The sequence below is a fragment of the Actinacidiphila bryophytorum genome, from assembly GCF_016916835.1.
Taxonomy (GTDB): Bacteria; Actinomycetota; Actinomycetes; order Streptomycetales; family Streptomycetaceae; genus Actinacidiphila; species Actinacidiphila bryophytorum.
Genome location: NZ_JAFFIX010000016.1, coordinates 1 through 56,350, shown reverse-complemented (window position 1 = coordinate 56,350; position 56,350 = coordinate 1). Strand labels below are relative to the sequence as shown.

Genomic DNA, 56,350 nt, shown 5'->3' with positions numbered 1-56,350 from the left:
CAGCAGGATCGCCGCGGCGGTGCCGAGCAGCCAGGACAGGGCCACCGACAGCAGGGTGTAGGACAGCGTCACCCAGAACGAGTGCAGCAGTGCCTGGCCGATCGGCTGGTGGATCTTGACCGCGGCCTTGTAGTTGTCGAAGCCCGCCCAGGGGGCGGTGTTCCAGTGGTGGATGTAGAACAGCGTCAGGTTCTTGAAGCTGATCAGGATGCCGAAGAACATCGGCACGATGTGGATCAGCAGTTCGGCGAGAATGGCGGGCAGCAGGAGGAGGTACGGCAGTCCGCCTTGGCGGAGCCGTTCGACGATACGCGGCCGGAGCCGGCCCCCGGCAGCGGACTTGCCGCTGCTGGGGCCGGCTTCGGGCGCACGCCTCGGGGGGGCGGTGGCAGTCATGGAGGAGAGCCGATCCTTACGACGCGGGCATCTGCTGCTGCGCCTTGGTCAGCGCGGCCTTGACGGAGTCGTCCGTCACGGGCTTGCCGGCGGCGGCGTCGGCGAACAGGCTCTTGACGGCGGGGCCGACCAGGTTCTCGAACTGGCTTTCGTTGGCCACCTGCGGCAGCGGCGCGGCCGACTTCTGCAGCACCTGGGCCAGCACCTTCAGGTCCGGGGTCTGGAAGGCCGGGTCGCTCTGCGCCTCGAGGACCGGCGGGATCGAGCCGTAGGTGCCGTTGAGCGACTTCTGCTCGGCGGTGCTCGTCATGAACTTCACGAACGCCTCGGCGGCGTCCTTGTGCTTGGTGTCCTTGAAGATGGCCATGTTGATGCCGGCGACCATGGAGGTCACACCGGCGTCACCGGTGGCGCCCGCGGTCTGCGTCGGAACCGGCACCACGCCGTACTGGTCGGGCTTCATGCCGTGCGAGGCGATCGAGGCCGAGGCGGTCTGCCACATCATCATCGCGGCCTTGCCGGTGGCGAAGTCGGTGATGGTCTGGTTCTGCACGTACTCGGCGTTGCCCTTCGCCGCGATCTTGTCGTTCGCGATGAAGTCGACGTACTGCTTGACCGCCGCGACCTGCTGCGGCCCGGTGAAGGTCGGCGCGCCCTTGTCGTCGAACCAGCTGGCGCCGCGCTGCTTGGCGAGCACGAAGATGTGGTGGATGTTCTCCGCACCGTTGGCGCCCTCGACGGCGATGCCGTAGTGGCCGTCCTTGGTGAGCTTCTTGCCGTCCGCGACCAACTCGTCCCACGTGGTGGGCGGGTTGGCGATCCCCGCGTCGGCGAACATCTTCTTGTTGTAGTACAGGCCGTACGCCATCGAGTACAGCGGCACGGCGGCCGGGTCCTGGCCCGCGGCACCCGCCGAGGCGATCGCGGCCGGGGCGAACCGGTCCTTGCCGCCGATGGTCTGGAAGGCGGCGTCGTCCCACGGCATGAGGGCGCCGGTGGCCTGCAGCGAGGCGGACCAGGTGTTGCCGATGTTGAGCACGTCGGGACCCTGGCCGGAGGTGGCCGCCGCCAAGATGCGGTTGAGCAGGTCCGCCCAGCCGATGACCTCCAGCTTGACCTTGATGCCCGTCTGCGCCGTGAACTTGTCCAGCTCGGTGGTCAGGGTCTTCTTGTCGGCGTCGAGGCTGGTGCCCTGGTTGCTGGCCCAGTACGTGATCGTCTGGCCCTTGAGGCTGTTGGCGTCGGCGGTCTTGCCGCCGGAGGAGCTGCCGCTGCTGTCGTCGTCGGAGCCGCCGCCGCACGCGGCGAGGGTCAGACCCAGCGCGGCCACGAGGGCGGTGGCCGCAACGAGTCTGCTGGAGGTGCTGGAAGAGCGCATGACGGGTTCCCTCTCAGGTGGGATCGCTTCAGGAAGTGAACAGCGCCTGTGTCTTAATTCAGGGCGTGATTTAACTTGTGAGAAAAGGTGGCGTCAAGACCTTGTGCAGCGATAGATTCACGCCGGACCCCCCGGGAGGGAGACAAGATGGCTGAGCGAGGCAAGCGCACCGTACGTGACCTGCGGCGCGGCAACCGTGCATCGCTTCTGCGTCATTTGTATTTCGAAGGTCCCCTGAGCCGGCAGGAGCTGGGCCGGGACACGGGTCTGAGCGCGGGGTCGATCAGTAACGTCGTTGGAGAGTTGATCGCGGACGGCATGGTCGAGGAGGCCGGCGCCGTCGAGTCCGACGGCGGGCGCCCCAGGATCCTGCTCCAGGTGGCCCCGGGGTACGGCTACGTGGTCGGCGTGGACGTCGGCGAGACCCGGGTGCGGGTCGAGCTGTTCGACCTCGCACTGACCGAACTCGCCGCCGCCGACCTGCCGTTGTCCGACAGCGGCCACGACGTCGACCACGTCGTACGCCTCGTGCTCGACGGCATCGAGACGGTCGTCCGCGAGGCCGGCATCGACGACCGGGAGGTGCTCGGCGTCGGCATCGGAGTGCCCGGCATCGTCGCCCACGACGACGCGCCCGGCGACCTGCCCGGCGACGGCGTCGTCGTGCACGGCCAGACCATCGGCTGGGACGCGGTCCCGATGGGCCGGCTGCTGCGGGCCGGGACCGCGCTGCCGCTCTTCATCGACAACGGCGCCAAGACCCTCGGCCAGGCCGAGATGTGGTTCGGCGCCGGACGCGGCTCGGACAACGTGGTGATCGCGCTCATCGGCTCAGGCGTCGGCGCCTGCGTCGTCACCAACGGCAAGCCCTACCACGGGGCGAGCAGCAGCGCGGGGGAGTGGGGCCACACCACCCTGCGGGTCGGCGGACGCACCTGCCGCTGCGGCTCCCGCGGCTGCCTAGAGGCCTACGTCGGAGCCGAGGCGCTGCTCGGCCGCTGGCCCGGCGCACCCAAGGGGGTCAGCGAGGAGACCGCGCTCGCCGAACTGCTGGCCGCCGCCGACCGGGACCCGGAGGCCGACGCGCTGCTCGCCGAGGCCGCCGAGTACCTGGGCGCGGGCATCGCCGACCTGATCAACCTCTTCAACCCGCACCGCATCGTGATCGGCGGCTGGGCCGGGCTGATGCTCGGCCCGCGCATCCTGCCCACCGTCCGCGAGGTCGCCGCCGCCTACGCCCTGCACCACCCCTGCGCGCAGACCTCCATCGAGCTGGGCCGGCTCGGCACCGACGCGGTCACCGTGGGCGCGGCCACCCTGCCGCTGGCCCGCTTCCTCGACACCGGCGGTGAGCGCCCGGTCGGCCTGCCCGCCCAGGCCGACGGGGAGCGGCAGGGCGAGCCCGGGCCCTTGCGGAACCGAATCGCCCGGGCGGTACGTTGACGGGACGGCGCGAAGCGCGCCGGTATCGCCCCATTCGGCCCCGGACGTCCCAAGGAGTACCGCTGTGACCCTGCAGCAGCAGATCGTCGGCAATGCCATGCAGATGGCCGTCTGCACTCTCAACCCCGGCCAGACGGTCTACTGCGAGGCCGGGAAGTTCCTGTTCAAGACCGCCAACGTGTCCATGGAGACCCGCCTCGGCGGCCCCGGCACCCGCAATGCCGGCGGCGGTGCCCCCGGCGTCGGCCAGCAGGGCGGCGGCATGGGCGGCCTGCTGCGGCAGGCCATGGGCACCGCGATGCAGGTGGGCCAGCGGGCGCTGGCCGGCGAGTCGCTGGCCTTCCAGTACTTCACCGCCTCCGGCGGCGAGGGCACCGTCGGCTTCGCCGGGGTGCTGCCCGGCGAGATGCGCGCCCTGGAGCTGACCGGGTCGCGCGCCTGGTTCGCCGAGAAGGACGCCTTCGTGGCCGCCGAGGAGACCGTGCAGTTCGGCATCGCCTTCGCGGGCGGGCGGCAGGGCATGAGCGGCGGCGAGGGCTTCATCCTGGAGAAGTTCACCGGCCACGGCACCGTGATCATCGCAGGCGCGGGCAACTTCATCGACCTCAACCCCGCCGACTTCGGCGGCCGCATCGAGGTCGACACCGGCTGCATCGTCGCCTTCGAAGAGGGCATCCAGTACGGCGTCCAGCGCATCGGCGGCCTGAACCGGCAGGGCATCATGAACGCGGTCTTCGGCGGCGAGGGCCTCTCGCTGGCCACCCTGGAGGGCAACGGGCAGGTCATCCTGCAGTCGATGACCATCGAAGGCCTGGCCAACGCGCTGAAGAAGGCGCAGGGCGGCGACAAGCAGGGACCCACCGGTGGCCTGTTCTCGACCCACGCCGGGTGAGTCGGGCGGGCACCCCTTCCCTCTCATGCTCCTCTCATGTCACGGTGCGGTGACAGCTGCCCGATCGACCGGCGGGCAGCCCCCGCACGGCGGGTAGCGTGCTGATCGCGGTCCCGACCGCCGCACAACCGGGCAGCACCATCCGGCAGCACCGTCAGGAAGGACCGCTCCTCCGTGTACCGCTGGGAGACCACCAGGGCCGCACTCGCACAGCGGGTCTTCGCCACGATCCGCAGCCGCACCTACGACCAGGCGGCGGCCACCGCCGACACGCTGCTGTCCGCCGGGCTCACCACCCTGGAGATCTCGCTCACCACGCCCTTCGCGCTCGAAGCGGTCACCACGCTGGTCCGCGAGGTCGGCGACGACGCGGTCATCGGCGCCGGCACGGTCGTGGACGCGGTGTCCGCGCGGATGGCGATCGACGCGGGCGCCCGCTTCCTGCTGGCGCCCAACCTGGACGAGGCGGTGTTGCGCACCGGCCACCGCTACGGGGTGCCGGTCTTCCCCGGGGTGGCCACCCCGACCGAGGCGGTGCGCGCGATGGAGCTGGGCGCGGACGCGCTGACGCTCTACCCTGCCTCGTCGCTGACCCCGCGCTGGGTCGCGGACCTCCGGATGATCCTGCCGCAGGCGGCGATCATCCCCGTCGGCGGCGTCACGGTCGCCGAGGCCCCCGAGTGGGTCGCCTCCGGCGCGGTCGCCGTCGGCATGGGCTCCGCCCTCACCGACGGCGACCGCCCCACGGTGACCAAACGCCTGACCGACCTCCTCGACCGCCTCACCGACCCGACGTAGCGCCATCGGGGGCGCGAAAAGGAGAGAGGGCACACCAGGGGCGCGTGGGGGTACCGCCCAGGCGAAGCTCTGGGGGAGAACTGCGCGACAGCCCCACCGGCCCGCAGGTGAGTAGGCGACAGCGGCCTCGTAAAATGACGCGGCCGGGGGCGTCCCCGATGTCAGCCTGGAGGCAGTCGTGATCGTGGCCGTACCCGGTTCGAAGTCCGTGACGGCACGGGCACTGTTCCTGGCAGCGGCGGCCGAAGGCGAGAGCGTACTGCGCAGGCCGCTGCTCTCCGACGACACCGACGGCTTCGCGCAGGCGCTGGCCGACCTCGGCTACGGGGTGCACCGGGCGGCGGACGAGTGGCGCATCACCGGCCGCCCGCAGGGACCGTCCGAGCCCGCCGCCGAGGTGGACTGCCGGGACGCCGGCACCGCCGCCCGCTTCCTGCCCGCGCTGGCCTCCGCGGCAGCGGCCGGCACCTACCGCTTCGACGCCTCGCCGCAGATGCGCCGCCGCCCCGTCGCCCCGCTCACCGACGCGCTCCGCGCGCTGGGCGTGGACCTCACCCACGACGGAGCCGAGGGCCACCTGCCGCTGACCGTGCGGGCGGCCGGGATGAAGGGCGGCGACGTCGTGCTCGACGCGAGCCTGTCGTCGCAGTTCCTGACCGCGCTCCTGATGACGGGTCCGCTGACGGCGGGGGGCCTGCGGATCAAGGTCACCGGCATCGTGTCGGTGCCGTACGTCGAGATCACCCTCGCGATGATGCGCAGCTTCGGCGTCGATGTCACCCGTGAGGGCGACACCTTCGTCGTGCCGCCCGGCGGCTACCGGGCCGCCGACTACGCGATCGAGCCGGACGCGTCCGCCGCCAGCTACGTCTTCGCCGCCGCGGCCCTCGCGGGGAGGACCGCGACCGTGCCGGGCCTGGGCAAGGGCGCCTTGCAGGGCGACCTGCAGTTCGTCGAGGTGCTGCGCGCGATGGGCGCGGACGTGGAGGTCGGCGCAAACGCCACGACCGTGACCGGCACCGGGCGGCTGTCCGGCGTCACGGTCAACATGCGCGACATCTCCGACACGATGCCGACACTGGCGGCGATCGCCCCCTTCGCGGACGGCCCGGTCCGCATCGAGGACGTCTACAACACCCGCGTCAAGGAGTGCGACCGGCTCGACGCGTGCGCGACGAACCTGCGGGCGCAGGGCATCGCCGTCGAGACCGGCACCGACTGGATCGAGATCCACCCCGGCACCCCGGCCCCGGTCCAGATCGCCTGCCACGGCGACCACCGCATGGCCATGAGCTTCGCGGTGGCGGGCCTGCGCACCCCGGGGACGACCTTCGACGACCCGTCGTGCGTGAAGAAGACCTTCCCGGGCTTCCACGAGTTCTTCGCGGACCTGCGGTCCTCCTGGGGCGTGTGACCCAGCGCTTGCTGCGTCTATCGAACGACCCCGAGGACGGTTCGCTCCCGCTCACCCCGCTGCGCGTGATCACGATCCTGGGTGTCGGGGCGGCCCAGGTCGGCCCTGGTCTGCGTATGGCGACTGGTCACGATGGTGCGCGGCGGCACCGTGTTCTCGCACGCCGCCTTCCGGTACGTCGACGGCATCATCGGCGCGATCGTCGCAGCCGCCCTCGTGTGGTTCGCGGTCACCGCCGTGAACGCCCCCGGCCAGCGGGACGACCCCGGCGTCACCCTCATCATGGGCGGGATCGGCGTCGCCATCCTCGGGGTCGCCCTCATCGTGCTCGTCCTGCGGACCCTGCTCGCCCAGGCGACCCGGATGCGGGACGAGCTGGACGAGGTGATCTGATGCCGATCGTCGTCGACATCGACGTGATGCTCGCCCGGCGGAAGCTGTCCGTCGGCGAACTCGCCGACCGCGTCGGCATCACCCCCGCGAACCTGGCGGTGCTCAAGAACGGCCGGGCCAAGGCGGTGCGCTTCGCGACACTCGCCGCCCTCTGCGAGGTCCTCGACTGCCAGCCCGGCGACCTCCTCCGCTGGGAGACCCCCATCCCCGCCCAGCCCCCGCCCACCTGACCAGAGGGTCCCAGTGCCCGTGAGGGCGCCCCACGGGCGCGGGGCTGCATCCGATCTGCGCCTGCCGCCGCGTGGGCGCGACCAGCCCCCACCGGTCGGTGGTCCGTCTCCGAGAGCAACAGCCCCTTGGGTCGGTGGCGGCCCGCGCCCCGGTGGTGGGCTGGTCGCGCCGTTTCCCGCGCCCCTGAAAAACGCTCACCCTGTGCGGCAGAGGGCAAACCACCGGGGCGCGGGGATTGCGCGACCAGGCACCCGGCAGGGGTGGGGGGCCGCGGCCCAAGGATCAGCGCGGGGGGTACCAGAGGCGTACCCTCTTGACGTCGCCGCTGGCGAGCATCGTGCCGTCGGGGCTGTGGACCACCGAGTAGGCCTGGCCGTACGTGCCGGTCCAGGTGACGCGGGGGGACGCGGTGGCCAGGTCCCACAGCGTCACCGTCCGCTTCGTACTGCCCGTGGCGATCGTCAGGTTGTCCGGTCCGAAGGACAACGAGCGGATCCGGCCGCCGACACCGTTCCACGCCGGGACGGGCGCGCCCGTCGCGACCTCCCACAGCCGTACTCCGGAGTTGCCGGCCGCGGCCAGCAGCCTGCCGTCCGGGCTGAAACGCACCGCGTGGACGCGGCCGTCCACGCCCGGCCAGTTGGCGAAGTTCTCCCCCGAGGCGACGTGCCACAGGCGTACGACCTTGTCGTTGCCGCCGGTGGCGAGGACCGTGCCGTCGGGGCTGAAGGCGACGGACCGGACCCAGCCGGTGTGGCCGGTGAAGACCGCGGTGCTGCCGCCGGAGGCGACGTCCCACAGCCGGATGACCTTGTCTCCGCCCGCGCTGGCGAGCAGCGTGCCGTCCGGGCTGAAGGCGAGCGCGCGGATCCAGCCGGTGTGGCCGGTCAGCTGGGCGGCGAAGGGCCGCCCTGTGGTGAGGTCCCACAGCAGGATCTGCTTGTCGTCGCCGCCGCTGGCGAGCACCGTGCCGTCCGGTCCGAAAGCGAGCGCCCGGATCCAGTCGGTGTGCCCGGCGAGCGGGGTGCTGGCCGTGCGCCGGCCGTCGAGGTTCCACAGCCGGACGGTCCGGTCGTCGCCCGCGCTGGCCACCGTGGAGCTGTCCGGGCTGAAGGCGACCGCCCTGACCTCGCTGGTGTGCCCTTCGAGGGCGACGTCCTCCTCCCGCCAGTCGGACCGGCTGCGGTCGCGTACGAGGGCCGGCGCCTTGACCAGTGCGACCGCGGGACCGGTGTCGTGAGGCGGGTCGACCAGCGCGAGCGCCTGCGCGGGGGTCGGCCGCAGCGCCGGGTCCCGTTGCAGGAGCTGGGCCAGCAGCGGGGCGAGCCGTCCGGCCCTTACCGGCGGCGCGGCCTCGTCGTAGAGCACGGAGGTCGGCACGTCGGGGCTGAACGGCAGTTCGCCCTCCAGCGCCCGGTAGAGCGTCACGCCCAGCGAGAAGAGGTCGCCGGCGCCGCCCGCCTCCGCCTCGCGGATCCGCTCGGGCGCGACGAAGCCGGGCTCGCCCAGCGACTCGGGCGTGCCGCCCTTCCCCGGTGCGCCGAAGTCGGTGAGCAGCACCTCGCCGCTGCCGGCGAGGACGACGGCCGCCGGTGTGATGTTGCGATGGACGACGTCCATCGCATAGGCCGCGGCCAGAACCTTGAGCACCGCCCGCGCCACGTCCGCCGCCCGGTCCACGGACAGCGGACCGTTGGCGTCCAGGTGCTCGCGCAGGGAGCGCCCCTCGACCAGCTGCATCACCGTCCACGGCGCCTCGTCGTCGAGGACGACGTCGTAGACGGCGACGACATGCGGGTGGTCGCGCAGCCGCGCGGCACCGCGGGCCTGCTGGGCGGTGCGGGCCGCCACCTCGGCGCTGTCGGCGTCCGCGGACGGCGCGGCCGGCCGGCCGCGCTTGACCGCGACGTCCACCCGCAGATGCTCGTCGTGCGCCCGCCACAGCTCGCCCGCCGCGTCGGCGCCGAGCCTGCCGACCAGCCGGTACCGGCCGCCGACCAGCCGGCCGGCCTCCACCTGCGCTGCCATGTCCGCGACGTCCCCCCAGCGAAGTTGCCCTGCCCGAGCAGCAGCCTACGTACCGCGACCGCCGAGCGGCCGGGCCTGGCGGCGGTTGTGACCGTCATGCGACACGCGCACACACGTCGCAGGTCTGCTGTTCACCCGGCAGCCACCTTCCCGTCGGCGGTGGCGACGGGAAGGTGGTCCTGCGCGACCGGGCGCCTGCCCGGCGACACGGCGATGTCAGTGTCCGGTCGTAGGGTCGGTGGAGACGAGGGACCCGTACCTGCCGGGAGGCGCCATGACCACACTGGAGAACCGACCGCACACCGCGCTGCTGGTGATCGACGTGCAGAAGGGCGTCGTGGGCGGGGCGCACGACCGGGACACCGTGGTGGCCAACATCGCCACCCTGGTCGACAGGGCGCGGGCCGAGGGCGCGCCCGTGGTGTGGGTGCAGCACAACAGCGACCAGCTGGTCAGCGGCACCGAGGGCTGGGCGTATGTGCAGGAGTTGGTGCGGACCGACGCCGAGGCGCTGGTGCAGAAGACGTATCCCGACTCCTTCGAGGCCACCGACCTCGAAGACGTGCTCGCCGCGGGCCGCATCGGCCGCCTGGTGGTCGCCGGGGCACAGACCGACGAGTGCGTGCGAGCCACGCTGCACGGCGCGCTCACCCGGGGCTACGACGTGACCCTGGTCGAGGACGCCCACACCACCGAGGACCTGACGTCCTTCGGCGCCCCGCCGCCGGACAAGGTCATCACCCACACCAACCTCTACTGGCGCTACCACACCGCCCCCGGGCGGACCGCGGGCACGGTGACCACGGCCGACGCCGAGTTCGGCCCCGCGGCCAAGCCGGAGGAGTAGGAAGAACAGGGGGCGTCGGGGGTCAGTGGGCCGCGGCGAGCACCTGGTCGACGCGCTTCATCATCTCGTCGTGCACGGACTTGGCCGCTCGGAAGTCGGCGGGGTGGGCCGCGATCCACCGCTGCTGGAAGCCGGCCTCCGCGGCCAGCCACACGTCGGTCAGATGCGTCTGCTGCTTGCAGGCCGCATCGGCCGATGCCATGGCCGACTCGGCGGGGGAGACGGCCGGCGCCCCGGCGTCGAAGCCGGGATTCCCCACGGGGTCGGTGAAGGTGTAGCCCTTGGCGGCAAGGCACTTCGACCAGGCCGTGCGGGCGGCGACGACCGCGGGGTCCTGCTGGGACTGCTCGAAGGAGGTCGCGGCCAGCGCCCGCACGGCCTCCGCGTCGTCGCCCGTCGCCCCCTGCACGGTGAAGGTGTCGTCGCCCGCGCTCAGGCAGCCGTTGGGCGGTATCGGCTGCCCGGAGGCGGTGCGCAGAGCGGGCTTGCCCTTCGGGTCGGTGCCGAAGCGGACTTCCTGCTCCGCGGGGCTCTCCTTGCCCAGGCCGTGGTCGTCGGCCTGGTCCTGCGGCACCGCGGTGCCGCTCGCAGCGGACACCAGGTGGTAGCCGTACCGGGCGGCGACGGCCACGTCGGTGACGCCGTAGCGGCGCTTGTTCTCGTAGAGGCCGAAGTCTTCCAGGTGGTTGCGGGCGGTGCGCGCGGCCACCGCCTTGTCGGCTGCGGCGTCGTAGCGGTAGCCGAAGCTGCGCATGCACCGGCCGGCGAGCACGCTGCGTGCGTGGTCCAGCCGGTCGCGCTCGGGGACGGTCAGCGCGTAGGCGTCCACCGGCAGGGCGATCTGGTCGTGCGTCGGCCCGCCGTGGAGCGTGGCGAAGGCCCCGGCCGCGGGTCTCACGGCAGCGGTGGTGGTGCCGGTGGTGCCGTGTCCCGAGCCGCAGCCGGCCACCGACGCCGCCACTGCCGCCGTCAGTGCAGTGGCGGCGACGGCGAGCCTGCCGCGCCGACGGGAGGGGGAACTGCCGTACATGGACATCCTTTGCCGCTGGAGGGTGGTGCGGCCGTCCCGGGCGGTGACGACGCTCACCGCGCCCGGGACGGCGCACCCGCGAGGTGTGTCTGCCCGGGTTACCGGTCAGACAACGAAGGAGTAGGCGGCCTTGTTGGTGTAGTAGAGCTTCCCGACCTGCCCGTGGGACTCGTGGTCGGAGTTGCCCGCGTAGCTGTAGCCGGCGTAGACGGTGCAGGAGTTGGGGGCGTAGGTGCTGCACGCGAGGGCCTGCGCCATGTGGTAGACGGCCGTGTTCTCACCGGTGCCCGACGAGCCGAAGTAGTAGCCGGTGAGGTCCTGGCTCGAACTGCTGGTGGACCAGATGGCGTACGTGCTCCCGACGCTCGGTCCGGCGAAGAAGCACGCCCTCTTCCCGGTCGCCTGGCAGCGCGCCGACGTGCCGTTCGCGCCGATGGCCGCCGTCAGGACCATCGGCCTGACGACGCTCGGCTTCGCCGACGAGGGGGCCGCCGCCTGGGCGGGCGCGTTGATCGCGACGGGGGCGATGACCGCGGCCGCACCGACCAGGACACTTGCCACACGACGATTCAGCATGGGGTTCTCCGTCCGTACAGATCCTATGAGGATCAAAGTGATCTCACTGCTTCATCGAATGCAGTGAATCGCCGGAAAATCTTCATCCTCCGACGTCAGGTGCCTTCTTGTCGAACGCAGGGGAAATGTTCGATCGACGGCAGGGAGATCATGACCACTGTCCGGATCAAAAGGGAACCGGCAGGAAGCGGTGACGCAGGTCACAGCCGGATCGCGTCACATGTGAGGCGTGAGACTTTTCCGGCAAGCGGAACGGGCGCGTCGCCGGAGTGCGCCCGTGGGTGCGTGAGAGCGCTTTCGGCAAGCGGAACCCGCACCTGCTTCCGCGCTACGCGCGTACCGGGCGCCGGGTGGGGCGGGCGGCGTCGGCTGTGACAAGCGTCACAGGGTGGGGCGGCTGCCTGGTGCCGGGCGGGACGCCTCGTAGGCGGCTCGGGCGGCGCGGGTGGCCGGGCGGGTGGAGACCTCCGCCACCGGCACGTCCCACCAGGCCTCGGCCCCCGGCGCCGGGCGGGACGGGTCGGTCTCGACGTAGACGGCCGTCGGGCGGGGGGAGTTGCGGGCCGCGGCAAGGGCGGAGCGCAGCTCTTTCGCACTGCCGGGGGTGAAGACCTCAAGGCCGAGGCTGGCCGCGTTCGCCGCCAGGTCCACCGGCAGCGGCGCCCCGGTGAAGTCGCCGCCCGCGCCGGGGAAGCGGTAGGCGGTCGCGAAGCCCTCCGCCCCCACCTGGGCCGACAGGCCGCCGATCGAGGCGTAGCCGTGGTTCTGGACGATCACCAGGTTGACCGGCACGCCCTCCTGCACGGCCGTGACGATCTCCGTCGGCAGCATCAGGTACGTGCCGTCGCCGACCAGCGCGAAGACCTCGCGGTCCGGAGCCGCGAGCCGCACGCCGATCGCGGCCGGGATCTCGTAACCCATGCACGAGTAGCCGTACTCGACGTGGTACTGCTCCGGGTCCCGGGAGCGCCACAGCTTGTGCAGGTCGCCCGGCATCGACCCGGCCGCGTTGACGACCACGTCCCGGTCGGCCAGCACCGCGTCCAGCGCGCCGATCACCTCGGCCTGCGAGGGCGGCCACGGGCCGTCCCCGTCGCCGCCCCCGCCCTCGTCGCCCTGTCCGAGCACCGCGGCCGTACGCGCCCGCCACTCGGCGACGGCGTACTCCCGTTCCGGCGCACGGAAGCCCGCCAACTCCGCGGTCAGCGCGGCCAGTCCGGCCCGCGCGTCGCCCACGAGCGCCAGGCCCGCCATCTTGTGGCCGTCGAAAGCCGCCGCATTGAGGTTGACGAAGCGCGTCCCGGACGCGAAGAGCGAGCCCGAGGCGGTCGTGAAGTCCGTCCAGCGGGTGCCGACGCCCAGCACCACGTCCGCCTCGCGCGCCGCCGCGTCCGCGGGGGGCGTTCCGGTGTGGCCGATCGCGCCCAGCGCCTGCGGGTGGTCCCAGCGCAGCGACCCCTTCCCTGCCTGCGTCTCCGCCACCGGGATACCGGTCGCCTCCGCGAACTCCGCCAGTACGGGGGCCGCTTCGGCGTGCCGCACCCCGCCGCCCGCCACGACCAGCGGGCGCCGCGCCGACCGCAGCAGCTGTGCGGCCTCGGCGAGCGCCGCCGCGTCGGGCAGCGGACGCCGTACGTGCCAGACCCGCTCGCGGAACAGCTCGTCCGGCCAGTCGTAGCCTTCCGCCTGCACGTCCTGCGGCAGCGCCAGTGTCACCGCCCCGGTCTCCACCGGGTCGGTCAGCACCCGCATCGCCTGCAGCAGTGAGGCGGGCAGCATCTCCGGGCGCCAGATCCGGTCGAAGTAGCGGGAGACCGGGCGCAGCGCGTCGTTGACCGACACGTCGTACGCCCACGGCACTTCGAGCTGCTGCAGGACCGGGTCGGCGGGCCGGGTCGCGAAGACGTCACCGGGCAGCAGGAGCACCGGCACCCGGTTCACCGTCGCCAGTGCCGCGCCCGTCACCAGGTTCGTGGCCCCTGGGCCGATCGAGGTGGTGCAGGCGAGCGTGGACAGGCGGTGCTTCATCCGGGCGTAGCCGACCGCCGCGTGCACCATCGCCTGCTCGTTGCGCCCCTGGTGGAAGGGCATCGCCTCCGGGCCCGCCTCCAGCAGCGCCTGGCCGACACCGGCGACATTGCCGTGACCGAAGATGCCCCACATCCCGGCGACCGTGCGGTGCCGCACCCCGTCCCGCTCGGTGAACTGCACCGACAGGAAGCGGACCAGGGCCTGCGCCACCGTCAGCCTCATGAGCCGTCCTCCTCCGAAGGGGGCTGCGGCGCCCGCGGCGCCTCGTACAACGGCAGCCGGGGGTCCAGGGGTTGGGCCGCCCAGCCCTCCCGCACCCACGCGTGCGCCGGGTCGTCGGAGATCAGCCACTGCCGCGAAGGGCCAGGCCCCGCCATGACGTTGAGGTAGTACATGTCGTAGCCGGGCACCGCCATGCTCGGGCCGTGCCAGCCGTCGGGGATCAGCACCGCGTCGCCCGAGCGGACCTCGGCCAGTACGTCGGTCGTGCCGCGCGGCGACGGGTAGACCCGCTGGTAGCCCATCGCGCCCTGCCCGCCGGACAGCTCGTAGTAGTAGACCTCTTCCAGCTGCGACTCGTGCGGCCCCGCCTCGTCGTGCTTGTGCGGCGGGAAGGACGACCAGTTGCCGCCCGGGGTCAGTACCTCGACCGCGATCAGCCGGTCGCACTCGAAGACACCGGCCGCGGCGAAGTTGTTGACCTGGCGGCTCGCGCCGCCCGCACCCCGCAGCTCCACCGGCACACCGGACGCCGGGCCGTAGCGGGCCGGCAGCCGGCGCGAGCAGCGCGCCCCCGCCAGCGCGAAACGCCCGCCCTCCGCGGACGCGACCGTCGCGTGCGCGTCCCGCGGCAGGTAGCAGAAGTCCGACACGCCGGAGAAGACGTCGGCGCGGCCGTGCAGCGCGAAGGCCTCACCGCCGGCCAGCACCGTGCACGCCCCGGCCAGCGGCAGTACCACCCACTCGCTGTCCCCGGTCGCGAACTCCCGCTGCCCGCCCGGCTCCAGGGCCAGCACCCGCAGCGCCGAGTACGCCCACCCCGCGGACGCCGGGTCGATCCACAGGTCGTAGCCGTCCCGGGCGCCGCGGCCCGCGGGGATGTGCGTCATACCTGGTCAACTCCCGGGTGGGGGGCGCGGGTTCCGCGAGGTGCCTGCGCGGGCCGGGCGGGGGGTGCGGCTGCTGTGCCCGCCGGCCCGCCTGCGGCGGGCTGCTCGGGGGGAGTCCCGGCGTCGGTGGGTTCCGGGTGCGGCGGTGCGGCGCCCGTGCCTGCGGCCGGGGTGGCTGGGGGCTGGCGGTCGTGGAGTGCCGCGTCGATCTCCGCCCGGGTGGGCATCGCGTCCGCGCACGCCAGGCGGGACGCCACGATCGCGCCCGCCGCGTTGGCCGCCCGCAGTACCTGCGGCAGCGGGTCCGCCGCGAGCAGGCCCGCGCACAGCGCGCCGCCGAACGCGTCGCCCGCGCCCAGGCCGTTGACGACCTTCACCGGCATCGGCGGCGCCACGTACCGCTCCCTGGCCGTACGCACCAGGGCGCCCGCCGGACCCTGCTTCACCACGGCGGTGCGCACGCCCCGGCGCAGCAACTCCCCGGCCGCCGACTCCGGGTCCGCGGTGCCCACCGCGACCTCCACCTCCGCGCGGTTGCCGACGGCCACCGTCGCGTACGACAGCGCGCGGGCGTACAGCGCGGGCGCCTCCGCCGGGTCCGCCCAGAAACCCGGCCGCCAGTCCAGGTCGAACCAGACCTCGCCGCCCGCGCGGCGCTCCAGCGCCGCGAAGACCGTCGAACGGGTCGGTTCGACCGCCAGTGCGGAGCCGGTGATCCACAGGGCGCGGGCGGTGCGGACGGCTGCCGCCGTCGCCGGTGCGTCCAGGACGTCCGGCGTCAGGCACTCGTCGGGCGCGACGGGGCGGCGGTAGAAGTGGATCGGGAAGTCGTCGGGCGGGAACAGCTCGCAGAAGACCACCGGGGTCTGGGTGCCGGGGATCGTGTGGACCAGGGCGGGGTCCACGCCGAAGCCGGTGAGGGCGGTGCGCACGAAGGTCCCGAACGGGTCGGGGGCGACGGCGCTGAGGACTGCCGTCCTCAGGCCGAGGCGGGCGGCTGCCACCGCCACGTTGGCGGCTGTGCCGCCGAGGTACTTTGCGAACGTGTGGACGTCGGCCAGGCTGACGCCGGTCTGCTGGGGGTAGAGGTCCACGCCTACGCGGCCGAGCGTGACGACGTCGTACGGGCCTTGCGCTTGTGTGACGCCCGCGTCCTCTTCCCGGCTCGTCCTCAAACGCCGGACGGGCTGGGTTTGTGCGGCCTCTGCGTCCACTTGCCCGCTCGTCCTCAAACGCCGGACGGGCTGGGTTTGCTCGGCCTCTTGCCCGCGGGTGGGGTGGGTTTGTGCGGACTCTTGCGCCGGGACGGGGTGGGTTTGCTCGGGCTCTTGCGCCCGGGTGGGGTGGGTTTGTGCGGACTCTTGCGCCGGGACGGGGTGGGTTTGCTCGGGCTCTTGCCACGAAAGGGACTCGGGCTGCTCGGTGGGCTTCACTGTTCGGGGGTCCAGGACTGGAGCCAGGTCAGGGAGGACTGGATGTCGGGGAGGGGGCCGGCGCCGGGTGGGGGTGGGGAGGGGAGGACCGTGTCCTGTTCCATCACGTACCAGCCGGGGTAGCCCGCGGACTCCAGGGACGTGAGGAGGGACGGGAGGTCGAGGTCGCCCGCGCCGAGGGGGCGGTAGAGGCCGGCGGTGACCGCGGCGGTGTAGGTGGTGCGGCCGGTGCGGACCGCGTCGGCGGCCGGCGCGTCGACGTCCTTGAGGTGGACGTGCGCCACGCGGGAGGCGGCGCGACGGGCGAGGGCGACCGGGTCGGTGCCGCCGACCAGCAGGTGGCCGGTGTCCAGGCACAGGCCGATCCCGCTGCCGTCGAGGACGCGGTCGACCTCCTCGGGTCCCTCCACGACCGTGCCGACGTGCGGGTGCAGTGCCGCCGTGACGCCCAGCGAGCCGGCGAGCGCCGCGATCTCGTCAAGCCGGCCCAGCAGCGTACGCCAGCCCGCCGCGTCCACCTGCGGGCGCTCGTCGTAACCGTCCAGGCCGGTCGCCGCGGCCAGCACCAGGGTGCGGGCGCCCGCCGCGGTGAAGCGGTCGAGGGCGGCCCGTACGTCCGGCAGCGGGTCGTGGTCCGGATCGTGCAGCACCGCGGGCACGAAGCCGCCCACCGCCGTGACGCCGTACGCGGCCAGCAGCGGCCCCGGCAGGAAGCCGTCGGGGCCGAACTCGCTCGCCGTGATGCCCAGCTGCGTCATCTCGGTGAGCACCCGGTCGGGGGCCAGTTGGTGCCCCCAGCCGGGGACCTCGCACACCCCCCAGGAGATGGGCGCCGCCGCGATCCGCTCCCGCCTCACGCCACCGCTCCCTTCCGCGCCTCGCCCCGGCAGGCCCTGGCGGCCGCCTCGACCTCGGCGACCGGCACCGGGCGCCGCTCGTGCCGGGAGACCTCGCAGGCCTCGGCGACCAGCAGGGCGCGCAGCGCGTCCCGACCCTCGCAGGGATTGGCCTCGGCGCCGCGTGCGACGCGCAGGAAGGTGTCCATTTCGGCACGGTAGGCCGAGCCGAAGCGGTCGAGGAAGCCCGACCAGGGCGGCCCCGGCAGCGCTGCGGCATCGGGTTCCACCGAGGTCAGCGGGGTGCGGGCGGCGACGCCGACCGCGACCTGGCCGTCGGTTCCCGCCAGCTCCATCCGCACGTCGTACCCGGCGGCGTTGTAGCGGGTCGCCGTCGCGGTGGCCAGCACGCCGCCCTCCAGGGTGAGCAGCACCGCCGCGGTGTCGGCGTCGCCCGCGGCTCTGAAGTAGTCGGCGCCGACATTCGTACCGGCCGCGTACACCTCGGTCACCGCCCGCCCGGTCACCCAGGTCAGTATGTCGAAGTCGTGGATCAGGCAGTCCCGGTAGAGCCCGCCGGACAGCGGCACGTACGCGGCGGGCGGCGGTGCCGGGTCGGAGCTGACGGTGCGCACCGTGTGCAGCCGGCCGAGCTTGCCCGCTGCGACGGCCTGCCGGGCGGCGGCGTAACCAGGGTCGAAGCGGCGCTGGAAGCCGATCTGCAGGACCGCGCCCGCCGCCTCGGCCGCGTCCAGCGCGGCGACCGTACCGGCCAGGTCGAGGGCGATCGGCTTCTCGCAGAAGGCCGGCAGCCCCTCCTGCGCCGCCCGGGCGATCAGCCGGGCGTGCGCCGCGGTCGCCGAGGCGATCACCAGCGCGTCGGGCCGGGCCGCGAAGAGCGCGTCCACCGGCAGGGCGCGCCCTCCGGCGGCCGCGGCGACCTGCCGTGCGCGGCCCGCGTCTGCGTCGGCGACCAGCAGCTCGCCGACGTCGGGGTGCGCCTGCAGCGTCCCGGCGTGGAAGGCGCCGATCCGTCCTGCGCCGATGAGTCCGATCCGCATTGCTGCTCCTGCCCCTTCGGAAGAGGAGACGTGACGGCTGTCCGCGCCGTCCCAACCTCCCGCGCCACCCTCGCCTGTGTCAACGCTTTGTCCGGACATAAGGACTTCCCGTCATGATGCCCTCCCGCTACGCTCCCAGCGTGCCCAAGCACGAGCCCGCACAGTTGCGGCTCGCCGTGGACCGGGCGAGCCCCGTCCCGCTGTACTTCCAGCTGGCCCGCCAGCTGGAGGCGGCCATCGAGGACGGTGCGCTCACCCCCGGCAGCCTGCTCGGCAACGAGATCGAGCTGGCCGCCAGCCTCGGCCTGTCCCGCCCCACCGTCCGCCAGGCGATCAGGTCGCTGGTCGACAAGGGCCTGCTGGTGCGCCGCCGCGGGGTCGGCACCCAGGTCGTGCACACCGACGTGGCCCGCCCGCTGGAGCTGAGCAGCCTCTACGACGACCTGGCCGCCGCCGGCCTGCACCCCACCACCCGGGTTCTGCACAACACCCGCGGCCCGGCCCCGGCCGAGGTCGCCGCCGCGCTCGGGCTGCCGGAGTCCTGCCAGGTCAGCGTGGTGCACCGGCTGCGGCTCACCCGCGGCGAGCCGATGGCGTACCTGTGCAACTACCTGCCGAGCGACCTGCTGGAGCTGCCCACGGCCGAGCTGGAGAGCAGCGGGCTGTACGCCCTGATGCGGCGGCACGGCATCACCTTGCACAGCGCACAGCAGAGCGTCGGCGCCCGCTCCGGCAGTGCCGAGGAATGCGGCCTGCTCGGCGAGCCCGCGGGGGCCGCGCTGCTCACCATGCGCCGGATCAGCTACGACGACCGCGGCCGGCCCGTCGAGTACGGCGCCCATGTCTACCGGGCCTCGCGCTACACCTTCGAATTCCGGCTGCTGGTCCGCGGCTGAGCCGTAAACGCAAGGCCAGACCCCGCACCAGCCGCCCGGCGGCAGGGTTGCCGTACCTCTTGACGGATACTTGGCCCGCCGGGATGGTCGTCGCTCGAAGCGTTTCGCAGCACTCCCACCACGGCTGCAACAGGAACGGCATGGAAAGGCAGGGCCACGTGGCGATGGCAAGGGCGGGAACGAAGGCGCTGGGCGCACTGCTGGCGGTGGTGCTCGGCGCGGCCGGCCTGGCCGGGTGCAGCAGCACCGGCGGCAAGCGCGCGGAGGACCGGGCCAAGAAGCTCGCGGCCAACGGGTCGGCGGTGGACACGCCGAAGTGGACCGTCGCCATGGTCACCCACTCCGGGGCGGGCGACACCTTCTGGGACATCGTCCAGAGCGGCGCCAAGCAGGCCGCGGCCAAGGACAACATCAAGTTCGTCTACTCCAACAGCGACCAGGGCGACCAGCAGGCGCAGCTCGTCCAGGCCGCGATAGACCAGCACGTGGACGGCCTGATCGTCACCCTCGCCAAGCCCGACGCGATGAAGGCGGCCGTCGCCAAGGCCGTCAAGGCCGGCATCCCGGTGATCACCATCAACTCCGGCGCCGCCCAGTCCAAGGAGTTCGGCGCGCTCACCCACATCGGCCAGGACGAGACGATCGCCGGCAACGCGGTCGGCGACGAGCTGAACACCCGCGGCAGGAAGCACGCCCTGTGCGTCCTGCACGAGCAGGGCAACGTCGGCCTCGAAGCGCGCTGCGCGGGCGCCAAGGAGAAGTTCCAGGGCCGCATGGACAACCTCTACGTCAACGGCACCAACATGCCCGACGTGCTCTCCGCGATCCAGGCCAAGCTGCAGGCCGACAAGTCCATCGACTCCGTCGTCACCCTCGGCGCCCCCTTCGCCGACACCGCAGCCAAGGCCAAGGCCCAGTCGGGGTCGAGCGCCGAGATCGACACCTTCGACCTGAACCCGCAGGTCGCGACCTCGCTGAAGAACGGCACCATCGGCTTCGCCGTCGACCAGCAGCCCTACCTGCAGGGCTACGAGGCGGTGGACCTGCTGTGGCTCTACCGTTACAACAAGGACACCCTCGGCGGCGGCCAGGCCGTGCTGACCGGCCCGCAGATCGTCACCAAGGACGACGCGGACGCGCTGCTGTCGTACGCCAAGCGGGGGACCCGGTGACCGGGCTCGTGCTGTCCGCGGACGAGCGGCTCGCGCCGCGGTCCATGGTGCGGCGGCTGCTCGGGCGGCCCGAGCTGGGGGCGGTCGTCGGGGCTGCGGCGGTCTTCGTCTTCTTCTCCTTCGCCGCCGACTCCTTCCTGCAGTGGTCCAGCTTCGGCACCGTCCTGTACGCCTCCTCCACCATCGGGATCATGGCGGTGCCGGTGGCGCTGCTGATGATCGGCGGCGAGTTCGACCTGTCGGCCGGCGTGATGGTGACCAGCTCCGCGCTGGCCTCCTCGATGTTCAGCTTCCAGATGACCGCGAACGTCTGGGTCGGCATCGGGGTGTCGCTGCTGGTGACACTGGCCTTCGGCGCCTTCAACGGGATCATGCTGGTGCGCACCAAGCTGCCCAGCTTCATCATCACGCTGGGCACCTTCCTGATGCTGACCGGCCTGAACCTGGGCCTGACCAAGCTGATCAGCGGCACGGTGGCGACCAAGTCGATCGGTGACATGGAGGGCTTCCCCGCCGCGCAGGACGTCTTCGCCTCGCACTGGACGATCGGCTCGGTCGACCTCCAGGTGACCATCCTGTGGTGGCTCGGCCTGGTCGCCGTCGCCACCTGGGTGCTGCTGCGCACCCGGGCCGGCAACTGGATCTTCGCCGCCGGCGGCAACGCCGACGCGGCCCGCGCCGTCGGCGTCCCCGTCGCCCGCACCAAGGTGGGCCTCTACATGGCGGTCGCCTTCTGCGCCTGGATCTCCGGCCAGCACCTGCTGTTCTCCTTCGACGTGGTCCAGTCGGGGGAGGGCGTCGGCAACGAGTTCCTGTACATCATCGCGGCCGTCATCGGCGGCTGCCTGATGACCGGCGGCTACGGCAGCGCCATCGGGTCCGCGGTCGGCGCGTTCATCTTCGGCATGACCAACAAGGGCATCGTCTACGCCCAGTGGAACCCGGACTGGTTCAAGTTCTTCCTCGGGGCGATGCTGCTGCTCGCCACCCTGCTCAACGCCTGGGTCCGCAGGCGGGCGGAGGCCACCGCATGACCTCGATCCTCGACAAGTCGGCGCCGCCGCTGGTCGCGCTGACCGACATCTCCAAGTCGTACGGGAACGTCCGCGCCCTGCGGGACGTCTCCTTGGAAGTGCACGCCGGAGAGATCACCTGTGTCCTGGGTGACAACGGCGCGGGCAAATCCACCCTCATCAAGATCATCGCCGGGCTGCACCCGCACGACTCCGGCAGGTACGCGGTCGCCGGCGAGCAGGTCAGGCACGCCTCGCCGCGCGACGCCCTCGACCGCGGCATCGCCACCGTCTACCAGGACCTCGCCGTGGTGCCGCTGATGCCCGTATGGCGGAACTTCTTCCTCGGCTCGGAGCCCACCAGGGGCCGCGGCCCGCTGCGCCGCCTCGACGTCGGCGAGATGCGCCGCACCACCCATGCCGCGCTGCTGCGGATGGGCATCGACCTGCGGGACGTCGACCAGCCCATCGGCACCCTGTCCGGCGGCGAGCGGCAGTGCGTGGCCATCGCCAGGGCCGTGCACTTCGGCGCCAGGGTGCTGGTCCTCGACGAGCCCACCGCCGCACTCGGCGTCAAGCAGTCGGGCATGGTGCTCAAATACGTGGCCGCGGCCCGCGACGCGGGACTCGGCGTGGTCCTGATCACCCACAATCCGCACCACGCCTACCTGGTCGGAGACCGTTTCGTCCTGCTCAAGCGCGGCACGATGTCGGGCAGCCACCTCAAGCGGGACATTACGCTGGACGAGCTGACCCGCGAGATGGCCGGGGGCAGCGAGCTGGACGAGCTGACGCATGAGCTGAGCCGCACACCGGCGGCCGACGGGCCGGCGGCCGGGGACCCACCGGCCGCGGGCGCCGAGGCCGCCACCGACCCGGAGACCCGCGCTTGAGTGCCAATCGTGAACGTGTGTACCGCGGCAGCGCCGCCAGAGCGACGGTGTGGCGCAATGTCAGCGGTGCCGAGCGCCGGGAGCGGCGCAGCCACCTGACGGCGCCCAGGGTGCCGACCGTCGGCATCGACATCGGCGGCACCAAGGTGATGGCCGGCGTGGTCGACGCCGACGGCGTCATCCTGGAGACGCTGCGCACCGAGACGCCCGACAAGTCCAAGAGCCCCAAGGTGGTCGAGGACACCATCGTGGAGCTGGTCCTCGACCTGTCCGAGCGGCACGACGTGCACGCGGTCGGCATCGGCGCCGCCGGCTGGGTGGACGCCGACCGCTCCCGCATCCTCTTCGCCCCGCACCTGTCCTGGCGCGACGAGCCGCTGCGCGAGCGCCTCGCCGACCGGCTGCTGGTCCCCGTCATGGTCGACAACGACGCCAACACCGCCGCCTGGGCCGAGTGGCGCTTCGGCGCCGGGCGCGGCGAGGCCGACCTGGTCATGATCACCCTGGGCACCGGCATCGGCGGCGCGATCCTGGAGGACGGCCAGGTCAAGCGGGGCCGCTACGGAGTCGCCGGCGAGTTCGGCCACATGCAGGTGGTGCCCGGCGGCCACCGCTGCGCCTGCGGCAACCGCGGCTGCTGGGAGCAGTACAGCTCGGGCAACGCGCTGGTCAGGGAGGCGCGCGAGCTGGCCGCCGCCGACTCGCCCGTCGCCTACGGCATCATCGACCGGGTCGGCGGCCACGTCGGCGACATCACCGGGCCGCTGATCACCGAGCTGGCCAGGGCGGGCGACCCGATGTGCGTCGAGCTCTTCCAGGACATCGGCCAGTGGCTCGGCGTCGGCATCGCCAACCTCGCCGCCGCCCTCGACCCGTCCTGCTTCGTCATCGGCGGCGGCGTCAGCGCCGCGGACGACCTGCTGATCACCCCCGCGAGGGAAGCCTTCCGGCGCACCCTGACCGGCCGCGGCTACCGGCCCGAGGCCAGGATCGCCAAGGCGGAGCTGGGACCGGAGGCGGGAATGGTCGGCGCCGCCGACCTGGCCCGCCTGGTCGCCCGCCGCTTCCGCCGCGCCAACCGGCGCCGCGTCGAGCGCTACGAGCGCTACGGCAGGATCTACGGCCGGCAGGGGGCCGACTCGTGACGACGACCCCCGAGCGGGAGGCCGTACCGCAGTACGCGGAAGGCGACCCCGACGCCCCCCAGGGGGAGCCGGCCGCGGGCGGCCCCGGCGGCCCCGGCGGCGACGGCGGCGAAGGGCCGGGCGGCGGACCCGGGAGCGGCGGCTCCGCGCTGCCGCCGCCGCGCGAACTGCCCCGCTGGGTGCGCTGGGTCGTGGTGCCGCTGCTGGTGCTCGTACCGCTCGGCTATGTGCTCATCTCGGCGGCGCAGAGCCGCAACAGCGGCCAGGACGTCCAGAAGCAGGCCGCCGCACGCCATCTGACCTGGGTCGTGCCCAGCGAGCTGACCCGGCGCATCTACCAGGTGCCGATCCCCGACGGCACCGTCCACGACGGCTACCTGGAGACCAACTCCTGGGACACCAGCGAGTTCTACTGCCAGTTCACCACCACAGCGGGCGGCCTCGACACCTTCCTCGCGCAACTCGGCACCAGCAGGGCCGCGCTGCACGACGGCAAGGTCTCGATCAGCGACGAGCAGGCCGACCAGGTCGGCTGGAACTTCCACATCCCCGACCACCAGTGGGCCGGGATGTCCTCCCACCAGGCAGGGGACAAGCCCGACCACGACATCACGGTCGACCTCACGCACGCCGACGCACCCGTCGTCTACGTCGTGTCGACCGTCAACTTCCAGCACGGCTTCGGGGGTGGGTGACCCGGTGGCCCCAGGAGTCGGTAGCGTGAAGCGATGAGCGAGCTGACGACCGACGCGCCCTTCGGCGCCGCAGCCGACTACGCGGCCGGCTACCCGGCGGACCGCATGGCCGACTACGACGACATGGACGACATGTACGCAGGAGCGCCTCCGCTGCAGTACCGCTTCGACGGGCCCGAGGGCGCCCCCGTGCTCGTCCTCGGTCCCGCCCTCGGGGCGACCTGGCACATGTGGGACCGCCAACTGCCGATGCTCACCACCGACTGGCGGGTGCTGCGCTACGAGCTGCCCGGCCACGGCGGCGCCCCCGCGGAACCCGCGTCCTCCGTCGACGACCTGGCCAGACGGCTGCTCGCGGTCCTCGACGACGAGGGCATCGACACCTTCGGCTACGCCGGCTGCGCGCTCGGCGCCGCCATCGGCGCCCGCCTCGCCCTGCTGCGGCCCGACCGGGTCGCCGCCCTCGCCCTGGTGTCGGCCGCCGCCCGCTTCGGCAGCGCCGACACCTGGCGGCAGCGCGGTGTCGTGGTCCGCGCCAACGGCCTGGACCGCACCGCGCAGACCGGGCCGAAGCGCTGGTTCACCGACGCCTTCCTGGCCACCCAGCCGGCCATCACCGAGTGGGCCGTGCAGATGGTCGCCAGCACCGACCCGGCCTGCTACGTGGCCGCCTGCGAGGCGCTCGCGGCCTTCGACATCCGAGACTCGCTCGGCAGCATAGGAGTGCCCACCCTGGTGGTGGCGGGCGCCGACGACACCGAGACCCCGCCCGCCGACGCCCGGCTGCTGGTCGCCGGCATCCCCGACGCGCGGCTCGCCGTGGTCCCCGCGACCGGGCACCTGGCGCCGGTCGAGGAGCCCACCGCGGTCGGCGAACTGCTCGCCACGCACTTCGGCACCGCCTGGCAGGACCACGCCCCCGCCGCGGTGCCGCTGCCCCCGCCGCCCGTCCCGCCGGTGCCGCCCGCGCGGCTGCCCGCGTCCGTCACACCGGACCGGCTCGCCGAGGGCTCCCGCATCCGCGGCGAGGTCATCGGCGGCAGCGCCGGCACCGACCGGCCGCTGGCGCCCTCCGGCGAGGGGTTCGGCAGCGGCTTCGACGCCTTCGCGACCCGCTACGCGTGGGGCGAGATATGGGCGAGGCCTGGCCTGGACCGGCGCACCAGGGCCTGCGTCACGCTCACCGCGCTGGCCGTGACCGGCCAGCTCGCGGAGCTGGGCGACCACGTCAGGGGCGCGCTGCGGATCGGGCTGAGCCCGGCCGAGATCGAGGAGGTGCTGATGCACACCGCGGTCTACTGCGGGGTGCCCGCCGCACGGGCCGCACTGGCCGCGGCACGCACCGTGGTCGAGCAGGAGACCGGCGCGCAACCGTAGCAGGATGGGATGAGGGCGCCGCCGCCCCGCGCGGCGCCGCAGGAAGCCACGACCCCGGGGGTGCGCCGTGCGCCCCCGGGAACCGAGAGTCCGACCGACGCGCACCGGCGAGGGTGGAATCCAGTGAAGCTGACCAAGAAGAGGCACTCCTGCGTCCGGATGGAGAAGGACGGGCTGACCCTCGTCATCGACCCGGGTGTCTTCAGCGAGCAGGACGCGGCGGTCGGCGCCGACGTCATCCTGGTCACCCATGAGCACCCCGACCACTTCGACCCGGGGCGGCTGCGGGCCGGCCTTGAGGCCAACCCGGCGGCCGAGCTGTGGACGCTGGCGAGCGTCGCCGAGCAGCTGTCTGCGGCCTTCCCCGGCCGGGTGCACACCGTCGGCCACGGCGACACCTTCACCGCCGCGGGCTTCGACGTGCAGGTGCACGGCGAGCTGCACGCCGTGATCCACCCCGACCTGCCGCGGATCACCAACGTCGGCTACCTGGTGGACGCCGGGGTCTTCCACCCCGGCGACGCGCTGACCGTGCCCGGCTACCCGGTGGACACGCTGCTGCTGCCGCTGATGGCGCCCTGGAGCAAGATCTCCGAGGTCATCGACTACGTCAGGGAGGTCAAGCCGCGGCGCACCGTCGACGTCCACGACGCGCTGCTGACCGACCTGGCCCGGCCGCTGTACGACACCCACCTGGCCAACCTCAGCGGCGCCGACCACCTGCGGCTCGCCCCGGGCGAGGGCACCGCGACCTGACCGGCCGGGGCGCGCAGGCCCACTGTCGGACCCAGCCGCTAGGTTGGTGGGCATGCGCATCGCGACCTGGAACATCAACTCGATCACCGCCCGGCTGCCGCGGCTGCTCGGCTGGCTGGAGAGCAGCGGCACGGACGCCCTGTGCGTCCAGGAGACCAAGTGCACCGACGAGCAGTTCCCCTACGACGAGCTGCGCGAGCTGGGGTACGAGGCGGCGGTCAACGCCGACGGGCGGTGGAACGGCGTGGCGCTGATCTCCCGGGTGGGCCTGGCCGACGTGGTCAAGGGCCTGCCCGGCGGACCGGACTACGACGGGGTGCAGGAGCCGCGGGCGGTCTCCGCGACCTGTGGCCCGGTCCGCCTGTGGTCGGTGTACGTGCCCAACGGCCGCGAGGTCGGCCACGCGCACTACGCGTACAAGCTCCAGTGGTTCGGGGCGCTGCGGGCCGCGGTGGCCGCCGACGCGGCGGGCGACCTGCCCTTCGCGGTCCTGGGCGACTACAACGTGGCGCCGACCGACCAGGACGTGTGGGACCTCACCGTCTTCGAGGGCCAGACGCATGTCACCGCCCCCGAACGCGAGGCGCTGGCCGCGCTGCGCGGCACCGGCCTGACCGACGTGGTGCCGCGCCCGCTGAAGTACGACCACCCCTTCACGTACTGGGACTACCGCCAGCTGGGCTTCCCCAAGAACCGCGGCATGCGCATCGACCTGGTGTACGGCAACGCCCCCTTCGCCAAGGCCGTCTCCGACTCCTACGTCGACCGCGAGGAGCGCAAGGGCAAGGGCGCCTCCGACCACGCCCCGGTCGTGGTGGACCTCGACCTCTGACGCCGCGCGCCTGGTACCGCGGGGGTGGATGCGGTGCGACGCTGGAGCAATGGACATCCCGCTCCTGAGCCAGTGGCGCAAACGGCACGCGACGCCCCGCGGTTTCGCGGTCTTCGGCAGTGCGGACGGCGGTCCCGACCCCGCGATGCTGGCGGAACTCCTCGGCGAGTGCCCCATGCTGCGGGCCAGGGCCGCCGACGACGGCGTCGAACTCGACGACTCCGCCGCCTCGTTGAGCGCGCTCGACCAGGTGGTGCCCAACTGGCGCGACGACGAGGAGCAGACCCTCGACCGGCTCGGCAACGACGCGGGCCTCTACCTCGGCACGGTCGTCGTCCGCACCGTCCCCGGCGCGACCTGGCAGGTGTGGCCCAACGGCCACCCGGTGGTCCGCCTCGCCTCCGGCCGCGAGATCGACCCGGTCGAAGTGGGCCACGCCTGGGCGGAAAACGGCAGCCCTGAGCTGAGCCAGGTGTTGGCGGAGGTCTCAGAGGACTGACGCACGAGCTGTCGCAGTGGCCGGTCGAGGCACGAGGCCGTCCGCGGAGACAGTGAGCAGGAAGGCCGACCCGAGAACGCAGAGGACTGACGCACGAGCTCTCGCAGTGGCCGGTCGAGGCACGAGGCCGTCCGCGGAGACAGTGAGCAGGAAGGCCGACCAAGAAGGCAGAGGACTAAGGGGGGACCCTCAGGGGCGCGTGGGGGTACCGCCCAGGCGAAGCTCTGGGGGAGAACTGCGCGAGCAACCCACCACCGGCGGAAGGTCCCGGAACCGGCGGTCCGGGCAGCCCGGAGGGAACACGCCGGCCCCGCAGGGGCTTGTCACCCGAAACGGTGGTGCGGACCCCACGCAGGGATTACGGCCAGGGCGTGTCAACGCCCTGATCGCCCGGGTGCGGTGCGGCATATGTGCATGATGGCGGCAGACGTTCCCTTGACTCCCCATCAGCCTGGCACCGGAGGCACCACGTGGACTCCCTACAGCAGCTGCCGAACATCGGGGCGGTGCTCGCCGACCGTCTGCGCCGCGCCGGCGTCGACGACGCCGGCGAACTGCGCCGGCTGGGATCGGGCAGGGCCTTCGAGAAGATCCGCCCCGACCTGCCGGACGACGCGCAGACCCACACCCTGCTGGCGCTGGAAGGCGCCCTGCGCGGCATGCGGTGGACCGCGATCCCCCAGACGGAGCGCGACACACTCGTCCACCGCGTGCTCGGCTGACCGCCCCGGTATGCCGGCCGACCCACTGATCGTCCTCAGCGGCGTCAACAAGCACTTCGGGCAGCTCCATGTGCTCAAGGACATCGAGCTGACGGTCGGCCGCGGCGAGGTCGTGGTGGTCATCGGCCCCTCGGGCTCCGGCAAGTCCACGCTGTGCCGGGCGATCAACCGCCTGGAGCCGGTGCAGGCCGGCACCATCACCGTGGACGGTCAGCCGCTGCCCGCCGAGGGCCGAGCACTGGCCCGGCTGCGGGCCGACGTCGGCATGGTCTTCCAGTCCTTCAACCTCTTCGCCCACAGGACCGTGCTGGACAACGTGATGCTCGCGCCGCTGAAGGTCCGGCGCCGCGGCAAGGCGGAGGCCGAGCGCAAGGCCCGCGAACTCCTGGACCGGGTCGGTCTGCTGGCCCACGCGGGCAAGCTGCCCGCCCAGCTGTCCGGCGGCCAGCAGCAGCGGGTGGCCATCGCCCGCGCCCTGGCCATGGACCCCAAGGCGATGCTCTTCGACGAGCCGACCTCCGCCCTCGACCCCGAGATGATCAACGAGGTGCTGGAAGTGATGCAGCAGCTCGCGGAGGAGGGCATGACGATGGTCGTGGTCACCCACGAGATGGGCTTCGCCCGCTCCGCCGCGGACCGGGTGGTCTTCATGGCCGACGGGCAGATCATCGAGGACCGGGTGCCGGAGGACTTCTTCACCGACCCGCGCACCGACCGCGCCCGGGACTTCCTGTCCAAGATCCTCCACCACTGACCGGGCGCCCCGTGACCCCGACCGCCCGCCCCGCCGCGCCCCGCGTGCTGCTCCTGCTGCTGGCCGCCCTGGTCCTGGTGCTGGCCTGCGGCTGCGGCCGGCAGGGCAGCCCGCCGGCCAAGGGGCCCAAGCCCGGCGACCTGCCCTCCTACCGTGTCGACACCGCCTTCTCGCTGCCCGACTCGCCCACGTGGACCCGCGCCCACCGCCGCGGGCGGCTGGTGGTCGGGGTCAAGGACGACCAGCCCTACCTGGGCGAGAAGGACCCCGCCACGGGGGCGTACTCGGGCTTCGACATCGAGATCGCCCGGATGACGGCCGCCTCGCTCGGCTTCCCCGCCGACCGGATCAGCTTCAAGGCCATCGCGTCGGCCAACCGGGAGACCGCGCTGAGCAACGGGCAGATCGACATGTACGTCGGCACGTACACCATCAACGCGCTGCGCAAACGCCAGGTGGGCTTCGCCGGCCCGTACTACATGGCCGGGCAGGGCCTGCTGGTGCGCACCGACGAGCACGACATCGACGGGCCGCAGGACCTCAAGGGCAAGAAGGTCTGCTCGGCGGCCGGCTCCAGCTCCATCCAGCGCATCGAGGCCGACTACCCCGACGCCACCCCGGTCACCTACGACACCTACTCGGTGTGCGTGGACAACCTGCTCACCTACCAGGTCGACGCGGTCACCACCGACGACTCGATCCTGCTCGGCTACGCAGCCAAGGCGCCCGAGGAGATGAAGGTCGTCGGCAAGCCCTTCTCGAAGGAGCCCTACGGGATCGGCGTGTCCAAGGGCGACACCGCACTGCGGCTGGCGCTGGACGACGCCATCGTCGCCCACGAGCGCAACGGCGACTGGAAGCGGGCCTACGACGCCACCCTCGGCCTGTCGGGGGTGCCCGCGCCCACCCCGCCGCCGGTCGACCGCTACTGACGGGAGCGACGCGTTGAGCGTGCTGACGGACAACTTCTCGCTGTACGGAAAGGGGCTGTGGGGCACCGTCCAGCTCACCCTGCTGGCCGGCGCGCTCGCGCTGGCCGTCGGGGTGCTGATCGCCGGCTTCCGGGTCTCCCCGGTCAAGGCGCTGCGGGTGTTCGGCACCGTGTGGGTCACGGTGCTCCGCAACACCCCGCTGACCCTGCTGTTCTTCGCGGTGCTGCTCGGCCTGCCGCGCTTCGGCGTGGTGCTGCCCTTCATGGTCTTCGCGGTGCTGGCGCTCGGCGCGTACACCTCGGCCTTCATCTGCGAGGCGGTGCGGGCCGGCATCAACACCGTGCCGCTCGGGCAGGGCGAGGCGGCCCGCAGCCTGGGGATGACCTTCGGCCAGACGCTGTCGCTCGTGGTGCTGCCGCAGGCGGCCCGCTCGGTGATCCCGCCGATCGGCTCCACCCTGATCGCCCTGGCCAAGAACTCCGCGATCGCCGGCTCCTTCTCGGTCACCGAACTGCTCGGCACCTACAAGCCGCTCAACGAACTGGGATACGGCATCGTGTGGACCTTCGTGTGGATCGCGGTGGGCTACCTGATCGTCACGCTCAGCATCGCCGGCATCTTCGGCCTGCTGGAGCGCAGGTTCGGGGTTGCGCGATGACCGCGAGCAGCGCCCTCTACGACATTCCGGGACCCCGGGCGCTTGCCAGGCACCGGGTGTACGCCTGGATCACCAGCGCGCTGCTGGCCGCGCTGGTGGCGTACATCGTCTACAAGCTGGTGGACACCGGGCAGTTCTCCGCCGTGAAATGGCGGCCCTTCACCTACGCGGGCATCCAGCGGCTGCTGCTGACCGGCCTTGCCAACACCCTCAAGGCCTTCGGCTGGGCCGCACTGTTCTCGCTGCTCTTCGGGGTGGTCTTCGCCGCCGGGCGGCTGTCCGACCACCGGGTGCTGCGCTGGGCGAGCACGCTGGTGGTGGAGTTCTTCCGGGCGATGCCGCTGCTGGTGATGATCTTCTTCATCTTCATCGCGCTCAAGCTGGACCCGATGCTCGCCCTGATCATCGGCCTGACCCTCTACAACGGCTCGGTCCTGGCCGAGGTCTTCCGCGCCGGGGTCAACGCGGTGCCGCGCGGCCAGCGCGAGGCCGCCTACGCGCTGGGCATGCGCAAGACCCAGGTGATGACGTACGTGCTGGTTCCGCAGGCGGCCAGGGCGATGCTGCCGGCGATCATCAGCCAGCTGGTGGTGGCCCTCAAGGACACCTCGCTCGGCTACCTCATCACCTACCAGGAGTTCCTCTACTCGGGAAAGCTCATCGCCACCAACCTCGACTACGACCTGCCCTTCATCCCGGTGGTGATGGTGATCGCGCCCGTCTACATCGGCATGTGCATGCTGCTGTCGTGGACCGCCAACCGCGTCGCCCGGCACGAGCGGCGCAGCCCCAGGACGAAGGGCACCAAGGTGACGACGGAGCTGCCCGAGGAGATCTGAGCGGTTTGTCCGCCCCGCCTCCGGGCAGCCGCACGGTGGGACGGACCGACCCCGCGAGGAAAGAGACGGTGCCATGAGCCAGACGACCACCCCCACCTCCGCCATGAGCGACACCGACCTCGCCGAGCTGGGCCAGCAGCTGCGGGTGGACTCCGTCAGGGCCGCCGCCGCGGCCGGCTCCGGGCACCCCACCTCCTCGATGTCCGCCGCCGACCTGATGGCCGTCCTGCTCGCCCGCCACCTGCACTACGACTTCGACCGGCCGGACAACCCCGCCAACGACCACCTGATCCTGTCCAAGGGCCACGCCTCGCCGCTGCTGTACTCCGCCTACAAGGCGGTCGGCGCCATCACCGACGACGAGCTGCTGACCTTCCGCAAGCTCGGCAGCCGCATGGAGGGCCACCCCACCCCCCGGCTGCCCTGGGTCGACGTGGCCACCGGGTCGCTCGGCCAGGGCCTGCCCATCGGCGTCGGCGTCGCCCTGTCCGGCAGCCGCCTGGACAAGCTGCCGTACCGCACCTGGGTGCTGTGCGGCGACAGCGAGATGGCCGAGGGATCGGTCTGGGAGGCCTTCGAGCACGCCGGCGTCGAGGGCCTGGACAACCTCACCGCGATCATCGACGTCAACCGGCTCGGCCAGCGCGGTCCCACCCGGCACGGCTGGGACCTGGACGCCTACGCCCGCAGGATCCGCGCCTTCGGCTGGCACACCGTCGAGATCGACGGCCACGACATCGCCGCCATCGACGAGGCCATGACCTCCGCGGCCCGCACCCGCGGCGCCCCCACCGCGATCATCGCCCGCACCCGCAAGGGCAGGGGAGCCAGCGAGGTGGAGGACAAGGAGGGCAAGCACGGCAAGCCGCTGACCGACCCGGACGCGGCCATCGGCGAACTCGGCGGCCGGCGCGACCTGCGGATCGAGGTCCGGCGGCCCGACGAGGCCGAGCCCGCCCCCCGCGGCGGCGGCGACCCGCACACCTCCCTGCCGCGCTACGCCACCGGCGGCTCGGTCGCCACCCGTACCGCCTTCGGCGAGACGCTGGCCGCACTCGGCTCGCTGCACGACGACATCGTGGTCCTCGACGGCGAGGTCGGCGACTCCACCAAGGCCCAGCTCTTCGCCGCCGACCACGGCGAGCGCTACTTCGAGTGCTACATCGCCGAGCAGCAGATGATCGCCGCGGCGGTCGGCATGGGCGTACGCGGCTGGACCGCCTTCGCGTGCACCTTCGCGGCGTTCCTGACCCGCGCCCACGACTTCCTGCGGATGGCCGCGATCAGCCGCTCGTCGATCAACGTGGTCGGCACCCACGCGGGCGTCGCGATCGGCGAGGACGGCCCGTCGCAGATGGCCCTGGAGGACCTGGCGATGATGCGGGCCATCCACGGCACCACCGTGCTCTACCCCTGCGACCCCAACCAGACCGTCCAGCTCGTCACCGCCATGACCGGCCGCCCCGGCATCAGCTACCTGCGGGCCACCCGCGGCGAGGGTCCGGTGATCTACGGCCCCGGCGACGCCTTCCCCGTCGGCGGCAGCAAGGTGCTGCGCTCGCACCCCGACGACCAGGTCACCCTGATCGGCGCAGGGGTCACCGTCCACCAGGCGCTCGCCGCCGCCGACCAGCTGGTCGCCGACGGCACCCGCGCCCGGGTCATCGACCTGTACTCGGTCAAGCCCGTCGACACCCAGACGCTGCGCACCGCCGCGGAGGACACCGGCCGGTTCGTGATCGTCGAGGACCACCACCCCGAGGGCGGCCTCGCCGACGCCGTCATGGAGTCCTTCGGCAACGGCCACCCCGCCCCCCGGCACACCCGCCTCGCCGTCCACACCATGCCGGGCTCCGCGACCCCTGCCCAGCAGCTCGACGCGGCGGGCATCAGCGCCCCCGCCATCGCCGCCGCGGCCCGCAAGCTCGCCGCGAGCTGAACTGGGGGGCCGGCCCGTACGAGCCGGTCGAACAGAAAGTGACGCCCGGGTAGCCTGGCGGCGTCCGGGCCATTGACACCGCCCCGCCCGACCCTGAGCCTGATCGACGTCAACGTCGACACAGGGGAGGGGCCACATGGCCGCCGGATCTGGCACGGTCAAAAGCACGGGCGCGGAGCAGGGCACGGGGGCGCGCCGCAGGGCGGTCGGACTGGGGGCCGCCGCACTCGGCGGGGCGCTCGCACTGACCGCGGCGGCCGTCACCCCCGCCTCCGCCCACTCCGGCGGGCAGCACGGGGCGGGGCACGGCAAGCCGGCCGTCCACTACGTGGCGCTCGGCGACTCCTACACCTCGGGACCCGCCATCCCCACCCAGGTCGACGCCAACTGCGCCAGGTCGAACCAGAACTACCCCTCGCTGGTCGCCGCCGCCGGGAAGTACGCCGGCTTCACCGATGTCAGCTGCGGCGGGGCCACCACCGTGCAGATGTGGCAGGCGCAGGGCACCAACCCCCCGCAGCTCGACGCCGTCACCAAGGACACCACCCTGGTCACCCTGCAGATCGGCGGCAACGACATAGGCTTCGGCTCGATCATCGCCACCTGCGCCGGCCTGAGCGTCACCGACCCGGCAGGCAGCCCCTGCAAGCAGCACTACCGGGCGGGCGGCATCGACCAGCTCACCGTCAACGTCGTGAAGACCGCCCCCGAGGTCGCCCAGGTGCTGCGGGCCGTCCACCGCCAGGCCCCGCACGCCAGGGTCGTCGTCGTCGGCTACCCCGACCTGCTGCCCGACGACGGCGTCGGCTGCTTCCCCTCGGTGCCCTTCGCCGCCGGCGATTTCCCGTACCTGCGCGACACCGAGAAGCAGCTCAACGCGATGCTTGCCATCGAGGCGCTCGTCAACGGCGCCGAGTACGTCGACACCTACCGGCCCACCGTCGGCCACGACATGTGCAAGGCGCCCGCCGACCGCTGGATCGAGCCGCTGGCCCCCGCCTCGCCCGCCGCCCCCGCCCACCCCAACGCCAAGGGCGAGCAGGTGATGGCCCAGGCCGTCGCCGCCAGGGTCGGCGACCCGTCGAGGCGCCGCTGACCTCCCCGGTCGCATCACCGCAGGTAAGGCGACCCTGAGTCGCGGGCGCGCGCGGCGTCATGGATCATCGATCCATGCCGGTCCTGATAGCCGCGTGCGCCTTCGCGATGACCCTCGTCGGCGGAGTCGTCGCCCAGCGCATCGGGGACCGACGCCACCTCGTCCTCGGACTCGCCGCCGGGCTGATGCTCGGTGTCGTCGGCTTCGATCTGCTGCCCGAGGCCCTGGAGACCCAGCCGAGGGTGGTCTTCGGGGTGCCCGCGGCCCTGCTGATGTTCGTGTGCGGCTTCCTCGCCCTGCACATCATCGAGCGCTCGGTGGCCATCCACCGCGCCCACGAGGGCGAGTACGCCCCGCACGCCCACGGCCACGGGCACGCCCACGACCCCGTCAAGGGCATCGGCATCACCGCCGCCGCGGCCCTGGTCGGCCACAGCGTCATGGACGGCTTCGCGATCGGCGCCGCCTTCCAGGCCGGCAGCACCGTCGGCATCGTCGTCGCCATCGCCGTGGTCGCCCACGACTTCGCCGACGGCTTCAACACGTACACGATCACCCGGATGTACGGGAACGGGCAGCGCCGTGCGCAACTGCTGCTCGGCGCCGACGCCCTCGCCCCGGTCGCCGGCGCGGCCGTCACGCTGGCCTTCACCATCCCGTCCGGGGCGCTCGGCCTCTACCTGGGCTTCTTCGCCGGCTTCCTGCTCTACCTGGCGACCTCCGACATCCTCCCCGAGGCGCACAGTCCGCACCCTTCCAGCTCCACGCTGCTGTGCACGGTGGCCGGCACCGGCATCATGTGGCTGGTGATCGGTCTCGCTGACTGAACTTCTTCGACGTCGCCGAGGCCTGCTTGGTGACGTCGGCGACCAGCTCCACCACGTCGGAGCCGTACGCCTGGGAGTTCACCACCCGCAGCAGCAGGCAGAAGGTCGAGTCCACCCCGTGTTTACGGGCCAGCCGCCCGTGGTGCCTGGCCAGATACCGCACGGCCGCCTGGTTGGCGATGCCGCGCTGGCCCGACGACAGGAAGACCGGGCGGTCGTTGCCCGTGTCGCCGGCCGCCGCGAGCCGCGCCAGCAGGACGTACTCGACGGCGCCCTTCTCCAGCTTGTACGTGTCCCCGCCGACGGTTATCGCGCCCTGGTCGGGGCCGGGCGTCGGATCGGCGTTGATCTCGACGCCCGGCAGCATCGAGCGCAGATGCGCCCCCAGCCGCAGGTTCTCGGCCGGTCCGCCGATGCAGAACTCGGTGCGCGCACCGAAGCCCTGCCAGGCGGTGTCGTGCGCCAGCACCTCCGCGTGCGCCCCGCACTCCTTGATCACCGCCGCCAGCTCCAGCAGCGCGAAAGCGTCGTGCCGCGCCACGCTCCACCCGCGCGACCCCGGGTCGCGCGGCACCACCAGCAGGCACTCGGAGTCCTTCGGCAGCCCGAAGAAACGCTGCTTGCGTTGCAGCCTGCGCCGCCACAGATAGCTGCGGGCGAACCAGCCGAGCGCCACGCAGACGGCGGCAGCGGCCAGGCCAAGGACGAGATTGCGGAGGTCGTCGCTCATGGCGCGGCATCGTAGCGGTGTTCGAGCGGTGCCGACTACGGTGGGGCCGCGCCCCGAGCGCATCGCTCAGGCCGGCAGCAGCCCCAGGATGTCGGCCGTGCTGCCCGTCTCGGCGAGCCGCGGGAAGATCGTCGCGACCGACCGCTCGTGCGCCGCCGCGTCCGTGTCGGTCACCGCGTCGACGGCCACCGTCACGTTGTAGCCGTGCTCGTACGCGTCCCGCGCCGTCGACTCCACACCGATGCTCGTCGAGATCCCGCACAGCACAATCTGGGTCACCCCGCGGCGGCGCAGCTCCATGTCGAGCCCCGTGCCGTAGAAGGCCCCCCACTGCTGCTTCGAGACGGTGATGTCCGACGGCTGCCGGTCCAGCTCGCCGACCAGGTCCGCCCAGCCGTCGGGGAAGGAACGGTTCGTCGCGGGGCCGCCGTCGGTGCGGCCGGGCGCCACACCGGTGACGTTCACCAGCACCACCGGCAGCCCCGCCTTGCGGAAGGCGGCGGCCAGCTGCGCGCTGCGCGCGACGACCTCCTGCGCCGGGTGGGCGGTGGGCAGCGCGACGATGCCGCGCTGCAGGTCGATCACGACCAGGGCGGTACGGGGGTCGAGGGTGGTGGCGCTCATTGCGGGACATCTCCTGTGGGGTCGCTGTGATGCGGGGTGCCGGGGCTGCCGTCGTCCACCAGCCGCTGCAGCAGCGGCAGGGCGGCGGCCAGCGTGCGGTGCTCCTGCGGGGTGAGCCGGGTGTCGATCGCCTGCGCCAGCCAGCTGCGCCGGGCCGCCCGGCCCGAACCCAGCAGCTCCGCGCCCTCGGCGGTCAGCGAGAAGACCACCAGCCGCCCGTCGGTGGCGTGCGGGGCACGGGCCACGAGCCCGCGCTCCTCCAGCGCGGCCAGGGTCAGCCGCATCGACTGCGGCCTGACCAGCTCGCTGCGCGCGAGCCCGGCGGTCGTCGCGGCGCCCTGCCGCCCCAGCCGCCCCATCACCGACTGCTGCGACGGCGTCAGCTCCGCCTCGGCGGAAGCCGCCCGCAACCGCCGCCCCAACTGCGCGACCAGCGTGGTCAACTCGTCAGCGGTACGCACACGATCGGCCCTCGGCATGCCTCCACCGTAGGAGTCCGACAGGAAAACTTGCAAGTTTGCCTGTCGACCCCGCCCGATTCCTGTCCCTCCCGGAAAACAGTCCGTAGCAGCCCCGTAACGCACCGGGTGTCCAATGCCGAGCGAACACAGCCCGCACGCCGGCGGAGGCCCCCCTTGACGACGGATTTCACCCACTACGTCCATTTACTGCGCTCGGCACTCGCCCCTCAGGCCGCGCCATCCTGGTCCGAGGCTGCGCCTGGCGCGGGCGCGCCGGGCTGGGGTGGGGGTGCGGTGCGCGCCGGCGCGCCGCCGGAGGGTGCGGCTGGCGGCGAGCGGTCAGGGCAGCGGGCTGGGGCCTGGGGCGCGGCTGGTGCCGGCGCGCCGGTCGAGGGGGCTGGGGCCTGGGGTGCGACTGGCGCCGGCTCGTCGGCTGAGGGTGCTGCGGCATGGGGGGAGGGCGCGGGGGCGGCCGGTGCTGGTGGGGTGGGCTGGGAGGAGGTGCCGCCGTGGGATGTGGTCGGGGACATGTTGCGGGCGCTCGCCGTCGACCAGGCCGAGGTGGGGCGGGCCTATGCGCTGTACCGCGCCGCCGTCGCGGAGGAAGACGCACGGCCCGGCGCCGAGGCACGCCTGCGGGTACGGCTCGGCGCGGCCAACGAGGCCCGCGACTCCGCCATGGCCCTGGCACGCGAAGCGGCCCGGGCCTACGCCCACCAACCCACCCCCGCCCGAGCCCAGGCCCTGGCCCAGACCCGGGCCGCCCTGACCCGCACCACCAACCGCTGCACCGACCTCCACCACCGCCTCACCGCCGTGTCCGCCCTCCTCACCCTCCCGCCGCCCCCGGTGGACCCGCCCGGCGCCGGGCGGACACCCCGGGGTGCGCGGTTCGCGGGGGCGCCCGAGGCGCCGGCGGCGGCTCCTCCGCCGGTGGCACCCGCGGCTCCCGCCGTGCCCCGTGCGGCGCCGCGGGGGGCTCGGTTCGCGGGGGCGCCCGCTCCGGTGCCGGCCGTCCCGCCCGCCGGTACGGATGCGCCCCGGAGCGCGCGGGCGCCCCGCGGTGCGCGATTTGCCGGGGCGCCCGAGGCGCCGGTGGCGGCGCCCGCGGCACCCGCCGCGCCCGGTGCGGCGCCGCGGGGTGCGCGGTTCGCAGGAGCGCCGCAGGAGGCCGTAGCGCCCGCCCGTACGGCCGTCGATCCGCGCTGGGTCGCCGAGGCCCGGGCCGTCGCCGCCCAGCTCGGCCGGCTGCGGCACACCGGCGACAGCGGTGCCGCCTACCTCGTGCTGTGCGCGGCCGCGGAAGGGCCGGCCGACCGCATCCCTTACGTCGTACGGGAGTTGGAACGCACCGGGCTCGGCGCCGACGTCGCCACCCTGCTCTGGGAGATCGCGGCGCTCCCGCCGCAGTCCGTCGCAGAAGCGGTGGCCGCGCTTGCCTCGGACGGGCGCGGCGGGGACTCCCGCACCCTCCTCCACCAGGTCGCTGCGCGGGCTGCGGGGGAGGTGGCGCTGGTCGCCGAACTCCTCGACGGGGCCGGACTCGCCGGCGAGTCCGGCGAACTCCTCGAGACCGTCGCCCGCGGGCGCTCCGCCGAGGCCACGGCTGCGGTGGCTCGCGCCAGGCCTTCTCTCACCGCGGCCCTCCTCGCCGCCGCGGCCCGCGTCTCCCCGCCGTGTCACCGCGACCTGGCCGCGGCTCTCACCCGCCCCTGACCCCGCCTCGCGGCGGGCGGCCCCCCTTCCCCCGCCGGTGGGTTGCGCAGGCAGTTCCCCGCGCCCCCGGGTGGGTGCCACTTGCGGTGCCCGTCGCCTTTCCCGCCGTCCTGGCTGGTCGCGCAGTTCCCCGCGCCCCTGAAAACGCTCCCCCTCTCGCACAGAGGGCGCCCCCTGAAAGCGCCGTCTCCGCGGGAAGAGGGCAAGCCAAAAGGGCGCGGGGAACTGCGCGCCCAGCCCGAGGAGCGGGGAAGAAGGCAACGCCACAGCAAGTGGCAATCACCCGGGGGCGCGGGGAACGGCGCGACCGGCCATGACGGCGGGGGAGTCGATTTGGGTGAAGCGGGCTTCCGCGAAGACGAAAGCCGCCCGGGTGACACCGAACGGCTCCCGAAAGGAGTGGTTGAGCTGTGCGGCGAGCACGATCGCGAAGGCGACCGCGGCACCGGCGAAGGAGACGGCGACGAGGTGCCGGGCGGTCGAGGTGAGGCCGAGCACGGCCGGGAAGGCGATCAGGAAGGCCCCGGACGCGACCATCGCGAACCAGACGACCCGCGGTATGCCCGCCTTGACCGCGGCGGCGCGATCGGACCGCGTTTCGTACACGGTCGCCAGCGACGTCTGCGCGGCCGCTTTGGCCGCCGCCTGCTCTGGCCTGGCGGCACCCGCCGCCCTGACGGCCCCGCGCACGCGGTCGAGGGCCTGCCAGGCGGCGGGACTGGTGCGCCCGCGCGCGAGTTCGGGGAATTCCGCGGTGCGTACGTCCCGCGTGTACTGCCGCAGCAGCGCCCGTACGGCGGTGCGGTCGCCCGCGGCGAGGCCGCCGGCGTCCCAGTAGGTGTCGGTGAGCGCCCGCGCCTCGTCGTACGTACCGCTGCGCGCGTTGCTGAGCGCGGACCAGCTGCCGGCGACCTGGAAGCCGGTGAGCAGGATGAAGGAGCTGAGCAGCACCGCACCGATGAGGCTGAGCGCCTGACCGCCGAAGTCGCCTTCCGGGGTGATGCCGTGCCGGCCGAGGAAGCGGCCGAGGAGGTAGGCGAAGGCGGCGCCGCCGAGGGTGGACAGCAGGGGCACGGCGTACGGGGACACGGAACTCCTCAGTGACGGCGCCGGACGTGGCGGAAGGGGAGTGCGGCGAGTACCGCGGGCAGCAGGACGACGGCCATGGTCATGAGCCACCAGCGCGTGCCGTCGCCCGCGCCCTGCGGGTAGGGTCCGCCGGCGACCGGGTACGGGGAGCTGACGGAGGGCGACGGCACAGGTGACGCCGGCGTACGGGTCCGGGTCACGACCACCTCCGCGGCCCCGGCCCGGGAGGCCACCGCCCGCGGCACCGCCACCCGGGGCGCGGCACCTGACGGCACCCCCGAAGGCGCACCCGGCGTCGCAGGCGGCGCCGTACCGGGTGGCGTACCCGGCGGCCGCGTACCCGGGGGCGGCGAGTCCGGCACCGTCGGCGGCCCGCTCGGCGGCACCGTCGGCGGACTCGTCGGCACCGTAGGCGGAGCCGTCGGCGTACGGGACGGGCACGCGCCCCCCACCCGTACGCCCAGCCGTCCGGGCGGCAGCAGCGGCACCGCGGCGATCAGCCGCAGCACATCCGTGGCGTGCCCGTGGCCGTCGCACAGGGTCACGGCGATGCCGCAGCCGCCGCCCGGCCCGCACCCGACCCCCACCGACACTCCGCCGAAGCCGGGGCCGGGGCCGGATTGCGGCGCCGCAGGCGCGGACGACGGCGCGGCGAGCAGCACCAGCAAAGGCGCGGCGATGACGGCCGCGCCACGGCACGCCACCTTCCTCCGACGTACAGCTTTCACATTCCGTACGGTAAATGCGTATTTTCCGCCTGCTCAGCCGAATGGCTGACTATGGCGGGAAGTACGCGCAGCGCATCCGCGGCCGTTCGATTCGCCCGCCCGCGGGGTCCGGCCCCGCACGGCGCGCCCCTCGAACGTGCCCCGCACCGCCCCTGGGGCCATGAGCTGCTTCAAGCCACCGGCCGGGGTGCAGTGCGCCGTATGGGTCGGGCGCGGGCGAAACATCGGTGACGTCAGGCGGTAACGGCGGGGGCCTTGTCAGAGTGGGGCGAGGGACTTACGTTCGTCGGACGGCGGGGATCTACGTGCGTAGAACCGGCGTGACGTCGCGTCAGAGGAGCTGCTGCCATGAGCAATGTCGTGCGTGCCGCGCTGGTCCAGGCGACCTGGACCGGTGACACCGAGAGCATGATCGCCAAGCACGAGGAACACGCGAGAGCCGCCGCCGCGCAGGGCGCGAAGGTGATCGGTTTCCAGGAGGTCTTCAACGCCCCCTACTTCTGCCAGGTGCAGGAGGCCGAGCACTACCGGTGGGCGGAAGCGGTGCCCGACGGGCCGACGGTGCGGCGCATGCAGGAACTCGCCCGGGAGACGGGCATGGTGATCGTCGTGCCGGTCTTCGAGGTCGAGCAGCCGGGGGTCTACTTCAACACCGCCGCGGTCATCGACGCGGACGGCAGCTTCCTCGGCAAGTACCGCAAGCACCACATCCCGCAGGTGTCCGGCTTCTGGGAGAAGTACTACTTCAAACCGGGCAATCTGGGCTGGCCGGTCTTCGACACCGCGGTCGGCAGGATCGGCGTCTACATCTGCTACGACCGGCACTTCCCCGAGGGCTGGCGCGCGCTCGGCCTGGCGGGCGCGCAGCTGGTGTACAACCCGAGCGCCACCAGCCGCGGCCTTTCCGCGTACCTGTGGCAGCTGGAGCAGCCGGCCGCCGCCGTCGCCAACGAGTACTTCGTCGCCGCGATCAACCGGGTGGGCCGCGAGGAGTACGGCGACAACGACTTCTACGGCACCAGCTACTTCGTCGACCCGCGCGGGCAGTTCGTGGACGGCACCGCCTCCGACAGCAAGGAGGAACTGCTGGTCCGCGACCTGGACTTCGGCCTGATCGACGAGGTCCGCAACCAGTGGGCCTTCTACCGCGACCGCAGGCCCGACGCCTACGGCGACCTGACGGAGGCCTGAGCCGATGGCGAACGGAACCGCGGGCACCCATGCCGCCCTGCACGCACGGCACCAGGCGGTGCTGCCGGACTGGCTGGCCACGTACTATGCGCAGCCGATCGAGCTGACCCACGGCGAGGGCCGCCACGTCTGGGACGCCGAGGGCAACCGCTACCTGGACTTCTTCGGCGGCATCCTCACCACGATGACCGCGCACGCCCTGCCCGAGGTCGCCGCGGCCGTCGCGGACCAGGCGGGCAGGCTGCTGCACTCCTCGACGCTGTATCTGAGCAGCCAGGCCGTCGAGTTGGCCGAGCGGATCGCGCGGCTGTCCGGCATCCCCGACGCGCGGGTCTTCTTCACCACCTCCGGCACCGAGGCCAACGACACCGCGCTGCTGCTGGCGACGTCGTACCGCAGGTCCAACCAGATCCTGGCGCTGCGCAACAGCTACCACGGCAGGTCCTTCAGCGCGATCGGCATCACCGGCAACTCGGCCTGGTCGCCGACCAGCCTGTCGCCGCTGCAGACGCTGTACGTGCACGGCGGGGTGCGCAGCCGCGGGCCGTACGCGCACCTGTCGGACGCCGAGTTCGTCACCGCCTGCGTCGCCGACCTCGAAGACGTGCTCGGGCAGGCCGGCGGCACGGTCGCCGCGCTGATCGCGGAACCCGTCCAGGGCGTCGGCGGCTTCACCCTGCCGCCCGACGGGCTGTTCGCGGCCTTCAAGCAGGTGCTCGACCGGCACGGCATCCTGTGGATCACCGACGAGGTGCAGACCGGCTGGGGCCGCACGGGCGAGCACTTCTGGGGCTGGCAGGCGCACGGCGAGGCCGGTCCGCCGGACATCCTCACCTTCGCCAAGGGCATCGGCAACGGCATGTCGATGGGCGGTGTCGTGGCCCGCGCCGAGGTGATGAACTGCCTGACCGCCAACTCGATCTCCACCTTCGGCGGCAGCCCGGTCACCGCCGCTGCCGCCCTGGCCAACCTCGGCTACCTCATCGACCACGACCTGCCCGGCAACGCCCGCCGGGTCGGCGGCCTGCTCAAGGCCCGGCTCGAGTCCGTCGGGGCGGGACTCGGCGTGGTGCGCGAGGTGCGCGGGCGCGGCCTGATGCTGGGCGTCGAACTCGTCGTGCCCGGCACCGGCCAGCCGTCCGCGCAGGCCGCGGGCCTGGTCCTGGAGGCGGCCAGGGAGCAGGGCCTGCTCATCGGCAAGGGCGGCAGGGCGGGCAACGTGCTGCGGATCGCCCCGCCGCTGTCGCTGACCGTCGCGGAGGCCGAGGAGGGCGCCGCCGCGCTCGAAGCGGCGCTGAAGGCGGCGCAGACCGCACTGGAGAGCCCGGCGGCGGCCGGCACGGGAGGCATCACCGTATGAGCACCGCAGACCGTACCGTCGTCCGCGGCGGCCTGGTCGTCACCGCCGCCGACGAGATGCACGCCGACGTCCTGATCGAGGGCGGCAGGATCGCCGCGCTCGCCGCGCACGACAGCGACACCGCGGCCGGCTGGACCGCGGGGACCGTCATCGACGCCACCGGCAAGTACGTCATCCCCGGCGGTGTCGACGGGCACACCCACATGCAGATGCCCTTCGGCGGCACCACCGCGTCCGACACCTTCGAGACCGGCACCAGGGCCGCCGCCTGGGGCGGCACCACGACCGTCGTGGACTTCGCGATCCAGGGCGTGGGCGCCTCGCTGCGTGCCGGGCTCGACGCGTGGCACGCCAAGGCCGACGCCCAGTGCGCCATCGACTACGGCTTCCACATGATCGTCGCCGACGTCAACGACAAGACGCTCGCCGAGATGGACACCCTGGTCGAGGAGGGCGTCACCAGCTTCAAGATGTTCATGGCCTACCCGGGCGTCTTCTACAGCGACGACGGGCAGATCCTGCGCGCCATGCAGCGCGCCTCCGGCAACGGCGGCCTGGTGATGATGCACGCCGAGAACGGCATCGCCATCGACGTCCTGGTGCAGCAGGCGCTCGCCGCGGGGAAGACCGACCCCCGCTACCACGGCGAGGTGCGGCATGCGCTGCTGGAGGCCGAGGCCACCCACCGCGCGGTCCAGCTGGCCCGGGTCGCCGGCTCCCCGCTCTACGTGGTGCACGTCTCGGCCGAGCAGGCCGTCGCGGAACTGGCCGCGGCCCGCGACCTCGGCCTGCCGGTCTTCGGCGAGACCTGCCCGCAGTACCTGTTCCTGTCCACGGACAACCTGGCGGAGCCGGACTTCGAGGGCGCCAAGTACGTGTGCAGTACGCCGCTGCGCCCGCGCGAGCACCAGGCCGCGCTGTGGCGGGGACTGCGCACCGACGACCTCCAGGTGGTCTCCACCGACCACTGCCCGTTCTGCTTCTCGGGGCAGAAGGAGATGGGCCGCGGCGACTTCTCGAAGATCCCCAACGGCATGCCGGGCGTCGAGCACCGCATGGACCTGCTCCACCAGGCCGTGGTCGACGGGCACATCACCCGCCGCCGCTGGATCGACATCGCCTGCGCCGCCCCCGCCCGGATGTTCGGCCTCTACCCGCGCAAGGGCACCATCGCCCCGGGCGCGGACGCGGACGTCGTGGTCTACGACCCGCACGCCGAGCAGACGCTGTCGGCGAGCACCCACCACATGAACGTCGACTACTCCGCCTACGAGGGCCGCCGGCTCACCGGCCGGGTCGAGACCGTGCTCTCCCGCGGCGTCCCGGTGATCGAGCAGCAGGCGTACGTCGGCCGGGCGGGACACGGCCAGTACACCCCGCGCGGCATCTGCCAGTACCTCTGAGCCCCCCGTCACGAAAGGAGTGCGGCCATGGACTTCGGCCTCGTACTGCAGACCGACCCGCCCGCGTCCGACGTCGTCGAGCTGATGCGGCGTGCCGAGCGCAACGGATTCACCCACGGCTGGACCTTCGACTCCGCCGTGCTGTGGCAGGAGCCGTTCGTCATCCACAGCCGCATCCTGGACCACACCGAGCGGCTCACCGTGGGCACCATGGTCACCAACCCGGGCACCCGCACCTGGGAGGTGACCGCCTCCACCTTCGCGACCCTCAACTCCATGTACGGCAACCGCACGGTGTGCGGCATCGGCCGCGGCGACTCGGCGATGCGGGTTGCGGGCCGCCCGCCCAACACCCTGGCCAGGCTCGGCGAGGCCATCACCGCCATCCGCGACCTCGCCGAGGGCCGCGAGGCGGTGGTCGACGGCACCGCGCTGCGCATCCCGTGGGTCGAGGACGGCCGGCTGCCGGTGTGGATGGCCGCGTACGGCCCCAAGGCGCTGGCCATGGCCGGGCAGCTGGCCGACGGCTTCATCCTGCAGCTCGCCGACGTCTACCTCACCGAGTGGATGGTCAAGGCGGTCAGGGCGGCGGCCGAGTCGGCCGGCCGCGACCCGGCGTCCGTCACCGTCTGCGTCGCCGCCCCCGCCTACGTCACCGCCGACGACTCCCCGCAGGCCCTGGCGCACGCCCGCGAGCAGTGCCGCTGGTTCGGCGGCATGGTCGGCAACCACGTCGCCGACCTGGTCGGCCGCTACGGCGAGCACTCCGGGCTGGTCCCCGACGAGCTGACGGCGTACATCAAGCAGCGGCAGGGCTACGACTACGCCCACCACGGCCGCAGCGGCAATCCCGACACCGCCTTCGTGCCCGACGAGATCGTGGACCGCTTCTGCCTGATCGGCCCGCCGCAGGCGCATGTCGAAAAGCTGGAGGCGCTGCGCGACCTGGGCGTCGACCACTTCGCCGTCTACGACATGCACGACGCCAAGGAGGCGGTCGTCGACGCCTACGGCGAGCAGGTCATCCCCGCACTGTCGTGAGGGCGGCGGCGGTGCGGGAGGCCGGGCGGGAGGCGGGGCGGGGTGCCCTGCCGGGTGCCTTGCGGGGTGCGGAACCACGCTGCCCCGGCGTCTGGTTGGATGGCGCCATGGGCAACGGAGTCGGTGTGCAGCACAACCCGGCCGGCCGGACGGCGGCCCGGCCGTGAGGCGGGCCGTGGTCGCCGACGCGGTGGTCGTCGGCGCGGGACCCAACGGGCTGACCGCCGCGGTCGAACTGGCCCGCGCGGGCCTGAGCGTGCAGGTCTACGAGGCCGCGGACACCGTGGGCGGCGGCGCGCGCACCGAGGAGCTGACGCTGCCGGGCTTCCGGCACGACCCCTGCTCGGCCGTGCACCCCTTCGGCATCGGCTCGCCCGCCTTCCAGGCGCTGCCGCTGGCCAGGCACGGCCTGGAGTGGGTGCAGCCCGAGGTGCCGATGGCGCACCCCTTCCCCGACGGCACCGCCGCGGTGCTCGGCCGTACGGTCGGCGAGACCGCCGCGTCGCTGGGGCCGCGCGACGCGGGCACGTACCGCAAGCTGATGGCGCCCTACACCGGCCACTGGGACACCATCGCCGCGGACTTCTTCCGCCCGCAGTGGGCGGGCATACCCCGCGACCCCTACCGCTTCCTGCGCTTCGGGCTGACCGGCACCCCGCCCGCCTCGCTGCTGGCGCTGCGCTTCCGCGACGCCAAGGCCCGCGGGATGCTCGCCGGGCTCGCGGGGCACGCGATCTCCCGGCTGAGCCAGCCCTTCACCGGGGCGATGGCGATGATGTTCGCGCTGGCGGCGCACGAGCGGGGCTGGCCGGTGGCCCGCGGCGGCTCGCAGGCGATCTCCGACGCGCTGGCCGGGTACCTGACCGAGCTGGGCGGCGAGATCCGCACCGGCGTGACCGTGCGCAAGCTGGACGAGCTGCCGCCGGCCAGGGCCTATGTCTTCGACACCTCGCCGACCGCGCTGGCCAGGATCGCCGCGCTCGGCGACGCCTACCGCGGCTACCGCTACGGCCCCTCGGTCTTCAAGATCGACTACGCCCTGGAAGGACCCGTCCCGTGGACGGCCGAGCCGGCCAGGCGGGCCGGCACCATCCACGTCGGCCCGACCTACACCGAGATCGGCGACGCGCTGAACCGGGCGGTCACCGGGCGCCCGCCGCACACCCCGTTCCTGATCACCTCGCAGCCCACCGTGGTGGACCCGTCACGGGCGCCGGAGGGCAAGCACGTCTTCTGGGCCTACGGGCACGTCCCGCACGACTGGCACGGCGACGCCACCGACGCCGTCGAGCGGCAGATCGAGCGCTTCGCGCCGGGCTTCCGCGACCTGGTGCTGGCCCGCGCCGTCACCGGCCCCGCGGGACTGGCCGCGCGCAACGCCAACTACGTGGGCGGCGACGTTGCCTGCGGCGCCTTCGCGGGCCTGCAGGCGGTGCTGCGCCCGCGGCTCGCCGCGGTGCCGTACGCGACCCGGCGGCCCGGGGTCTTCCTGTGCTCGTCCGCGACCCCGCCGGGTCCCGGCGTGCACGGTATGAGCGGCCACAACGCGGCCCGTGCCGTCCTGCGGCACCTGCGGCGCGCGGCCCGGCGCTGACACCCCTGGCGGGAGGCGCCTGCCGGGCCGCGCTGCCGGCGGCGTCAGGCGCCGTACGGCGGCTGGCCGGCCGGGGCCGCGAAGGCCTGCGGGGCGGCGAAGCGGACCTCGGACAGCGCGCGCTTCATGATGACCTTGTTGAAGTAGCCGAGACCGACGAAGATGCACAGCACGACGTACCAGAACTTCTCGGCGCTGGTCATCTCCACCAGGCCGTACTCGCTGAGGGCCTTCTTCGCCGGGACCTTGGACAGGTAGTAGGCGCCGAAGTAGATGCAGCCGAGCACGTACCAGAACTTCTCCCACGAGGTGTTCTGGCCGTTGCCGAGGGTCTGGGGCTGGGACATGGGATGTGCGCCTTTCGGTGGTGGAACGCGAGCGGTGGGGAAGGGCAGCCCGGCAAACGCGACATGCGGCCTTCGAGGGCCGCGTCGGGTGCGTGGGGGCATGCCGAGGAAAGCGGCTCAGGCCGCAAGGCACCCCTGGCTGCGGGCAGTTCGGAAGTGCCGAACCGGAAGCATAGGGGTAAAGGTTGCTCTGTGTCGCCGCTTTCCGGCCCATTCGCGGATCTTCCGCTGACCCGGTCGCCCGCGCCGGGTGCGGGTTGTCACCGGAACGTACGGAAACTAGTCTTACTCACCGGTAAGTTTACTCTGGAGTAAGGAAGGTGGACGATGGCCGCAGCGGACGACCTCGACCTGGAGACCCTCGACTTCGGCTCGGTCGGGCCCGCGGAGTTCGCCGGGATCGTCAAGGGCCTGCCCACCCGGCGGATTGCCGAGCTGATGGGCGGACCGCAGCGCCGGCGCGTGCTCGACGAGGTCTTCGGCCGGATGCACACCCTCTTCAAGCCGGACGCCGCCGCAGGCAAGGACGCGTTGATCCGCTGGCGCATCACCGCGGCCGACGGCGGCGCCGACGACGTCTACGAGACGCACATCGGCGGCGGCACCTGCACCGTCACCCCGGAACGCACCGACCGCGAACCGCAGTTGAGCCTCACCATGGCCGCCCCCGAATTCCTCCGCCTGGTGTCGGGCAACGCCTCGGGACCCACCCTCTTCTTCACCCGCAAGCTCAAGCTCAAGGGCGACATCCGGCTCGCCGGCAGCCTCACCTACTACTTCGACATCCCCAAGCCCTGAGCCCCGGTCACTCCCGCCTTCACCCTGCCGCGGGACGGCCGTCGACCAGCTCCGCGGGACCGGTGCCCGCGGCCAGCGCCGCCAGCGCGGCACGGACACGGCCCGCCTGGCCCGGCCCGAAGTAGCGGTCCACCTCGGCCGGGTCGATCAGCAGCCAGGAGTCCAGCTCCTCCTCCTGCAGCCGCACCGCGGCCAGTTGCTCCGCCGAGAGCACTCCGCCGTCGTAGAGGTAGCTCACCGACGGCGGCCGCCCAGGCGCCGAGGACCAGTCGATCACCAGCAGGGCGCCCGGCGCCACGTCGAGGCCGATCTCCTCCACGGTCTCCCGGCGCGCGCCCTCACGCGGGGTCTCCTCGCGGTCCGACTCGATCGTGCCGCCCGGCAGCGTCCACGTCCCGTCGTCGCGGTAGTTCGGCTCCACGATCAGGATCCGCCCGTCAGCCGAGCGGCACAGCATGCTCGCCCCCGCGAGGATCTTCGGCAAACCGGCGATGTAGGTGGCGTAGTCGGTCGTCATACCGCCAATCTACGGCGGCGGCCACGGCGGCGCGCCGTGTTCGCGCCGCCACGGAACGCGCTGGCCATGGGCACGGCGCCCACGCCGGGATAGGGTCCGAGCGGCGCGATGTTCCGTATCGGATGGAGAAGACGAAGGTGTCCCACACCGCAGGGAAATCGACGGGGCGCGTGCTGATCGCCGCCGACAAGTTCAAGGGCTCGCTGACCGCCGTGCAGGTCGCCGAGCACGTCACGGCAGGGCTGCGGGCCGTCGTGCCCGGCCTGGACGTGGCCGCACTGCCCGTCGCCGACGGCGGCGACGGCACGGTCGACGCGGCGGTCGCCGCCGGCTTCGAACGGCGGACGGTACGGGTCACCGGGCCGCTCGGCGATCCCGTCGAGGCCGCGTACGCGCTGCGCGAGGGCACCGCCGTGGTGGAGATGGCCGAGGCCTCGGGCCTGCGGCACCTGCCGCCCGGGGTCTTCGCACCACTGACGGCCACCACGTACGGCACCGGCGAACTGCTGCGGGCCGCGCTCGACGCCGGGGCGCGCACCATCGTGCTCGGCGTCGGCGGCAGCGCCACCAACGACGGCGGCGCGGGCATGCTCGCCGCGCTCGGCGCGCGGCTGCTCGACGCGGCCGGGCAGCCCGTCGGGCCGGGCGGCGGCCCCCTCTCCGGCCTCGCCACCGCCGACCTCGGCTGCCTCGACCCGCGGCTGGCCGCCACCGACGTCGTACTGGCCAGCGACGTCGACAACCCGCTGCTCGGCCCGAAGGGCGCCGCGGCCGTCTACGGCCCGCAGAAGGGCGCCACCGCGGACGAGGTCGCCGTCCTGGACGCCGCTCTCGCCCACTACGCCGAGGTGCTCGGCGCCACCGCACAGGCCGAGGCGCCCGGCGCCGGTGCCGCCGGCGGTATCGGGTTCGGCGCGCTGGTCGGCCTGGGCGCCGGCTTCCGGCCCGGGATCGAGGTGCTGCTCGACGTCCTCGGCTTCGAGGGGGCCCTCGACGGGGCCACGCTCGTCATCACCGGTGAGGGCTCGCTCGACGAGCAGACGCTGCACGGCAAGGCGCCGGTCGGGGTGGCCGCGGCCGCCCGCGCCCGCGGCATCGACGTCGTGGCGGTCTGCGGCCGCCTCACCCTCCCCCCCTCCGCCCTCGGCGCGGCCGGCATCCGCCGCGCCTACGCCCTCTCCGACCTCGAACCCGACCCGGCCCGCTCCATGTCGCAGGCCGGCCCCCTCCTCGAACGCCTCTCCACCCACCTGGCCAACGACTTCCTCACCTAGGCCGTGTTGTGGAAGTCCCGCCTGCCCCGCGACGCCTGGCACGCACGCTCGCTGCGTTGTCGGAGTCGTCCGAGTAGGCCCACTACGAGGACGACCCTCCGCCTTGCGATCGCACGCACCGGACGCCGCGGGGCCCGCCCTGTGGGCGGACGGCGCTACTTCCAAAACACGGCCCAGCCCCTCCGGGGCGGGTTCGCCCACGCCCCGAGCGGCGCCCTACCCCAGACCGCGGTCCCTGCGGCGTGCCCCGTCGCCTGACGGCGCCATCCGCTGGCCGCGGCGGCTTGTGAGGGTGCCCCTTCCGCAGGGGGGTGCCCCTCAGGGGCGCGGGGCTGCATCTGATCTGCGCCTGGCGGCGCGTGGGCGCGACCTGCCCTCCCCCAGGGCTTTGCCTGGGGGTGCCCCCATCTCGCTTCGCTCGCGGCCGGTGGTCCGGCACGGACCGAGCAGCCCCTTTGGGCCGGTGACGACCCGCGCCCCGGTGGGGGCGCGCGTGATGACGGGCGGCCACCACCTCAGGGGCGCGGGGAACTGCGCGCTCAACCCCACCGGCCGGTGGTCCGTCTCCGACAGAAATTGCCCCTTCGGGATGGTGACGACCGGCGCGTGGTTGGTGGGCTGGTCGCGCAGTTCCCCGCGCCCCTGAAAAGCACCCCTGCGCAAGGGGAGCCGCACACCCGCCGTGACCGGGGGATCGGGCGCTGCCCGACGCGAAGGCACCCCCGGCCGCGGGGAGCGGCGGAGGGTGCCTGGGGGCGCGAGGAGGAGGCGAGGTCTAGCGAATGACCTCGGCGCGGGCCTCGCGGCGATTGGCCCGCATCGTGTTCACCCGCCGCGTCGTCGCGAAGCAGGGAATCACCGCCGCGGCCATGCACTGCAGCGCGGCCCCGGTCTGTAGCAGCTGGTGCCCGCCGGGCACGTCCAGTGTCCAGGCGGTGAGGCAGCCCATGCTGACCAGGATCCACGCCAGCGTGACGACGGCGAGCCGCCCGCGGGGCTTGGGGTACTCGACCCGGCTCACCATGAGCCAGGCCACACCCACGATCGCCGCGATGGTCGGCGCGAAGGGCAGTTCCAGCAGCACCACGGAGACCACGGTCATCGCCCCGAAGGGGCTGGGCATGCCCTGGAAGACCCCGTCCCGCAACGTCGTGCAGGAGAAGCGGGCGAGCCGCAGCACCACGGCCAGCACGACGAGCACCGCGGCCACCGCGGACACCTTGCCGTACGCGTCGTCGGCGACCAGTCCCCACACGACCACGAAGTAGGCCGGGGCGAGCCCGAAGCTGATCAGGTCGGAGAGGTTGTCCAGCTCGGCCCCCATGGCCGAGCTGCGCAGCTTGCGCGCCACCAGGCCGTCGAAGAGGTCGAAGACGGAGGCGAGCAGCATCAGCGTGACCGCCGTGGCGGCGCTGTGCTTGGACATGCCGCCGTCGCTGGTGCCCATCAGGTGCGGGACGAGCACGCCGGTGGTGGTGAAGTACACGGCCATGAAGCCGCAGATCGCATTGCCCAGGGTGAGCGCGTCGGCGATGGACAGCCGGGTCGACAGGGGGAGGTCGTCGACCTCGTCCTGGAGTTCGGACACCCAGGTGGACTGCCCTGTGTCCTGATCAGTCACGGTCAAGGCGTGTCACCCCAGCCGTGGTGGTCTGCCCGACCTCGACACCCGCTTCGATGCCGGCCGGCAGGTACACGTCGACCCGGGAGCCGAAGCGGATCAGCCCGATCCGGTCGCCCTGCTCGACCTTGCAGCCGCGCGGCACGTACGGCACGATCCGGCGCGCCACGGCGCCGGCGATCTGCACCATCTCGATGTCGCCCGCGTCGGTGTCGAAGTGCCACACCACCCGCTCGTTGTTCTCGCTCTCCTTGTTGAACGCCGGTACGTACCCGCCGGGGATGTGCTCGACGGAGGTGACCGTGCCGGTGAGCGGGGCCCGGTTGACGTGCACGTTGAGCGGGCTCATGAAGATCGCGACGCGGGTGCGCCCGTCCTTCCACGGCATGACGCTCTGGACCACGCCGTCGGCCGGGCTGATGACCCGGCCGTCGGCGATCTCCCGCTCGGGGTCGCGGAAGAACCACAGCATCCCTGCCGCGAGCGCGGTGGCGGGGACGGCCACGGACGCCCAGCGGCCGGAGTGCCGCGCTTTGGCAAGGGAGACCGCCGCGGTGGCCACGGTCGGCAGGAGCCACGGAGATGCGCCACGTGCGAGGCGGACCCGGCCGCGTGGTGCAGGGGAATGGCTGTGGGGCATGGAAGACCTTCGTAGCGGAGGATGCCGCGAATTGCTTCAGGGGACGGCGGCTTTGGTCGATGGTATCGGCTGACACCGGCAACTGGGCAAGCGCAAGGGCGAGTCGGTGGCTGGTTCCGGTGGCCTATGCCATGACGCAGTGTGACCTTTCCCTCGGATAAATCATCCCAAATACGGACATTTATCCCTGGATTCGGTACTCCTCCAGAAGTCTCCTCCCGATGATCATTTTCTGGATCTCTGCGGTTCCCTCGCCGATCAGCAGCATCGGCGCCTCCCGGTAGAGGCGCTCGATCTCGTACTCCTTGGAGAAGCCGTAGCCGCCGTGGATGCGGAAGGCGTCCTCCACGACCTCCTTGCAGAACTCCGAGGCCAGGTACTTCGCCATTCCCGCTTCCAGGTCGTTGCGCTCGCCCGAGTCCTTCTTGCGTGCGGCATTGACCATCATCTGGTGCGCGGCCTCCACCTTCGTGGCCATTTCCGCGAGCTTGAACTGGATCGCCTGGTGCTCGGCGATGGCCTTGCCGAAGGTGTGCCGCTGCTGCGCGTAGGAGATGCCCAGCTCGAAGGCGCGCCTGGCCACACCGCAGCCGCGGGCGGCCACGTTGACCCGGCCCACCTCGACCCCGTCCATCATCTGGTAGAAGCCCCGCCCGCTGGTGCCGCCGAGGACCCGGTCCGCGGGCACCCGGACGTCCTGGAGGACCAGCTCGGTGGTGTCGACGCCCTTGTAGCCCATCTTGTCGATCTTGCCGGGCACGGTCAGGCCGGGCACCGCCGGGTTGGGGCCGAAGCCCGGCTCCTTCTCGATCAGGAAGGTGGTCATCGACCGGTGCGCGGGCGCGTCCTCCGGCTGCCCCTCGTCGGTGCGGCACAGCACCGCGACCAGGTTCGACGAGCCGCCGTTGGTCAGCCACATCTTCTGGCCGTTGACGACGTAGCCGTCCCCGTCGCGTACGCCCTTGGTGCGGATCGCCGACACGTCGGAGCCCAGGCCCGGCTCGGACATCGAGAACGCGCCGCGCAGCTCGCCCGCCGCCATGCGCGGCAGGAAGTACTCCTTCTGCTCCTGTGTCCCGTGCTGCTTGATCATGTAGGCCACGATGAAATGCGTGTTGATGATCCCGGACACACTCATCCAGCCGCGGGCGATCTCCTCCACGGTCAGCGCGTAGGTCAGCAGCGACTCCCCCAGGCCCCCGTACTCCTCGGGGATCATCAGGCCGAAGATGCCGAGGTCCTTGAGGCCCTCGACGATGTCGGTGGGGTATTCGTCGCGGTGTTCCAGCTCGGTGGCGACCGGCAGGATCTCCTTGTCCACGAAGCTGCGCACCGTGGAGAGGATCTCCTGCTGGACGTCGGTCAGCCCGTCGGTCTGCGCGAGTCGGTCGGCCATGTGTCAGTTCCCCTCCGGCTGCGGGCGGCCGGGCTGCTCCCCGCCGCGCTGCTCGACATATGTGGCGGTGGGCACCATCACCTTGCGGCGGAAGACGCAGACCAGGGTGCCGTCCTGGTTGTGCCCGCGGGTCTCGACCTGGACGATGCCGCGGTCGCTCCTGGACTTCGAGGGCCACTTGTCCAGCACCGTCGTCTCGCCGTAGACGGTGTCGCCGTGGAAGGTCGGCGCCACGTGCCGCAGTGACTCGACCTCCAGGTTGGCGATGGCCTTGCCGGACACGTCGGGCACCGACATGCCGAGCAGCAGCGAGTAGACGTAGTTCCCGACCACCACGTTGCGGCCGAAGTCGGTGGTCTTCTCCGCGTAGTTGGCATCCATGTGCAGCGGGTGGTGATTCATGGTGAGGAGGCAGAAGAGGTGGTCGTCGTATTCCGTGACCGTCTTTCCCGGCCAGTGCCTGTAGACGGCACCGACCTCGAACTCCTCATATGTGCGGCCGAACTGCACAGTCATACCTCCAGCTTGTTCGCGAGCCGGATCTCGTCCACGATCCGGCCGATGATCCCGGTGATACCGAAGTCCTTGGGTGTGAACACCGCCGCCACACCGGCGGCCCGCAGGGCGGTCGCGTCGGCGGCCGGGATGATGCCGCCGACCACCACCGGGATGTCGTCCACACCGGCCCTGCGCAGCCGCTCCAGCACGTCCGGCACCAGTGCGGCATGCGACCCCGACAGGATCGACAGGCCCACGCAGTGCACGTCCTCGGCGACCGCGGCCGACACGATCTGCTCGGGGGTGAGCCTGATCCCCTGGTAGACCACCTCGAAGCCGGCGTCCCTGGCGCGTACCGCTATCTGCTCGGCCCCGTTGGAGTGCCCGTCGAGGCCCGGCTTGCCCACCAGCAGCCGCAGCCGCCCGCCGCCCAGCTCCTTCGCGGTGGCCGCGACCTTGCTGCGTACCTCCGCCAGCGGGCTGCCGTCCTCCGCGCCGACCGCGACGGGCGCGGCGCCGACCCCGGTGGGCGCCCGGAACTCGCCGAAGACGTCACGCAGTGCCCATGACCACTCACCGGTCGTCACGCCGGCCCGCGCGCACTCCAGCGTCGCCGTCATCAGGTTGGCGGTGCCCGCCGCCGCCGACCGCAGCGCGGTCAGCGCCTCCTGTGCGCGCGGCTCGTCCCTGCCCAGCCGCCAGTCGTGCAGCGCGGCCACCACCCGGGCCTCGTTGGCCGGGTCGACCGTCATGATCGCGGTGTCCAGGTCGGCGGTCAGCGGGCTGGGCTCGGTGCTCTCGTGGATGTTGACCCCGACGACCTTCTCCTCGCCGGACTCGATGCGTGCCCTGCGGGCGGCGTGCGAGGCGACCAGCTCGGACTTCAGGTAGCCGGACTCGACGGCCGCCATCGCACCGCCCAGCTCCTCGATGTGTGCCATCTCGGCGGTGGCCTGCTCGACCAGCTCGGCGACCTTCGCCTCCACCACATGGCTGCCGTCGAAGATGTCGGGGTATTCGAGCAGGTCGCTCTCGTGCGCGAGCACCTGCTGTATGCGCAGGCTCCACTGCTGGTCCCAGGGCCTGGGCAGGCCCAGAGCCTCGTTCCACGCGGGCAGTTGGACCGCGCGCGCCCTGGCGTCCTTCGACAGCGTCACCGCCAGCATCTCCAGCACGATGCGCTGCACGTTGTTCTCCGGCTGCGCCTCGGTCAGGCCGAGCGAGTTGACCTGCACGCCGTAGCGGAAGCGCCGCTGCCGGGGGTCCTGGACGCCGTAGCGCTCCCGGGTGAGGGTGTCCCAGATGCGCCCGAAGGCGCGCATCTTGCACATCTCCTCGACGAAGCGGACGCCGGCGTTGACGAAGAAGGAGATCCGGCCGACCACCTCGCCCCTGCGCTCCTGCGGCACCTGCCCCGAGGCGAAGACCGCGTCCAGCACCGCGACGGCCGTGGACATCGCGTAGGCGATCTCCTGCACCGGTGTCGCCCCGGCCTCCTGCAGGTGGTAGCTGCAGATGTTGATCGGGTTCCACCGCGGCATGTGGTGGACGGTGTACGTGATCATGTCCGTGGTCAGCCGCAGCGACGGCTCCGGCGGGAAGACATGGGTCCCGCGGGACAGGTACTCCTTGACGATGTCGTTCTGCGTCGTGCCCTGCAGCGCGGCGACGTCGGCGCCCTGCTCCTCGGCGACCACCTGGTAGAGCGCCAGCAGCCACATGGCGGTGGCGTTGATGGTCATCGAGGTGTTCATCCGCTCCAGCGGGATGCCCTCGAACAGCCGCCGCATGTCGCCCAGGTGCGCGATCGGCACCCCGACCCTGCCGACCTCGCCGCGGGCCAGCACGTGGTCGGCGTCGTAACCGGTCTGCGTGGGCAGGTCGAAGGCCACGGACAGGCCGGTCTGGCCCTTGTCCAGGTTGCGCCGGTAGAGCGCGTTGGAGGCCTCGGCCGTGGAGTGGCCCGCGTAGGTGCGCATCAGCCACGGCCGGTCCTTCTTGCGCGGCTCGCCCGCGGTCATCGGTTGTCCTTGCCGTGCGCGGTGCCGGCCCGCCCCGCCGAGGCGTCGCGGAAGAGGTTGATGGAGGTCAGGTGCTGCTCGCGCAGCACCGGGTCGGTCACTCCCATGCCCTCCTCGGGGGCCAGCGCCAGGACGCCGACCTTGCCGTGGTGGAGGTTGCGGTGGACGTCGTAGGCGGCCTGCCCGGTGTCGGCCAGGCTGTAGGTGCGCGACAGGGTGGGGTGGATCTTCCCCTTGGCGATCAGGCGGTTGGCCTCCCACGCCTCGCGGTAGTTGGCGAAGTGCGAGCCGACGATCTTCTTCAGGCTCATCCACAGGTAGCGGTTGTCGTACTCGTGGGTGTAGCCGCTGGTGGAGGCA

General features: G+C 72.7%; 54 protein-coding genes and 2 pseudogenes (1 of these 56 cut by a window edge). 33 read left to right on the top strand and 23 right to left on the bottom strand.

Going from position 1 to position 56,350, the window contains the following annotated elements; all coding sequences use genetic code 11:
* Together JT723_RS22315 and JT723_RS22310 are read right to left on the bottom strand one after the other, a co-directional pair.
* Positions 1-396, bottom strand: the 5' portion of a protein-coding gene (locus JT723_RS22315) for a carbohydrate ABC transporter permease (protein WP_205046521.1). It extends 609 nt beyond the left edge of the window; 396 of the gene's 1,005 nt are visible here — the first part of the coding sequence; its start codon is at positions 394-396; its stop codon lies beyond the left edge, outside the window.
* 16 nt (positions 397-412) lie between these two features.
* Complete coding sequence (locus JT723_RS22310; protein WP_205046520.1) at positions 413-1,774, bottom strand: ABC transporter substrate-binding protein; 1,362 nt, start codon at positions 1,772-1,774, stop codon at positions 413-415.
* Between the two features lie 147 nt (positions 1,775-1,921).
* On the opposite strand from JT723_RS22310, the gene JT723_RS22305 reads away from it, so the two are divergent.
* From JT723_RS22305 to JT723_RS22280, 6 genes and pseudogenes are all read left to right on the top strand, one after another.
* Entirely contained in the window at positions 1,922-3,217 is a 1,296-nt protein-coding gene (locus JT723_RS22305) for an ROK family transcriptional regulator (RefSeq protein ID WP_205046519.1), read from the top strand.
* A gap of 64 nt (positions 3,218-3,281) precedes the next feature.
* The gene (locus tag JT723_RS22300; RefSeq protein WP_205046518.1) at positions 3,282-4,109 is read left to right on the top strand and encodes an AIM24 family protein; all 828 of its coding nucleotides are present in this window, start codon (positions 3,282-3,284) and stop codon (positions 4,107-4,109) included.
* A gap of 174 nt (positions 4,110-4,283) precedes the next feature.
* The gene (locus JT723_RS22295; protein ID WP_205046517.1) at positions 4,284-4,907 is read left to right on the top strand and encodes a bifunctional 4-hydroxy-2-oxoglutarate aldolase/2-dehydro-3-deoxy-phosphogluconate aldolase; all 624 of its coding nucleotides are present in this window, start codon (positions 4,284-4,286) and stop codon (positions 4,905-4,907) included.
* A gap of 184 nt (positions 4,908-5,091) precedes the next feature.
* Positions 5,092-6,321, top strand: coding sequence for a 3-phosphoshikimate 1-carboxyvinyltransferase (gene aroA, locus JT723_RS22290; RefSeq protein ID WP_372441367.1), 1,230 nt, complete (start codon positions 5,092-5,094; stop codon positions 6,319-6,321).
* 23 nt (positions 6,322-6,344) lie between these two features.
* Positions 6,345-6,714, top strand: a pseudogene (locus JT723_RS22285) (DUF2975 domain-containing protein); the annotation flags it as partial.
* On the top strand, positions 6,714-6,944 hold the full coding sequence (locus JT723_RS22280) for a helix-turn-helix domain-containing protein (protein ID WP_205046516.1): 231 nt from the start codon (positions 6,714-6,716) through the stop codon (positions 6,942-6,944). The pseudogene JT723_RS22285 and the gene JT723_RS22280, both read left to right, overlap by 1 nt.
* A 283-nt stretch (positions 6,945-7,227) precedes the next feature.
* Here JT723_RS22280 and JT723_RS22275 read toward each other — a convergent pair whose 3' ends face one another.
* Positions 7,228-8,973 carry a WD40 repeat domain-containing serine/threonine protein kinase gene (locus tag JT723_RS22275; protein ID WP_205046515.1) on the bottom strand — a complete coding sequence of 582 codons (1,746 nt, stop codon included), beginning with the start codon at positions 8,971-8,973 and terminating at the stop codon, positions 7,228-7,230.
* Between the two features lie 274 nt (positions 8,974-9,247).
* Between JT723_RS22275 and JT723_RS22270 the strand changes: the two genes are divergently transcribed.
* A complete protein-coding gene (locus JT723_RS22270) occupies positions 9,248-9,820 on the top strand; it encodes a cysteine hydrolase family protein (RefSeq protein WP_205046514.1) in 573 nt (190 codons plus the stop codon).
* A gap of 22 nt (positions 9,821-9,842) precedes the next feature.
* Here JT723_RS22270 and JT723_RS22265 read toward each other — a convergent pair whose 3' ends face one another.
* The 7 genes from JT723_RS22265 to JT723_RS22235 all read right to left on the bottom strand — a co-directional run bounded on the left by JT723_RS22265 (position 9,843) and on the right by JT723_RS22235 (position 17,896).
* Positions 9,843-10,850 carry a hypothetical protein gene (locus JT723_RS22265; RefSeq protein WP_205046513.1) on the bottom strand — a complete coding sequence of 336 codons (1,008 nt, stop codon included), beginning with the start codon at positions 10,848-10,850 and terminating at the stop codon, positions 9,843-9,845.
* A gap of 105 nt (positions 10,851-10,955) precedes the next feature.
* Complete coding sequence (locus JT723_RS22260) at positions 10,956-11,426, bottom strand: hypothetical protein (protein ID WP_205046512.1); 471 nt, start codon at positions 11,424-11,426, stop codon at positions 10,956-10,958.
* Positions 11,427-11,807: 381 nt separating this feature from the next.
* Positions 11,808-13,679, bottom strand: a complete 1,872-nt coding sequence (iolD, locus tag JT723_RS22255; protein WP_205046511.1) for a 3D-(3,5/4)-trihydroxycyclohexane-1,2-dione acylhydrolase (decyclizing) — start codon at positions 13,677-13,679, stop codon at positions 11,808-11,810.
* Positions 13,676-14,566, bottom strand: a complete 891-nt coding sequence (iolB, locus tag JT723_RS22250) for a 5-deoxy-glucuronate isomerase (RefSeq protein ID WP_205046510.1) — start codon at positions 14,564-14,566, stop codon at positions 13,676-13,678. Before iolB ends, iolD begins: the two co-directional genes overlap by 4 nt.
* The gene (iolC, locus tag JT723_RS22245; RefSeq protein WP_205046509.1) at positions 14,563-15,741 is read right to left on the bottom strand and encodes a 5-dehydro-2-deoxygluconokinase; all 1,179 of its coding nucleotides are present in this window, start codon (positions 15,739-15,741) and stop codon (positions 14,563-14,565) included. The genes iolB and iolC overlap by 4 nt, the downstream gene beginning before the upstream one ends.
* Before the next feature lie 254 nt (positions 15,742-15,995).
* Positions 15,996-16,856 carry a TIM barrel protein gene (locus JT723_RS22240; RefSeq protein ID WP_251513497.1) on the bottom strand — a complete coding sequence of 287 codons (861 nt, stop codon included), beginning with the start codon at positions 16,854-16,856 and terminating at the stop codon, positions 15,996-15,998.
* Positions 16,853-17,896 carry a Gfo/Idh/MocA family protein gene (locus JT723_RS22235; protein ID WP_205046508.1) on the bottom strand — a complete coding sequence of 348 codons (1,044 nt, stop codon included), beginning with the start codon at positions 17,894-17,896 and terminating at the stop codon, positions 16,853-16,855. Before JT723_RS22235 ends, JT723_RS22240 begins: the two co-directional genes overlap by 4 nt.
* A gap of 116 nt (positions 17,897-18,012) precedes the next feature.
* On the opposite strand from JT723_RS22235, the gene JT723_RS22230 reads away from it, so the two are divergent.
* From JT723_RS22230 to JT723_RS22145, 18 genes are all read left to right on the top strand, one after another.
* A complete protein-coding gene (locus JT723_RS22230) occupies positions 18,013-18,792 on the top strand; it encodes a GntR family transcriptional regulator (protein ID WP_205046595.1) in 780 nt (259 codons plus the stop codon).
* A gap of 140 nt (positions 18,793-18,932) precedes the next feature.
* Complete coding sequence (locus JT723_RS22225; protein ID WP_240166018.1) at positions 18,933-19,964, top strand: sugar ABC transporter substrate-binding protein; 1,032 nt, start codon at positions 18,933-18,935, stop codon at positions 19,962-19,964.
* A 44-nt stretch (positions 19,965-20,008) separates the two neighbouring features.
* Positions 20,009-20,998, top strand: a complete 990-nt coding sequence (locus tag JT723_RS22220) for an ABC transporter permease (protein WP_205046593.1) — start codon at positions 20,009-20,011, stop codon at positions 20,996-20,998.
* The gene (locus tag JT723_RS22215; protein WP_205046507.1) at positions 20,995-21,870 is read left to right on the top strand and encodes an ATP-binding cassette domain-containing protein; all 876 of its coding nucleotides are present in this window, start codon (positions 20,995-20,997) and stop codon (positions 21,868-21,870) included. Before JT723_RS22220 ends, JT723_RS22215 begins: the two co-directional genes overlap by 4 nt.
* Positions 21,867-23,015 (top strand): ROK family glucokinase, encoded by a 1,149-nt coding sequence (locus JT723_RS22210; protein ID WP_205046506.1) that lies wholly within the window; start codon positions 21,867-21,869, stop codon positions 23,013-23,015. The genes JT723_RS22215 and JT723_RS22210 overlap by 4 nt, the downstream gene beginning before the upstream one ends.
* Positions 23,012-23,710, top strand: coding sequence for a hypothetical protein (locus tag JT723_RS22205; protein WP_240166017.1), 699 nt, complete (start codon positions 23,012-23,014; stop codon positions 23,708-23,710). The genes JT723_RS22210 and JT723_RS22205 overlap by 4 nt, the downstream gene beginning before the upstream one ends.
* 33 nt (positions 23,711-23,743) lie before the next feature.
* Entirely contained in the window at positions 23,744-25,087 is a 1,344-nt protein-coding gene (gene pcaDC, locus JT723_RS22200; RefSeq protein ID WP_307794045.1) for a bifunctional 3-oxoadipate enol-lactonase/4-carboxymuconolactone decarboxylase PcaDC, read from the top strand.
* Between the two features lie 123 nt (positions 25,088-25,210).
* Positions 25,211-25,843, top strand: coding sequence for an MBL fold metallo-hydrolase (locus JT723_RS22195; RefSeq protein WP_205046505.1), 633 nt, complete (start codon positions 25,211-25,213; stop codon positions 25,841-25,843).
* A 52-nt stretch (positions 25,844-25,895) separates the two neighbouring features.
* Complete coding sequence (locus JT723_RS22190) at positions 25,896-26,675, top strand: exodeoxyribonuclease III (RefSeq protein ID WP_205046504.1); 780 nt, start codon at positions 25,896-25,898, stop codon at positions 26,673-26,675.
* A 49-nt stretch (positions 26,676-26,724) separates the two neighbouring features.
* A complete protein-coding gene (locus tag JT723_RS22185; protein WP_205046503.1) occupies positions 26,725-27,174 on the top strand; it encodes a DUF6278 family protein in 450 nt (149 codons plus the stop codon).
* A 470-nt stretch (positions 27,175-27,644) separates the two neighbouring features.
* Complete coding sequence (locus JT723_RS22180; RefSeq protein ID WP_033175794.1) at positions 27,645-27,896, top strand: TfoX/Sxy family DNA transformation protein; 252 nt, start codon at positions 27,645-27,647, stop codon at positions 27,894-27,896.
* Positions 27,897-27,906: 10 nt separating this feature from the next.
* On the top strand, positions 27,907-28,650 hold the full coding sequence (locus JT723_RS22175) for an amino acid ABC transporter ATP-binding protein (RefSeq protein WP_205046502.1): 744 nt from the start codon (positions 27,907-27,909) through the stop codon (positions 28,648-28,650).
* Positions 28,651-28,694: 44 nt separating this feature from the next.
* Entirely contained in the window at positions 28,695-29,582 is an 888-nt protein-coding gene (locus tag JT723_RS22170; protein WP_491697038.1) for a glutamate ABC transporter substrate-binding protein, read from the top strand.
* 13 nt (positions 29,583-29,595) lie between these two features.
* Positions 29,596-30,240 carry an amino acid ABC transporter permease gene (locus JT723_RS22165; protein ID WP_205046501.1) on the top strand — a complete coding sequence of 215 codons (645 nt, stop codon included), beginning with the start codon at positions 29,596-29,598 and terminating at the stop codon, positions 30,238-30,240.
* A complete protein-coding gene (locus JT723_RS22160) occupies positions 30,237-31,079 on the top strand; it encodes an amino acid ABC transporter permease (RefSeq protein ID WP_205046500.1) in 843 nt (280 codons plus the stop codon). The genes JT723_RS22165 and JT723_RS22160 overlap by 4 nt, the downstream gene beginning before the upstream one ends.
* A gap of 103 nt (positions 31,080-31,182) precedes the next feature.
* The gene (locus JT723_RS22155) at positions 31,183-33,018 is read left to right on the top strand and encodes a transketolase (protein WP_205046589.1); all 1,836 of its coding nucleotides are present in this window, start codon (positions 31,183-31,185) and stop codon (positions 33,016-33,018) included.
* A 136-nt stretch (positions 33,019-33,154) separates the two neighbouring features.
* The gene (locus tag JT723_RS22150) at positions 33,155-34,114 is read left to right on the top strand and encodes an SGNH/GDSL hydrolase family protein (protein WP_205046499.1); all 960 of its coding nucleotides are present in this window, start codon (positions 33,155-33,157) and stop codon (positions 34,112-34,114) included.
* Positions 34,115-34,188: 74 nt separating this feature from the next.
* On the top strand, positions 34,189-34,941 hold the full coding sequence (locus JT723_RS22145) for a ZIP family metal transporter (protein WP_205046498.1): 753 nt from the start codon (positions 34,189-34,191) through the stop codon (positions 34,939-34,941).
* Here JT723_RS22145 and JT723_RS22140 read toward each other — a convergent pair.
* From JT723_RS22140 to JT723_RS22130, 3 genes are all read right to left on the bottom strand, one after another.
* Positions 34,910-35,671, bottom strand: coding sequence for a hypothetical protein (locus JT723_RS22140; RefSeq protein ID WP_205046497.1), 762 nt, complete (start codon positions 35,669-35,671; stop codon positions 34,910-34,912). The genes JT723_RS22145 and JT723_RS22140 overlap by 32 nt on opposite strands.
* 66 nt (positions 35,672-35,737) lie before the next feature.
* Positions 35,738-36,295, bottom strand: a complete 558-nt coding sequence (locus JT723_RS22135; RefSeq protein WP_205046496.1) for an isochorismatase family protein — start codon at positions 36,293-36,295, stop codon at positions 35,738-35,740.
* Positions 36,292-36,774: a MarR family winged helix-turn-helix transcriptional regulator gene (locus JT723_RS22130; protein WP_205046495.1), complete on the bottom strand. Its 483-nt coding sequence runs from the start codon at positions 36,772-36,774 to the stop codon at positions 36,292-36,294. The genes JT723_RS22135 and JT723_RS22130 overlap by 4 nt, the downstream gene beginning before the upstream one ends.
* A 510-nt stretch (positions 36,775-37,284) precedes the next feature.
* Here JT723_RS22130 and JT723_RS22125 point away from each other — a divergent pair.
* A complete protein-coding gene (locus tag JT723_RS22125) occupies positions 37,285-38,472 on the top strand; it encodes a hypothetical protein (protein WP_205046494.1) in 1,188 nt (395 codons plus the stop codon).
* A 279-nt stretch (positions 38,473-38,751) separates the two neighbouring features.
* On the opposite strand, the gene JT723_RS22120 is transcribed toward JT723_RS22125, so the two are convergent.
* On the bottom strand, positions 38,752-39,561 hold the full coding sequence (locus JT723_RS22120; protein WP_251513491.1) for a bestrophin-like domain: 810 nt from the start codon (positions 39,559-39,561) through the stop codon (positions 38,752-38,754).
* An 8-nt stretch (positions 39,562-39,569) separates the two neighbouring features.
* Positions 39,570-40,289 carry a hypothetical protein gene (locus JT723_RS22115; protein WP_205046493.1) on the bottom strand — a complete coding sequence of 240 codons (720 nt, stop codon included), beginning with the start codon at positions 40,287-40,289 and terminating at the stop codon, positions 39,570-39,572.
* A gap of 348 nt (positions 40,290-40,637) precedes the next feature.
* Between JT723_RS22115 and JT723_RS22110 the strand changes: the two genes are divergently transcribed.
* From JT723_RS22110 to JT723_RS22090, 5 genes are all read left to right on the top strand, one after another.
* Entirely contained in the window at positions 40,638-41,480 is an 843-nt protein-coding gene (locus tag JT723_RS22110) for a nitrilase-related carbon-nitrogen hydrolase (protein ID WP_205046492.1), read from the top strand.
* A 4-nt stretch (positions 41,481-41,484) separates the two neighbouring features.
* On the top strand, positions 41,485-42,840 hold the full coding sequence (locus JT723_RS22105) for an aspartate aminotransferase family protein (RefSeq protein WP_205046491.1): 1,356 nt from the start codon (positions 41,485-41,487) through the stop codon (positions 42,838-42,840).
* Positions 42,837-44,243, top strand: a complete 1,407-nt coding sequence (gene hydA / locus JT723_RS22100; RefSeq protein ID WP_205046490.1) for a dihydropyrimidinase — start codon at positions 42,837-42,839, stop codon at positions 44,241-44,243. Before JT723_RS22105 ends, hydA begins: the two co-directional genes overlap by 4 nt.
* Before the next feature lie 27 nt (positions 44,244-44,270).
* Positions 44,271-45,284, top strand: coding sequence for a TIGR03842 family LLM class F420-dependent oxidoreductase (locus JT723_RS22095; RefSeq protein WP_205046489.1), 1,014 nt, complete (start codon positions 44,271-44,273; stop codon positions 45,282-45,284).
* Positions 45,285-45,447: 163 nt separating this feature from the next.
* Positions 45,448-46,878 (top strand): phytoene desaturase family protein, encoded by a 1,431-nt coding sequence (locus JT723_RS22090; RefSeq protein WP_205046488.1) that lies wholly within the window; start codon positions 45,448-45,450, stop codon positions 46,876-46,878.
* Positions 46,879-46,922: 44 nt separating this feature from the next.
* On the opposite strand, the gene JT723_RS22085 is transcribed toward JT723_RS22090, so the two are convergent.
* Positions 46,923-47,225, bottom strand: a complete 303-nt coding sequence (locus JT723_RS22085; protein ID WP_205046487.1) for a hypothetical protein — start codon at positions 47,223-47,225, stop codon at positions 46,923-46,925.
* A gap of 327 nt (positions 47,226-47,552) precedes the next feature.
* On the opposite strand from JT723_RS22085, the gene JT723_RS22080 reads away from it, so the two are divergent.
* Complete coding sequence (locus JT723_RS22080) at positions 47,553-48,023, top strand: SCP2 sterol-binding domain-containing protein (RefSeq protein ID WP_205046486.1); 471 nt, start codon at positions 47,553-47,555, stop codon at positions 48,021-48,023.
* Positions 48,024-48,042: 19 nt separating this feature from the next.
* On the opposite strand, the gene JT723_RS22075 is transcribed toward JT723_RS22080, so the two are convergent.
* Complete coding sequence (locus JT723_RS22075) at positions 48,043-48,540, bottom strand: NUDIX domain-containing protein (protein ID WP_205046485.1); 498 nt, start codon at positions 48,538-48,540, stop codon at positions 48,043-48,045.
* A 122-nt stretch (positions 48,541-48,662) separates the two neighbouring features.
* On the opposite strand from JT723_RS22075, the gene JT723_RS22070 reads away from it, so the two are divergent.
* The gene (locus JT723_RS22070) at positions 48,663-49,814 is read left to right on the top strand and encodes a glycerate kinase (protein ID WP_205046484.1); all 1,152 of its coding nucleotides are present in this window, start codon (positions 48,663-48,665) and stop codon (positions 49,812-49,814) included.
* A 775-nt stretch (positions 49,815-50,589) separates the two neighbouring features.
* On the opposite strand, the gene pssA is transcribed toward JT723_RS22070, so the two are convergent.
* The 6 genes and pseudogenes from pssA to JT723_RS22040 form a co-directional block, all read right to left on the bottom strand.
* Entirely contained in the window at positions 50,590-51,441 is an 852-nt protein-coding gene (gene pssA / locus JT723_RS22065; protein WP_205046483.1) for a CDP-diacylglycerol--serine O-phosphatidyltransferase, read from the bottom strand.
* Positions 51,428-52,075, bottom strand: coding sequence for a phosphatidylserine decarboxylase (locus JT723_RS22060; protein WP_205046482.1), 648 nt, complete (start codon positions 52,073-52,075; stop codon positions 51,428-51,430). Before JT723_RS22060 ends, pssA begins: the two co-directional genes overlap by 14 nt.
* A 181-nt stretch (positions 52,076-52,256) precedes the next feature.
* Positions 52,257-53,471, bottom strand: coding sequence for an acyl-CoA dehydrogenase family protein (locus JT723_RS22055; protein WP_205046481.1), 1,215 nt, complete (start codon positions 53,469-53,471; stop codon positions 52,257-52,259).
* A 3-nt stretch (positions 53,472-53,474) separates the two neighbouring features.
* Positions 53,475-53,981, bottom strand: coding sequence for a MaoC family dehydratase (locus JT723_RS22050; RefSeq protein ID WP_205046587.1), 507 nt, complete (start codon positions 53,979-53,981; stop codon positions 53,475-53,477).
* 2 nt (positions 53,982-53,983) lie between these two features.
* Positions 53,984-55,990, bottom strand: a complete 2,007-nt coding sequence (locus tag JT723_RS22045; protein WP_205046480.1) for an ethylmalonyl-CoA mutase — start codon at positions 55,988-55,990, stop codon at positions 53,984-53,986.
* Positions 55,987-56,350, bottom strand: a pseudogene (locus tag JT723_RS22040) (crotonyl-CoA carboxylase/reductase); the annotation flags it as partial. The pseudogene JT723_RS22040 and the gene JT723_RS22045, both read right to left, overlap by 4 nt.

Excerpts from the sequence above, each read along its gene's own strand:
- JT723_RS22185 (WP_205046503.1), top strand. The coding sequence starts at position 26,725 with ATGGACATCCCGCTCCTGAGCCAGTGGCGCAAACGGCACGCGACGCCC.
- JT723_RS22270 (WP_205046514.1), top strand. The coding sequence starts at position 9,248 with ATGACCACACTGGAGAACCGACCGCACACCGCGCTGCTGGTGATCGAC.
- JT723_RS22080 (WP_205046486.1), top strand. The coding sequence starts at position 47,553 with ATGGCCGCAGCGGACGACCTCGACCTGGAGACCCTCGACTTCGGCTCG.
- JT723_RS22265 (WP_205046513.1), bottom strand. The coding sequence starts at position 10,850 with ATGTACGGCAGTTCCCCCTCCCGTCGGCGCGGCAGGCTCGCCGTCGCC.
- JT723_RS22190 (WP_205046504.1), top strand. The coding sequence starts at position 25,896 with ATGCGCATCGCGACCTGGAACATCAACTCGATCACCGCCCGGCTGCCG.
- JT723_RS22055 (WP_205046481.1), bottom strand. The coding sequence starts at position 53,471 with ATGGCCGACCGACTCGCGCAGACCGACGGGCTGACCGACGTCCAGCAG.
- JT723_RS22045 (WP_205046480.1), bottom strand. The coding sequence starts at position 55,990 with ATGACCGCGGGCGAGCCGCGCAAGAAGGACCGGCCGTGGCTGATGCGC.
- hydA (WP_205046490.1), top strand. The coding sequence starts at position 42,837 with ATGAGCACCGCAGACCGTACCGTCGTCCGCGGCGGCCTGGTCGTCACC.
- JT723_RS22230 (WP_205046595.1), top strand. The coding sequence starts at position 18,013 with ATGCCCTCCCGCTACGCTCCCAGCGTGCCCAAGCACGAGCCCGCACAG.
- pcaDC (WP_307794045.1), top strand. The coding sequence starts at position 23,744 with ATGAGCGAGCTGACGACCGACGCGCCCTTCGGCGCCGCAGCCGACTAC.
- JT723_RS22145 (WP_205046498.1), top strand. The coding sequence starts at position 34,189 with ATGCCGGTCCTGATAGCCGCGTGCGCCTTCGCGATGACCCTCGTCGGC.
- JT723_RS22235 (WP_205046508.1), bottom strand. The coding sequence starts at position 17,896 with ATGCGGATCGGACTCATCGGCGCAGGACGGATCGGCGCCTTCCACGCC.
- JT723_RS22280 (WP_205046516.1), top strand. The coding sequence starts at position 6,714 with ATGCCGATCGTCGTCGACATCGACGTGATGCTCGCCCGGCGGAAGCTG.
- JT723_RS22135 (WP_205046496.1), bottom strand. The coding sequence starts at position 36,295 with ATGAGCGCCACCACCCTCGACCCCCGTACCGCCCTGGTCGTGATCGAC.
- JT723_RS22095 (WP_205046489.1), top strand. The coding sequence starts at position 44,271 with ATGGACTTCGGCCTCGTACTGCAGACCGACCCGCCCGCGTCCGACGTC.
- JT723_RS22215 (WP_205046507.1), top strand. The coding sequence starts at position 20,995 with ATGACCTCGATCCTCGACAAGTCGGCGCCGCCGCTGGTCGCGCTGACC.
- iolB (WP_205046510.1), bottom strand. The coding sequence starts at position 14,566 with ATGACGCACATCCCCGCGGGCCGCGGCGCCCGGGACGGCTACGACCTG.
- JT723_RS22130 (WP_205046495.1), bottom strand. The coding sequence starts at position 36,774 with ATGCCGAGGGCCGATCGTGTGCGTACCGCTGACGAGTTGACCACGCTG.
- JT723_RS22175 (WP_205046502.1), top strand. The coding sequence starts at position 27,907 with ATGCCGGCCGACCCACTGATCGTCCTCAGCGGCGTCAACAAGCACTTC.
- JT723_RS22075 (WP_205046485.1), bottom strand. The coding sequence starts at position 48,540 with ATGACGACCGACTACGCCACCTACATCGCCGGTTTGCCGAAGATCCTC.
- JT723_RS22110 (WP_205046492.1), top strand. The coding sequence starts at position 40,638 with ATGAGCAATGTCGTGCGTGCCGCGCTGGTCCAGGCGACCTGGACCGGT.
- JT723_RS22155 (WP_205046589.1), top strand. The coding sequence starts at position 31,183 with ATGAGCGACACCGACCTCGCCGAGCTGGGCCAGCAGCTGCGGGTGGAC.
- iolD (WP_205046511.1), bottom strand. The coding sequence starts at position 13,679 with ATGAGGCTGACGGTGGCGCAGGCCCTGGTCCGCTTCCTGTCGGTGCAG.
- JT723_RS22160 (WP_205046500.1), top strand. The coding sequence starts at position 30,237 with ATGACCGCGAGCAGCGCCCTCTACGACATTCCGGGACCCCGGGCGCTT.
- JT723_RS22140 (WP_205046497.1), bottom strand. The coding sequence starts at position 35,671 with ATGAGCGACGACCTCCGCAATCTCGTCCTTGGCCTGGCCGCTGCCGCC.
- JT723_RS22060 (WP_205046482.1), bottom strand. The coding sequence starts at position 52,075 with ATGCCCCACAGCCATTCCCCTGCACCACGCGGCCGGGTCCGCCTCGCA.
- JT723_RS22070 (WP_205046484.1), top strand. The coding sequence starts at position 48,663 with ATGGAGAAGACGAAGGTGTCCCACACCGCAGGGAAATCGACGGGGCGC.
- JT723_RS22225 (WP_240166018.1), top strand. The coding sequence starts at position 18,933 with ATGGAAAGGCAGGGCCACGTGGCGATGGCAAGGGCGGGAACGAAGGCG.
- JT723_RS22150 (WP_205046499.1), top strand. The coding sequence starts at position 33,155 with ATGGCCGCCGGATCTGGCACGGTCAAAAGCACGGGCGCGGAGCAGGGC.
- JT723_RS22085 (WP_205046487.1), bottom strand. The coding sequence starts at position 47,225 with ATGTCCCAGCCCCAGACCCTCGGCAACGGCCAGAACACCTCGTGGGAG.
- JT723_RS22275 (WP_205046515.1), bottom strand. The coding sequence starts at position 8,973 with ATGGCAGCGCAGGTGGAGGCCGGCCGGCTGGTCGGCGGCCGGTACCGG.
- JT723_RS22305 (WP_205046519.1), top strand. The coding sequence starts at position 1,922 with ATGGCTGAGCGAGGCAAGCGCACCGTACGTGACCTGCGGCGCGGCAAC.
- JT723_RS22310 (WP_205046520.1), bottom strand. The coding sequence starts at position 1,774 with ATGCGCTCTTCCAGCACCTCCAGCAGACTCGTTGCGGCCACCGCCCTC.
- JT723_RS22220 (WP_205046593.1), top strand. The coding sequence starts at position 20,009 with ATGGTGCGGCGGCTGCTCGGGCGGCCCGAGCTGGGGGCGGTCGTCGGG.
- JT723_RS22125 (WP_205046494.1), top strand. The coding sequence starts at position 37,285 with ATGTTGCGGGCGCTCGCCGTCGACCAGGCCGAGGTGGGGCGGGCCTAT.
- JT723_RS22105 (WP_205046491.1), top strand. The coding sequence starts at position 41,485 with ATGGCGAACGGAACCGCGGGCACCCATGCCGCCCTGCACGCACGGCAC.
- JT723_RS22260 (WP_205046512.1), bottom strand. The coding sequence starts at position 11,426 with ATGCTGAATCGTCGTGTGGCAAGTGTCCTGGTCGGTGCGGCCGCGGTC.